The organism is Pseudobacteriovorax antillogorgiicola (assembly GCF_900177345.1).
GTDB lineage: Bacteria > Bdellovibrionota_B > Oligoflexia > Oligoflexales > Oligoflexaceae > Pseudobacteriovorax > Pseudobacteriovorax antillogorgiicola.
This window is the reverse complement of the sequence record NZ_FWZT01000001.1, coordinates 114611-172281: the sequence shown is the minus strand read 5'-3', so window position 1 is coordinate 172281 and position 57671 is coordinate 114611. Positions and strand designations below refer to the sequence as shown.

Annotated in this window: 54 protein-coding genes, 2 tRNA genes and 1 pseudogene (2 of these 57 running past the window's edge); 36 read left to right on the top strand and 21 right to left on the bottom strand. The window is 47.6% G+C overall.

Features of this window, described 5'->3' with window-relative positions; all coding sequences use genetic code 11:
• The 3 genes in view from B9N89_RS00855 to B9N89_RS00845 are tightly spaced (at most 54 nt apart) and all read left to right on the top strand, a layout consistent with a single transcriptional unit that may run on beyond the window.
• A protein-coding gene (locus B9N89_RS00855; protein ID WP_132314697.1) for a DEAD/DEAH box helicase crosses the window boundary here: on the top strand, window positions 1–1026 show its 3' portion. 372 nt of this gene lie to the left of the window's left edge; 1026 of the gene's 1398 nt are visible here — the last part of the coding sequence; its start codon lies off the left edge, out of view; the stop codon is at window positions 1024–1026.
• Window positions 989–2206: a DUF790 family protein gene (locus tag B9N89_RS00850; RefSeq protein WP_132314698.1), complete on the top strand. Its 1218-nt coding sequence runs from the start codon at window positions 989–991 to the stop codon at window positions 2204–2206. The genes B9N89_RS00855 and B9N89_RS00850 overlap by 38 nt, the downstream gene beginning before the upstream one ends.
• Window positions 2207–2260: 54 nt before the next feature.
• Window positions 2261–3478, top strand: coding sequence for a DHH family phosphoesterase (locus B9N89_RS00845; RefSeq protein WP_132314699.1), 1218 nt, complete (start codon window positions 2261–2263; stop codon window positions 3476–3478).
• 23 nt (window positions 3479–3501) lie between these two features.
• On the opposite strand, the gene dtd is transcribed toward B9N89_RS00845, so the two are convergent.
• Complete coding sequence (dtd, locus tag B9N89_RS00840; protein WP_132314700.1) at window positions 3502–3951, bottom strand: D-aminoacyl-tRNA deacylase; 450 nt, start codon at window positions 3949–3951, stop codon at window positions 3502–3504.
• Between the two features lie 136 nt (window positions 3952–4087).
• On the opposite strand from dtd, the gene gpmI reads away from it, so the two are divergent.
• Both gpmI and mazG read left to right on the top strand, forming a co-directional pair.
• Complete coding sequence (gene gpmI, locus B9N89_RS00835) at window positions 4088–5728, top strand: 2,3-bisphosphoglycerate-independent phosphoglycerate mutase (RefSeq protein ID WP_200820642.1); 1641 nt, start codon at window positions 4088–4090, stop codon at window positions 5726–5728.
• Complete coding sequence (gene mazG, locus B9N89_RS00830; RefSeq protein ID WP_132314701.1) at window positions 5725–6561, top strand: nucleoside triphosphate pyrophosphohydrolase; 837 nt, start codon at window positions 5725–5727, stop codon at window positions 6559–6561. Before gpmI ends, mazG begins: the two co-directional genes overlap by 4 nt.
• A gap of 52 nt (window positions 6562–6613) precedes the next feature.
• Here the strand turns inward: mazG and rpsT are convergent, their stop codons facing one another.
• From rpsT to rpsR, 3 genes and pseudogenes are all read right to left on the bottom strand, one after another.
• A complete protein-coding gene (gene rpsT, locus B9N89_RS00825; protein ID WP_132314702.1) occupies window positions 6614–6913 on the bottom strand; it encodes a 30S ribosomal protein S20 in 300 nt (99 codons plus the stop codon).
• A gap of 140 nt (window positions 6914–7053) precedes the next feature.
• Window positions 7054–7284 (bottom strand): 50S ribosomal protein L28, encoded by a 231-nt coding sequence (gene rpmB / locus B9N89_RS00820; protein ID WP_132314703.1) that lies wholly within the window; start codon window positions 7282–7284, stop codon window positions 7054–7056.
• Between the two features lie 170 nt (window positions 7285–7454).
• A pseudogene (gene rpsR / locus B9N89_RS32350) lies at window positions 7455–7673 on the bottom strand (30S ribosomal protein S18); the annotation flags it as partial.
• Between the two features lie 257 nt (window positions 7674–7930).
• On the opposite strand from rpsR, the gene priA reads away from it, so the two are divergent.
• The 3 genes from priA (at window position 7931) to B9N89_RS00800 (ending at window position 13001) form a co-directional block, all read left to right on the top strand.
• Window positions 7931–10255, top strand: a complete 2325-nt coding sequence (gene priA, locus B9N89_RS00810; RefSeq protein WP_132314705.1) for a replication restart helicase PriA — start codon at window positions 7931–7933, stop codon at window positions 10253–10255.
• A gap of 267 nt (window positions 10256–10522) precedes the next feature.
• A complete protein-coding gene (locus B9N89_RS00805; protein WP_159455054.1) occupies window positions 10523–11110 on the top strand; it encodes an ATP-dependent Clp protease proteolytic subunit in 588 nt (195 codons plus the stop codon).
• A gap of 118 nt (window positions 11111–11228) precedes the next feature.
• Entirely contained in the window at window positions 11229–13001 is a 1773-nt protein-coding gene (locus tag B9N89_RS00800) for an ABC transporter ATP-binding protein (RefSeq protein WP_132314707.1), read from the top strand.
• A 47-nt stretch (window positions 13002–13048) separates the two neighbouring features.
• Here the strand turns inward: B9N89_RS00800 and B9N89_RS31790 are convergent, their stop codons facing one another.
• The 5 genes from B9N89_RS31790 to B9N89_RS00775 form a co-directional block, all read right to left on the bottom strand.
• Window positions 13049–14017 carry an electron transfer flavoprotein subunit alpha/FixB family protein gene (locus B9N89_RS31790; protein WP_132314708.1) on the bottom strand — a complete coding sequence of 323 codons (969 nt, stop codon included), beginning with the start codon at window positions 14015–14017 and terminating at the stop codon, window positions 13049–13051.
• A gap of 17 nt (window positions 14018–14034) precedes the next feature.
• A complete protein-coding gene (locus B9N89_RS00790; RefSeq protein ID WP_132314709.1) occupies window positions 14035–14820 on the bottom strand; it encodes an electron transfer flavoprotein subunit beta/FixA family protein in 786 nt (261 codons plus the stop codon).
• An 86-nt stretch (window positions 14821–14906) separates the two neighbouring features.
• Window positions 14907–16058 carry a pyridoxal-phosphate-dependent aminotransferase family protein gene (locus tag B9N89_RS00785; RefSeq protein ID WP_132314710.1) on the bottom strand — a complete coding sequence of 384 codons (1152 nt, stop codon included), beginning with the start codon at window positions 16056–16058 and terminating at the stop codon, window positions 14907–14909.
• 92 nt (window positions 16059–16150) lie between these two features.
• Complete coding sequence (locus tag B9N89_RS00780; RefSeq protein WP_132314711.1) at window positions 16151–17476, bottom strand: lytic transglycosylase domain-containing protein; 1326 nt, start codon at window positions 17474–17476, stop codon at window positions 16151–16153.
• Between the two features lie 85 nt (window positions 17477–17561).
• The gene (locus B9N89_RS00775) at window positions 17562–18335 is read right to left on the bottom strand and encodes an outer membrane protein assembly factor BamD (RefSeq protein ID WP_132314712.1); all 774 of its coding nucleotides are present in this window, start codon (window positions 18333–18335) and stop codon (window positions 17562–17564) included.
• Window positions 18336–18493: 158 nt separating this feature from the next.
• On the opposite strand from B9N89_RS00775, the gene B9N89_RS00770 reads away from it, so the two are divergent.
• The 4 genes from B9N89_RS00770 (at window position 18494) to murJ (ending at window position 23720) form a co-directional block, all read left to right on the top strand.
• Window positions 18494–19417 carry an energy transducer TonB gene (locus B9N89_RS00770; protein WP_132314713.1) on the top strand — a complete coding sequence of 308 codons (924 nt, stop codon included), beginning with the start codon at window positions 18494–18496 and terminating at the stop codon, window positions 19415–19417.
• Window positions 19418–19464: 47 nt separating this feature from the next.
• Window positions 19465–21282, top strand: a complete 1818-nt coding sequence (locus tag B9N89_RS00765; protein ID WP_132314714.1) for a transglycosylase domain-containing protein — start codon at window positions 19465–19467, stop codon at window positions 21280–21282.
• Between the two features lie 402 nt (window positions 21283–21684).
• Window positions 21685–22089: a hypothetical protein gene (locus B9N89_RS00760; RefSeq protein ID WP_132314715.1), complete on the top strand. Its 405-nt coding sequence runs from the start codon at window positions 21685–21687 to the stop codon at window positions 22087–22089.
• Window positions 22090–22103: 14 nt separating this feature from the next.
• On the top strand, window positions 22104–23720 hold the full coding sequence (murJ, locus tag B9N89_RS00755; RefSeq protein ID WP_132314716.1) for a murein biosynthesis integral membrane protein MurJ: 1617 nt from the start codon (window positions 22104–22106) through the stop codon (window positions 23718–23720).
• On the opposite strand, the gene B9N89_RS00750 is transcribed toward murJ, so the two are convergent.
• Window positions 23709–25040, bottom strand: coding sequence for a 3-dehydroquinate synthase (locus B9N89_RS00750; protein ID WP_132314717.1), 1332 nt, complete (start codon window positions 25038–25040; stop codon window positions 23709–23711). The two genes, murJ and B9N89_RS00750, sit on opposite strands and share 12 nt — an antisense overlap.
• Before the next feature lie 130 nt (window positions 25041–25170).
• On the opposite strand from B9N89_RS00750, the gene B9N89_RS00745 reads away from it, so the two are divergent.
• From B9N89_RS00745 to B9N89_RS00735, 3 genes are all read left to right on the top strand, one after another.
• Complete coding sequence (locus B9N89_RS00745) at window positions 25171–25677, top strand: response regulator (protein ID WP_132314718.1); 507 nt, start codon at window positions 25171–25173, stop codon at window positions 25675–25677.
• A 66-nt stretch (window positions 25678–25743) separates the two neighbouring features.
• Window positions 25744–25819, top strand: a tRNA-Asn gene (locus B9N89_RS00740).
• A 179-nt stretch (window positions 25820–25998) separates the two neighbouring features.
• Window positions 25999–26325, top strand: a complete 327-nt coding sequence (locus tag B9N89_RS00735) for a DUF5679 domain-containing protein (RefSeq protein WP_132314719.1) — start codon at window positions 25999–26001, stop codon at window positions 26323–26325.
• Between the two features lie 99 nt (window positions 26326–26424).
• Here B9N89_RS00735 and B9N89_RS00730 read toward each other — a convergent pair whose 3' ends face one another.
• The 6 genes from B9N89_RS00730 to B9N89_RS00705 form a co-directional block, all read right to left on the bottom strand.
• Entirely contained in the window at window positions 26425–27423 is a 999-nt protein-coding gene (locus B9N89_RS00730; RefSeq protein ID WP_132314720.1) for a 3-oxoacyl-ACP synthase III family protein, read from the bottom strand.
• Between the two features lie 111 nt (window positions 27424–27534).
• Window positions 27535–28521 (bottom strand): CPBP family intramembrane glutamic endopeptidase, encoded by a 987-nt coding sequence (locus B9N89_RS00725; RefSeq protein WP_132314721.1) that lies wholly within the window; start codon window positions 28519–28521, stop codon window positions 27535–27537.
• A 108-nt stretch (window positions 28522–28629) separates the two neighbouring features.
• Window positions 28630–30567 carry a hypothetical protein gene (locus B9N89_RS00720; RefSeq protein ID WP_132314722.1) on the bottom strand — a complete coding sequence of 646 codons (1938 nt, stop codon included), beginning with the start codon at window positions 30565–30567 and terminating at the stop codon, window positions 28630–28632.
• An 11-nt stretch (window positions 30568–30578) separates the two neighbouring features.
• The gene (locus B9N89_RS00715) at window positions 30579–31805 is read right to left on the bottom strand and encodes a transporter (protein WP_132314723.1); all 1227 of its coding nucleotides are present in this window, start codon (window positions 31803–31805) and stop codon (window positions 30579–30581) included.
• 62 nt (window positions 31806–31867) lie between these two features.
• Window positions 31868–32698: a hypothetical protein gene (locus B9N89_RS00710; RefSeq protein ID WP_132314724.1), complete on the bottom strand. Its 831-nt coding sequence runs from the start codon at window positions 32696–32698 to the stop codon at window positions 31868–31870.
• Between the two features lie 314 nt (window positions 32699–33012).
• The gene (locus B9N89_RS00705) at window positions 33013–34854 is read right to left on the bottom strand and encodes a M3 family oligoendopeptidase (RefSeq protein WP_132314725.1); all 1842 of its coding nucleotides are present in this window, start codon (window positions 34852–34854) and stop codon (window positions 33013–33015) included.
• Between the two features lie 168 nt (window positions 34855–35022).
• On the opposite strand from B9N89_RS00705, the gene B9N89_RS00700 reads away from it, so the two are divergent.
• Together B9N89_RS00700 and B9N89_RS00695 are read left to right on the top strand one after the other, a co-directional pair.
• A complete protein-coding gene (locus B9N89_RS00700; RefSeq protein ID WP_132314726.1) occupies window positions 35023–35724 on the top strand; it encodes a response regulator transcription factor in 702 nt (233 codons plus the stop codon).
• Between the two features lie 56 nt (window positions 35725–35780).
• Window positions 35781–37229, top strand: a complete 1449-nt coding sequence (locus tag B9N89_RS00695) for an ATP-binding protein (protein ID WP_159455052.1) — start codon at window positions 35781–35783, stop codon at window positions 37227–37229.
• A 3-nt stretch (window positions 37230–37232) separates the two neighbouring features.
• Here the strand turns inward: B9N89_RS00695 and B9N89_RS00690 are convergent, their stop codons facing one another.
• A complete protein-coding gene (locus B9N89_RS00690; protein ID WP_132314728.1) occupies window positions 37233–38393 on the bottom strand; it encodes a YihY/virulence factor BrkB family protein in 1161 nt (386 codons plus the stop codon).
• Between the two features lie 20 nt (window positions 38394–38413).
• Window positions 38414–39022: a hypothetical protein gene (locus B9N89_RS00685; protein ID WP_132314729.1), complete on the bottom strand. Its 609-nt coding sequence runs from the start codon at window positions 39020–39022 to the stop codon at window positions 38414–38416.
• Between the two features lie 83 nt (window positions 39023–39105).
• Between B9N89_RS00685 and B9N89_RS00680 the strand changes: the two genes are divergently transcribed.
• The 8 genes from B9N89_RS00680 to B9N89_RS00645 all read left to right on the top strand — a co-directional run bounded on the left by B9N89_RS00680 (window position 39106) and on the right by B9N89_RS00645 (window position 46435).
• The gene (locus B9N89_RS00680; RefSeq protein ID WP_132314730.1) at window positions 39106–39654 is read left to right on the top strand and encodes a Smr/MutS family protein; all 549 of its coding nucleotides are present in this window, start codon (window positions 39106–39108) and stop codon (window positions 39652–39654) included.
• A gap of 64 nt (window positions 39655–39718) precedes the next feature.
• On the top strand, window positions 39719–41617 hold the full coding sequence (locus B9N89_RS00675) for a hypothetical protein (RefSeq protein WP_132314731.1): 1899 nt from the start codon (window positions 39719–39721) through the stop codon (window positions 41615–41617).
• Window positions 41618–41679: 62 nt separating this feature from the next.
• Window positions 41680–42615 (top strand): 50S ribosomal protein L11 methyltransferase, encoded by a 936-nt coding sequence (gene prmA, locus B9N89_RS00670; protein ID WP_159455051.1) that lies wholly within the window; start codon window positions 41680–41682, stop codon window positions 42613–42615.
• Window positions 42599–43312, top strand: coding sequence for an RsmE family RNA methyltransferase (locus tag B9N89_RS00665; RefSeq protein WP_132314733.1), 714 nt, complete (start codon window positions 42599–42601; stop codon window positions 43310–43312). Before prmA ends, B9N89_RS00665 begins: the two co-directional genes overlap by 17 nt.
• Window positions 43313–43381: 69 nt before the next feature.
• The gene (locus B9N89_RS00660; RefSeq protein ID WP_132314734.1) at window positions 43382–43978 is read left to right on the top strand and encodes a hypothetical protein; all 597 of its coding nucleotides are present in this window, start codon (window positions 43382–43384) and stop codon (window positions 43976–43978) included.
• An 83-nt stretch (window positions 43979–44061) separates the two neighbouring features.
• Window positions 44062–44138 (top strand) — tRNA-Met (locus B9N89_RS00655).
• A gap of 297 nt (window positions 44139–44435) precedes the next feature.
• Entirely contained in the window at window positions 44436–45815 is a 1380-nt protein-coding gene (locus tag B9N89_RS00650; RefSeq protein WP_132314735.1) for an L-serine ammonia-lyase, read from the top strand.
• On the top strand, window positions 45815–46435 hold the full coding sequence (locus B9N89_RS00645) for a class I SAM-dependent methyltransferase (RefSeq protein ID WP_159455050.1): 621 nt from the start codon (window positions 45815–45817) through the stop codon (window positions 46433–46435). Before B9N89_RS00650 ends, B9N89_RS00645 begins: the two co-directional genes overlap by 1 nt.
• Here B9N89_RS00645 and B9N89_RS00640 read toward each other — a convergent pair.
• The gene (locus tag B9N89_RS00640) at window positions 46410–47321 is read right to left on the bottom strand and encodes an alpha/beta fold hydrolase (RefSeq protein ID WP_159455049.1); all 912 of its coding nucleotides are present in this window, start codon (window positions 47319–47321) and stop codon (window positions 46410–46412) included. The two genes, B9N89_RS00645 and B9N89_RS00640, sit on opposite strands and share 26 nt — an antisense overlap.
• Window positions 47321–48079 (bottom strand): glycerophosphodiester phosphodiesterase, encoded by a 759-nt coding sequence (locus B9N89_RS00635; protein ID WP_132314738.1) that lies wholly within the window; start codon window positions 48077–48079, stop codon window positions 47321–47323. Before B9N89_RS00635 ends, B9N89_RS00640 begins: the two co-directional genes overlap by 1 nt.
• A 135-nt stretch (window positions 48080–48214) precedes the next feature.
• Here B9N89_RS00635 and B9N89_RS00630 point away from each other — a divergent pair, with 135 nt between their 5' ends.
• The 7 genes from B9N89_RS00630 (at window position 48215) to B9N89_RS00600 (ending at window position 54132) form a co-directional block, all read left to right on the top strand.
• Window positions 48215–48859: a hypothetical protein gene (locus tag B9N89_RS00630; RefSeq protein WP_132314739.1), complete on the top strand. Its 645-nt coding sequence runs from the start codon at window positions 48215–48217 to the stop codon at window positions 48857–48859.
• 133 nt (window positions 48860–48992) lie between these two features.
• Window positions 48993–50123, top strand: a complete 1131-nt coding sequence (locus tag B9N89_RS00625; RefSeq protein ID WP_132314740.1) for a glycosyltransferase family 4 protein — start codon at window positions 48993–48995, stop codon at window positions 50121–50123.
• On the top strand, window positions 50120–51346 hold the full coding sequence (locus tag B9N89_RS00620) for a glycosyltransferase family 4 protein (protein WP_132314741.1): 1227 nt from the start codon (window positions 50120–50122) through the stop codon (window positions 51344–51346). The genes B9N89_RS00625 and B9N89_RS00620 overlap by 4 nt, the downstream gene beginning before the upstream one ends.
• A gap of 31 nt (window positions 51347–51377) precedes the next feature.
• A complete protein-coding gene (asnS, locus tag B9N89_RS00615; protein ID WP_234996049.1) occupies window positions 51378–52763 on the top strand; it encodes an asparagine--tRNA ligase in 1386 nt (461 codons plus the stop codon).
• 141 nt (window positions 52764–52904) lie between these two features.
• Window positions 52905–53351, top strand: coding sequence for a 50S ribosomal protein L13 (gene rplM, locus B9N89_RS00610; RefSeq protein WP_132314743.1), 447 nt, complete (start codon window positions 52905–52907; stop codon window positions 53349–53351).
• Between the two features lie 6 nt (window positions 53352–53357).
• Window positions 53358–53747 carry a 30S ribosomal protein S9 gene (gene rpsI, locus B9N89_RS00605; RefSeq protein WP_132314744.1) on the top strand — a complete coding sequence of 130 codons (390 nt, stop codon included), beginning with the start codon at window positions 53358–53360 and terminating at the stop codon, window positions 53745–53747.
• Window positions 53748–53832: 85 nt separating this feature from the next.
• Window positions 53833–54132 carry a hypothetical protein gene (locus B9N89_RS00600; protein WP_132314745.1) on the top strand — a complete coding sequence of 100 codons (300 nt, stop codon included), beginning with the start codon at window positions 53833–53835 and terminating at the stop codon, window positions 54130–54132.
• Here B9N89_RS00600 and B9N89_RS00595 read toward each other — a convergent pair.
• Window positions 54129–54782, bottom strand: coding sequence for a hypothetical protein (locus B9N89_RS00595; protein WP_132314746.1), 654 nt, complete (start codon window positions 54780–54782; stop codon window positions 54129–54131). The two genes, B9N89_RS00600 and B9N89_RS00595, sit on opposite strands and share 4 nt — an antisense overlap.
• Window positions 54783–54895: 113 nt before the next feature.
• Between B9N89_RS00595 and B9N89_RS00590 the strand changes: the two genes are divergently transcribed.
• The 4 genes from B9N89_RS00590 to B9N89_RS00575 form a co-directional block, all read left to right on the top strand.
• Window positions 54896–55402, top strand: a complete 507-nt coding sequence (locus B9N89_RS00590) for a bactofilin family protein (protein WP_132314747.1) — start codon at window positions 54896–54898, stop codon at window positions 55400–55402.
• Window positions 55403–55482: 80 nt separating this feature from the next.
• Entirely contained in the window at window positions 55483–55815 is a 333-nt protein-coding gene (locus tag B9N89_RS00585; RefSeq protein ID WP_132314748.1) for a hypothetical protein, read from the top strand.
• Window positions 55778–56842: a tRNA 2-selenouridine(34) synthase MnmH gene (gene mnmH, locus B9N89_RS00580; RefSeq protein WP_234996048.1), complete on the top strand. Its 1065-nt coding sequence runs from the start codon at window positions 55778–55780 to the stop codon at window positions 56840–56842. The genes B9N89_RS00585 and mnmH overlap by 38 nt, the downstream gene beginning before the upstream one ends.
• 2 nt (window positions 56843–56844) lie before the next feature.
• On the top strand, window positions 56845–57671 hold the 5' portion of the coding sequence (locus B9N89_RS00575; RefSeq protein WP_132314750.1) for an alpha/beta hydrolase family protein. It continues 49 nt past the right edge of the window; only the first 827 of its 876 coding nucleotides appear in the window; it begins with the start codon at window positions 56845–56847; its stop codon lies beyond the right edge, outside the window.

Sequence of the window (57671 nt, the reverse complement as noted above, 5' to 3'; positions counted from 1 at the left end):
GTTGTCGTTCCAACGATTGATCTCCTGCATCAGTGGCAGAAGACTTTGTCGGTATTTTTCTCTGTGCCCATCGGTTCGTTGGGAGGAGGAGATCGGGACATCCAGACTATAACAGTCTCCACTTATGATTCAGCTTATCTGATGATCGATCAGCTAAGTTGTCAGTTTGGGTTTGTTGTTTTTGATGAGTGCCATCACCTGCCTTCGCCTCAGTATCAGATGATCGCACGCTCAGCTATAGCGCCATTCAGGCTTGGTCTATCCGCAACTGTGGAGCGTCCTGATGGTAAAGAAGAGATTATCTATGAGCTGCTAGGGGACCTAGTCTATGAGGGTATGATCAGTTCTATGGTGGCAGATGTTTTGTCTCCATACGATGTTGTTAGTATCGAGATTGATATGACCGACGAGGAGCGTGAAGAGTATAAGAAGCATCGTAAAGTATATACCGACTTCTTGCGACGCGCGGGGGTAAACTTCTCATCTCCAGGAGGTTGGCAGGAATTCATCCGAAAAAGTGCTCGGATGCCTGGTGGGCAGGAGGCGATGGACTCTTATCGCAAACAGAAACAGCTTTCCCAGGGGTCTGAGGGCAAGGTCGATGAGTTGTGGAATCTATTTCAATACCACAGAGGTGATCGCATCATTGTCTTCACCAATGATAACGCCTTAGCCTACCGCATTGGTGAGGAGTATATTCTGCCTGTTCTAACCCATCAAACCAAGCCCAAGGAGAGAAAGCGGATGCTTAGCTCATTTCGGTCTGGTGAATTAGATATTCTTGTGACTTCAAAAGTTCTCAATGAAGGTGTGGATGTTCCTGAGGCTAGTGTTGGGATTGTGGTATCGGGGAGTGGTGCGGTTCGCGAGCATGTGCAACGCTTGGGCCGAATTCTACGTCACCAGGAGGGCAAAAGAGCGGTGCTCTATGAGTTGATATCGAAAGATACGAGTGAGAAATATGTGAACCAAAGAAGGCGGATGCACCATGCTTACCAAAGCTCATCTGAAGTACACAAGCCGTAGTGGTTCAGTATATCCAAAGTATGTGTCACCTACAGACGCTAAAGTCCTTGAGGATATCGACGCGTTGACTTCGGTCTATAGTGCAGCCATCGGTCAGTCCACTGTCGACATTGAAGGCAAGTTGAAGAAGGCGGGAAAGTCTGCTCTGGCAGACGGATTACGCAAGCTACTTGAGGAGCGATGCGAGTTTTCAGACGAAGGCTTTGCGGATTTGGAGGCGCAACGCTGGCAATATATTGAGGCTGCCAAAGCTCTCCGTTTAGAAGGCGGGATGAGCCGTCAAGATTTTCAGGACAGCCTGTCTCGATCCTGGGGAGTTTCCTTTGCAGAAGCTAAGGCCAGCTTGTATGGGGATCTTCCATACAAAAAATTAATTACAAAATTCGAGCCCTACGATCCCAAAGACTTGGTTCACAGATTCAACTGTGCACAGATCCAAGGGCTTCTCATGCAGGCGAAGGAAATCAAGGTTGTTGTCGATGATCCCGATCTTGTTAAGCGGCGTAGATTGTTTCAGAAAGTAAAGTTTCATGGTCTCATCGCCAGCTTAGATAGCGACATCAACGACAAGAGCTTGCGGTTTGTGATTGGTGGCCCCATGTCGATCTTCGAGGGCAGCCATACCTATGGCAGTAGGTTGGCTAACTTCTTCCCCTACCTTCTTCATATGAAAGCTTGGCAACTGGAAGCGCAACTCAAACTAAATCAAAAAGCGCTTGTCCTTAAGTGCGACTCGAAAAAGAAGATCAAATCTCACTACAAGGATCTTGCTGGATATATCCCTGATGATTTACAGGGTTTCTTGAAGGGTCTCAACGATAGTAAAGCCCTGTCAGAGAAGGGCTGGAAAGCGATGGCCTCTGAAAACTTTATCAATCTTGGGGGGCAGAACTACTGCTTTCCTGACATAACTCTCGTCCATAAGTCGGGGTCAAAAAGACATATTGAGATCTTCCATCGCTGGCATCAATCTCAATTGCAGCGAAGACTCGGTGATGCTAAGTCGTTCTCTCAGCTCGATCTGGTGCTAGCTGTGCCAAAAAAGTTAGTAGAAAAGCTGGGGATAAAGCAACAATTACAGAGTCTTGACAGCAGCCTCAATTCGGTCATTGAATACAGCACGTTCCCGACGGTTCGGGCAGTATTAGCCTACCTGGATAGCCATGGCAAAGTGCTATAATTGGAGTTCAAAAGGTGCTAGGGTGCAGCAAGATTGGAAGTGTGGTGGAAGGGTATGAAATTGGGAACTTCAATCGACAACAAGATCAAAGAAAAAGAGGCTGAGTTGATCAAGCTCAAGAAAAAGGTGAAAGCCCAACAAGAACTTGATGGAGACGACCAAGACTTGCTCGAAGAAGATGACAGCACCGCCGGAGATAAATCTAGCGCCTTTGATTCAAAAACAGCTGAGTTGATTGCAACTCTCGATACGGCGAGGGGAAAAAGACTCTTGATCTGCATCAAGGGCTACCCTGATCCTGATAATATTGCGACATCTTTGGCTCTTAGCTATATGGCTCAAGCGTTCGATATTCAGTCGACCATCGTTCATTTCGAGCAAATCTCCCACCATGAGAACCGGGCTTTGGTAAAGAAGCTCGACCTAGATATCGAGGAGTACTCCGATCAGTTCGACTATTCGAGCTACGATTACTATGCCATCAACGACTCCCAAAACACTGACCTCCCCATTAAGATCCCTGAGACTTGTGAGCTCTTAGTTTTCGTAGACCATCACAAGCGTTTAGGTACAGTCAAAGGTCATTTTGTGGATATCCGAGAGGGGTCTGGCTCCACATCCGCGATCTATGGAGAATATCTGCAAGAGCCAGTCTTTAATTTTTCTGGGGATACCAGTGAAGAATCAAAGATCGCAACAGCATTGATGCATGGTGTGCGGTCGGATACGGATAATTTTGTGAACGCAACGCCAATTGACTATAAAGCGAGTGAATTTTTATCACGCTTTGTAGATAAAGACTTACTGTCTTTGATTTCTCGTCAATCCATTCCGGCCAAGACTATGGATTTGACTCAAATAGCGCTTCAACGAAAAGACATTCGCGGCACCTTCATGTTCTCGGGTGTCGGTTATGTTCGTGAAGAAGATCGCGATGGCATTGGCCAGTGTGCTGACTACATGCTCAATCGTGAGGGAATCGACACGGTTGTTGTTTACGGCGTTGTCGGCGGTGAGTTCGTCGACGGCTCGCTACGCACCAAGTCTCACGTCCTGGACCCCGATAAGTGGATCAAGGATGTTTTTGGGATGGATCAACATGGTGTGTATTATGGGGGTGGTCGTAAGGATAAGGGAGGATTTCAGATTCCTCTTGGAGTCTTTGGTAAATGCTCCGATCGGGAGCTGCTCTGGATTCTTATCAAAAAGACCATAGACGAACTGTTCTATAACAAGATTGGTGTGGAAGATTCAGAATCTTCCACTGACTAAAAAGGCTTGACTGAAACCCGCCTCTAGAAAAGCTTTTGGCTATCGAGCATAATTGTTACAGGGCCGTCATTGATCGATGCGATGTTCATGTGGGCCTGGAATCGACCAGTTTCGATCTTCAAGCCACTTGCTTTAAACTCAGTAACAGAAGCTTCATAGATTTCTTTGGCACTTACAATAGGTGCTGATTGATTGAAGCTGGGGCGTCTTCCTTTCCGACAATCCCCATACAGAGTGAATTGACTCACTAGCAGAATTTCAGCTCCTAGGTCGGCGGCGCTAAGGTTCATATTGCCGTGATCATCATTGAAAATCCGAAGATTAACCACTTTATCTCGGATGTATGCAATGTCTGATTGCTTGTCATCCTGGCCAATACCTAAAAAGACCAGCAATCCTTGTGCAATGGACCCAACCGTTTTTCCCTCGACGGTCACAGATGCCTCTTTGACTCTTTGAACGACTGCTCTCATGGATGTTGCCTCTCTATCATGGAACCAAAATTCCTATAGGATCAGGAATTAAATTTAGCTAGGTTACACGTGACGGTCAGGCGATTCAAGGAACTCAGGCTGTCATTGCGTGTTTAAAAACTGAAGGAGAGTCGAGGTGGGACGTACAAAACGTAGAATTTTAACAGTGGTCATGGACGGAGTTGGCGTTCGAGATAGCGACTACGGTAATGCAGTGAAGCTAGCGCGCACACCATTTCTTGATCGCCTCAAAGACCGTGCTCTTTACCGTACCTTAAAAGCTCATGGCACCTATGTGGGTCTGCCCAGTGACGGGGATATAGGTAATAGCGAAGTTGGTCATAATGCCTTAGGAGCTGGCAAGATCTATGATCAGGGTGCCAAGCTTGTAGCGAACGGCATTCAAGATCGTACGATGTTTGATGGAGAAGTCTGGCGGAGTATGATGGCCCAGGTGAAAGAAGCTTCGTCTACCCTCCACATGATAGGTCTGCTATCCGATGGCAATGTTCATGCGCATCAAGATCATGTTCACGCCATGCTTGAGGAAGCTAAAAAGGCAGGGGTAAAGAAAGTCAGGCTTCATGTCCTACTAGACGGTCGGGATGTGGGAGAGAAAACTGCCGAAACCTATATTGATCGCCTGGAAGAAAAGATGTCAGCCATTACAGCGAGTGACTTTGATGTCAAGGTAGCCTCTGGGGGTGGCCGAATGACCACGACAATGGACCGCTACGAAGCGGATTGGTCCATGGTGGAAAGAGGTTGGCATGCCCATGTTCTTGGTAAGGCCGACCAGCAGTTCCCGTCATTGCCTAAGGCGATTGAATATTTTAGGTCTGAAACTGATACAATCGATCAATATCTTCCGCCCTTCGTGATAGTAGAAGATGGCAAACCCGTTGGGACGATTGAGGATGACGATGCGGTTATTTTCTGGAATTTTCGTGGTGATCGAGCCATAGAGATCTCTCGGGCATTTACCGAGGATGATTTGGATAGCTTCGATCGGGTGCGGTTCCCGAAAGTGAACTACGCTGGGATGATGGAGTATGATGGCGACCTGCACATTCCTTCGCAGTATCTCGTTCAGCCTCCTGCTATTGATGGAACTTTAGGGGCATCCTTAGTGAGTCAAGGAGTAACCCAGTTTGCCTGTAGCGAGACTCAAAAGTTTGGTCATGTAACTTATTTCTGGAATGGTAATCGCTCCGGCTACTTCGATAAGTCCATCGAAGAGTATGTGGAAATTAAGTCAGATAATATTCCTTTCGACCTAAAACCGTGGATGAAGGCAGCAGAAATCACCGATGAAACCGTCCAACGCTTGATGAAGGGCTCCTTCGATGTAGGGCGTATTAATTATGCCAACGGTGATATGGTAGGACATACAGGCAACCTAGAAGCCAGCATCATTGCAATGGCTACTGTCGACTTACAAATTGGTCGGCTGATGAAGGCCTGCGACAAGACGGATACGATACTTATGGTCACCGCAGATCATGGAAACTGTGATGAGATGTTTGATACCAAGGATCAAAGCTCAACAGATCCAAAGTGGCTACTTAATCTAGACCAGAATCGACCCAAGGCAAAGACTTCTCATACCCTCAATGAAGTGCCGCTCTATATCTACGACCCCAAAGGTGTTTCGGACTACGAGCTTCACACAAATAACCAGGCGTCCATTGGCAACGTTGCCTCCACAATATTGAGTCTGGCAGGCCTTCCAGAGCAAGATGAGTACCTACCAAGTCTCCTCAAGGTGAAATCATGAGTCAGGAATGGCAAGATCGACTAGGTGAAGATCTTTCACAGGCGCCAGATCACTTCAAGAAGCTTATTGAAGTGATTGCCAAGCTAAGGCATCCCCAAGATGGTTGTCCCTGGGATCTAAAGCAGGATCATCGTTCTCTGCGACGATTCATGATTGAAGAGGCTTATGAAGCGGCTGAGGCCATGGCAGGTGACGATTTTGATCACCTGCGGGAAGAACTGGGAGATGTGTTGTTGCAAGTGGTGCTCAATAGCCAGCTCTTGCGTGACTCGGGTGAAGAGGGGATCACTTCTGTAATAGAGTCCATCACCGATAAAATGGTGCGGCGCCATCCCCATGTCTTTGATGAGAGTAGCGGTAAGCTAACGGAAGATGAGGTCAAAGCTAACTGGCAGAAAATTAAGAGTGAAGAAAAGCCAGATTCGGTGGAGCACACCTTCGCCAATGAGGAGAAGGAAACCTTTCCTGCATTGATGCAAGCTTACAAGATTGGTAAACGGGCTGAAAAGGTGAGGTTCGACTGGGCTGATGCAGAGCAGGTTTGGCAGCAGCTGAGTTCTGAGTTAGAAGAATTAAGAATCGAGATCGACAGGGGAAATCAGCAGGCCATTGTTGATGAGATGGGGGATGTTTTTTTCTCCCTAGCCCAGTTATGTCGTCACCTGAAGGTTGACCCCGAAGTGGCTGCAAGCCAGGGTAATCAAAAGTTTCTGCGTCGCTTTCGTGTTATTGATGGTTTGGTGCAAGCTCAAGGCAAGTCCTTGTCAGACCTTGACCTTGAAGAGATGGAAGAGTTTTGGAAGAGAGCTAAGCAGATCGATAGAAACAGATAAAAAAAAGGCTGCCTATTAGAGCAGCCTTTTAAAAGTCAGATTGACTTAAGAATTACTTCTTCTTCACATCTGCTTTGAACTCACCTTTCTGAGCCTTATTAAGGACAGCAGAAAGTCGTGCAACCTTGCGAGATGCGTTGTTCTTGTGAAGGATGCCCTTGCTAGCTGCTTTAGTAAGAGCTTTTTGTGCAGCTACGAACAACTTCTGAACGTTCTCGCCTTGCTCGCCGCCTTCAGCAGCGTTGCGGAAGCTCTTAACAGCAGTTCTTACCGATGAAAGGTAAGAGCGATTTCTGTCGCGCTTAACAGCGTCAGAACGAATTCTCTTTTTTGCTGATTTATGATGTGCCACTTTGTTTCCTCAATTTATCTTAATTGCTGGAGCCAGCTTCGATTTTCTTTTTGATTCTTGCTTTCAATTTACGACGAGAAATTTTACGTCTCATCTTTAGCGTTCTACGGTTGTCGCCGCGACCCATATCATTCTCCCTATTACTTCAGTTTAATGCCGTTCTTACGTGCGTAAGCGTCTAGTCCAAGCTTGTCGATAGTGCGAATTGTTGAGGTGCAAACCCTCAGAGTTACGAACTTGTTAAGCTCGGGCGACCAAAACTTCTTCTTTTGAAGGTTAGGAAGAAAGCGGTGCTTTGATTTGATGTTCGAGTGAGAAACGCGGTTTCCGACTAGAACGCCTTTTCCAGAAAGTTCACAACGTCTTGACATGATTATTCTCCCCTTTGCTCTTTTGGTGCGTCGGAAGCCTTGTTGTCGCGGTCTCCGCTAGGACGATCACGATCAGAACGATGCTGAACCTTACGAGCTGTGCCGATTGCAGATGTAGCAATTGCAGACATCTCAGTTGCAAAGTTTCGCTCTTGACGGTGTGCTAGTGAGTAAGGAAGCAATGCTAGGTAGCGTGCTCTCTTAACTGCGGTACAGATAGCGCGTTGCTGACGAGCTGTAGCACCAGAGATTCGGCGAGGGATGATCTTGCCGCGATCGGTGATAAATCGGCGTAGAACTTCCGGTTTTTTGTAGTCGATCACAATGCTGGGATCGAGTGTCCGCTTGCGGCGGAACAAAAGTCTTCTTTTTCTCTTCGCGTTAGCCATGAAGCCTCCAGTTAGCGATCAGATACCCTAAATGCTTTCCCCCAACGATTTCAGTTTTCTGAACGGGTATCCCATCTTAATTTGGGTGGGGAAAAATAACTCAAAAAGTCGCATTAGGCAAGCTATTTAGACAAATACGCCAGTCCCTCCACCAGAGGCTATCAAGTGGTTTTTATATCGCATAAAAAAGGCTAAATTGACGCATTAATATCTAACTAGTCGCCTAAAGGCTTTCTTGATAAAACAGAGCAGTCCTGATGGCAAGCAATATTTGCCAAGTCATGACCACCGGAAGGAAAGTTAGCTATATGTCCGAACAAATTCTGCTAGAGATAGCAGTGGATACTCCTCTCGCCCGGACGTTTACCTATTCCCATCAAAACGAGATTCCCCCTGGTTGTCGGGTGATGGTGCCATTTGGTAAACAAAATCGACGTGTTATAGGTGTGGTGCTGGGTCGCTCCCAGACTGAAGGCCTTGTGGCATCCAAGATTAAGGGAATCATCGAGCGATTGGATCAGGAGCCAAGCCTATCTCCCGTGATGCTGCGCTTGGCGCGTTGGCTGGCCGATTATTATTTTCATAGCATTGGCGAAGTTCTACGGGCCATGATGCCGGCAAGTAGCAAGGTGAAACAGAAAATTGCTTGGCATCTTACGGCTGAGGGTAGAAAAGCTTGGGAGGTTGATGACCACCCACATCACAAGGTCGTTCGGCAGGTTTTCGTGCGGCGTAGTCCCTTGGCCGATGGAACATTTACCAAAAAAATTAGTGCTATAGATTCTCTAGGGCCAAGTGCTGCGGGAGCCAAGAAGAAGATGGTTTCACTAGGATTGGTGGAGCGCGCGGATGAGTCTAAAGTGAAGCCTACCCTTGTTCAAAGTCATCAGCAAGATTTGCCAACAACTCCGGAACCGCCTAAAAACCTAACCGTCAAGCAGACCGAGGTATTTTCGCGGCTTCAGGCTGCCATGAAGGCTGAGAAGAAGAAAGCTCAAGTTCTATGGGGAGTTACCGGAGCTGGTAAGACAGAAATCTACCTGCAGCTGATTGCTGATTGTTTTCGATTCCACAGGGATTCCCAGGCCTTAGTTCTTGTCCCAGAAATTTCACTGACTCCGCAGATGACGATGATCTTCGAACGCCGCTTTCCTGGCTTAGTGTCCGTGGTCCATTCAGCACTCGATCAAAAGGAGCGCTGGCATCGCTTGGAGGCGATTCGCACAGGGGCGGCTCGTATCCTTGTTGGCCCGCGATCTGCCGTATTTGGTCCATTTCGGAACTTGGGGCTAGTAATCTGCGACGAGGAGCACGATTCGAGCTACAAGCAATCAAGCGGCCTTCAGTATCATGGGCGAGATGTAGCGGTCCTTCGAGGGCAGATGGAGCAGGCTCTCGTTGTTCTCGGTAGTGCGACGCCGTCGATCGAAACTATGGCTAATGTCAGATCTGGTAAGTACGAGATTTTGGAGCTGCTTGAGCGAGTGCATCAGAGGGCATTACCAGAAATCACAGTGCTAGAGCAAAAGGCTCAAAAGCGTCGCGGTCAAACGATCCGTGCAGGTCTCGATGAGGGTGAAATTCCTGTTCATGAAGATGTTATAGCTGAACTGAGGCAGAACGTAGAGAAGGGCGAGCAATCCATTGTGATCGTCAACCGCCGAGGCTACGCTTACTTCTTATTTCATCCCGCGAGTAAAAAGACTGTTTCCTGTCCTCAATGCAGTGTTAGTCTGACAGTACATAAGAAGTCTCAGACCCTTAAATGTCATTACTGCGAATATCAGAAAAGCCTGAGTGCTTTTATGGGTAGCGACGATGAATACTTGATAGTTGGTTATGGCAGCGAGCAAGCGGAATCGTTTCTGAGGCGTCAGCTCCCGGGAGCGCGGGTCGTGCGAGTCGACTCGGATACGGTTGCCAAGAAAGGGGCTCTAGAAGACATCCTTAGGGACTTCCGCCAGGGCAAGATCGATATTTTGGTAGGCACACAAATTTTGGCCAAGGGTCATGACTTTCCCAATGTTACTCTAATTTGTCTGCTAGAAGTGGATCAAATGCTTCAGCTACCAGATTTTAGGGCGGGAGAGCGAGCATTTCAGTTGATGGTACAAGCTGCAGGTCGCGCTGGGCGTGCTGAACTTTCAGGGCGAGTTTTGTTGCAAACTCAGAAGGCAGATGACCCCATTATTCGCTTTGCAGTTGCGCAGGACTACCGAGCCTTTGCGGAGTTTGAACTAGGTTTTCGTGAGGCACATCAGTTTCCACCATTCTATAAGATGGTTCATATCGAGTTTAATTCGCCTGAAGAAGCGCGTCTTGAAGGAGTCGTGTCGGGACTCCAAGACCTGATTCAAGAAATGCTGCGGAGGCACGAAAGCTACCGGCGAAGTTTATCCATCTTAGGACCAATTGCACCGCCTATAGAAATGATCCGTGGGCGGATCCGCCGCTCGCTAATTTTGACGTCAAAGGAACCGAAAGACTTATGGAGCGCCACCCGCTTCATCCAGTTGTCTTGCTCCCGTCTGCCATCCGATGTAAGAATGAAGATTGACGTTGATCCTCAGTCGATTCTTTGATGACAATAAGTGGATTCACGTTTCTTTTTGGAAGGCCTCGTAATACAATAACTTGGCAGAGCCTAAGAGGCTGTCTGAAGGGCCCTAGATCACGATAAAGCCCGAAGCTGAGTTGTCTTGAGAGGCTGCCTAAAGGGCCCTAGATCAAGGCTTGGTGACGATAAAAAACTAGAGTTTGGCAAGCTAAATGAGGTTTTTTATCGAGACATAACGCAGAGGTTGGACGTTTCAGACAGCCTCTTAATGCATTTAATGATGAGGAAATATATGGAAGTCAATGAAGTCGGACTCGAGCAGCTACCCTCTTTCCAAAGTGAATCGAAGCTCATCGAAAAGAGAACTATCTTTGTTTCCGAGGGCATTAACTCCACCGTTGCCAAGCGTGTGATCAATCACCTCTTGGCAATGGAAGCTCAAGACAGCTCACAGCCCATCTATATGTATCTCAACAGCCCTGGTGGTGAGGTGAATAGCGGCTTCGCAATCTACGATACGATGAGATTCATCAAGTCAGATGTGCGGGTGGTTTGCACCGGTCTATGCGCCAGTATTGCGACAATCATGCTCCTCGGAGCGGAAAAAGAACATCGCTATGGTATGCCTAATTGTAAGTACTTAATCCACCAGCCTCTGATTGGTGGTCATGTTCAAGGCCAAGCGTCAGATTTGGAAATCACTGCTCGGGAAATTATCAAAACCCGAAAAAAAATCAATGACTTACTTTCTGAGGAGTGTAGTCAACCATTCGCAAAGGTGGAAGAAGACACCACTCGCGATTATTGGATGAACTCTGATGAAGCTCTTGAGTATGGCTTGATTTCAAAAATAGTTTCCAAGATTGATGATTTAGGCTAGATCTCACATCCATGTACCAACGTGGATGATGGAGCCAACGATCAATACGCATCTTCCGAGGAGTTCCAGACTCCTCTTTTTTCTTGCCTTCGTCATTTACCCAAGTTAGTGAGTCAATGTGATTAAGTTGTATTTGAAGCAACATTGGGGAAGCATTCTGATTGCCACCCTCTGCTCCTTATTATTAGGCCTAGTTTCCACAGTTTTATTTTCTCTGGTGGGTCCAGCGCTGCAAATCATCATTGAGCCTCAGTTAACCCAAGTCTCCTGGCAAGAGCTACTGGGCCCTTATCTAGGCAACCTATTAACCGAACTAAGTGGAACCGATCATGTAAAAGCGGCAAAGCTCTGGCAGCTCCTGCCTTACCTCTTGATTGGCCTTGCTGGCCTGAGAGCGCTATTTGCAAGTAGTCAGTGGTTTCTTTGGGAGCGGACAAGTGAAAAAATTGCTGCCAGCATGCGATCCCATTTGGTGAAGGCCTATATTAATTTGAAACCTCAGGCTAGCTATGAGAACGAGTCGTTCGATCAGAAGCTGTCCAGTATATTGACCACCGACGTGAAGATGACTCGCGAATACCTGATTCACTTTTACGGGGGCTTGCCACGGGAGTTGATCCAAGTTCTCCTTTATCTGGTGACTCTGGTCCTACTCTCGCCCAAACTTTTTCTCATATTTATTTTGGGTATTGGCCCAGCGGGAGTGCTTATCTCGCGGCTTGGTAAGAAGATCCGGCGTCGTTCAGCGAAAGCGCTCGATAACTTCGGGCAGTTGAGCGAGTGGCTGCAACAGCGGTTGATGGGAGTGGAAACCATTAAACAATATCAAACAGAGGAACGTGAAGTTGCCAGTCTAGTGGACCTCACTGAAGAGCTGAACAGGAGATTCTTGAAGACTATAAGAGTTAAAGCCCGCACCGCTCCCATCATTGAAACCATAGCAGTTGGAGCTATGGTTGGAGTCCTTTTTATCGCCTTGGATATGGTATCTGAGGGCACTGCTACTGGCAGCGTGTTGATGTCATTTTTTTCCATTCTAGCGATTCTATCTCAATCAGCCTCCAAGCTTGGCCGCTACTATAACAGTAATCGCGAGGGTGGGGCTGCAGTAGAGCGTATTCAAGAGCTTCAAGGCTTTATGGATCAGAATCACCAAGCGGACATGAAAGTTGAGAATCATCAGGGAGTAGAAACTGTTGTTTTGGATCAAATCTCTCTCCGCTACCCAGGGCAGGAAACTCCTGCTCTTGATGAAGTTTCTAGTAAATTCTACCAGGGTAAGATCTATTGCCTGTGTGGGCCATCAGGTGCAGGCAAGAGCTCATTGTTTTCAGCCTTACTGGGTCTTGTGGAGCCCGACTCGGGAACCATCACCTACCGGGAAGGTATTCAAAGGTCTGACATTGGCTACTTGCCGCAGGCGATGTTTGTAGCGCCGACATCCCTGGGTGAGAATATTTCATATCCTGAAAAAAATCCATCACCAGCCGCTTTGCATAAGGCCCTGGTCGATGCCGCTGCCGACGAACTTGCTTCCAAACTCGATGGGGATTCAAGCAAGGAGGATTCTTTAGAAGCTGAGCAGCTTTCAGGCGGCCAAATTCAAAGGGCCTTCATGGCCAGAGTCTTCTATCATCACTTTCCTGTGGTTTTGATCGATGAAGGTACGTCGGCCGTCGATCCTGAGAATGAGGCAAGGATCTATCAATCCATGCGGCGCCTTGCGGATGATGGGGCATGTGTAATCATGATAGCCCACCGACATTCTGGTATCCAGCTTGCGGATGAGGTGCTCTACCTAGAAAAAGGGAAGCTGGTGGCTCAAGGCGGCTACCAGGAGCTGAAACAGTTGGAGCAGTGCTCAGAGCTGTTTCAGCGTGATAGCTTCTAAGGAGCTCGAAAACTCATCACTACCGGATGGAGCTTTCGAGTGTTTCGCTAGAGATTTAGTTCTTTAAGCTTCTGAGTTAGAACTGGGACAGCTTCAAAAAGGTCAGCTACAATTCCATAATCAGCGACAGTGAAAATAGGGGCGTCGGGATCGGTGTTGATTGCAACGATCGTTTTAGACGTTCTCATACCTGCCATGTGCTGGATGGAGCCACTGATTCCACATGCGATGTACAGGTTCGGGTTCACTGTTTTACCAGTTTGTCCAACCTGCATATCATGAGGTGCATAACCTGAGTCAACCGCAGCACGAGATGCTCCCACGGTAGCGCCAAAAGTTTCAGCACACTCTTCAAGTATTTTAAAGTTCTCGGCAGAACCCATAGCGCGGCCACCGGAAATAATGAGGCTGGCTTCTGTGAGGTCAGCTTTTTGGCTGGCGCCTTTGCGAACTTCCACAGTTTTAATCTTTGCTTCCGGTAGACTTACATCGAGAGCCTGGGCGGTAGCAGATCCCTGATCATTCTTTTCAGCAGCCATTGAATTGGGACGTAGTGTAGCAAACTTGATGCCATCACCCGCAAATCCAAATTTGCCAAGGCATTTACCAGCATAGAGTGGTTTGGTAGCTACGAGCTCTCCGCCAACGTCTTCGATTTTAACCACATCGGTGAGAAGTCCAGAGTTGTTGCGAGCGGCAAGTCTCGGGAAAAGGTCGCGGCCCATAGGGGATGCTGATCCTAGGACTAAGTCAGGCTTAAAGCTATCGATTGCTGTCTGCACCGCAGCTGCATAGTTCATCACGTTATAAAGAGATAAGTCGATATGACTCGCTACAAAAACTTGGTCGGCACCGTAGCCAGCAAGTTCGCTGACACAGCTGTCGACACCGTCCCCAACTATAACTGCTGAGACATCAGCAGCGTTTGGTGAGAGCTGGCGAGCTGCAGTTAGCAATTCGAAGCCGTTGTTTTTAAGCTGGCCGTCTCTTTGATCGATATATACAAGAACTTTCATATGCGCTTTCCCCTTTATTAAAGAACTTTAGCTTCGTCGCGAAGCAGCTCGACTACCTTGCCAACCATGCTTGCTACATCATCACCCTGGAAGACCTGACCAGCAGGTTTCTCTGCAGGATACTCTAGCCCTTTTAGAACGACAGTATTTGATAAATCACTGGCATTGAGGCCTAGATCTGCAAGGCTTTTGTTATCGAACGGCTTGCGCTTGGCTTTCATGATGCCTGGCAACGAAGTGTATCTAGGGGTGTTGAGGGATTTATTCGCGCCGACTACCCCGGGGAGATTAAACTGGTGAACTTCTACCTGGCCGCCTTCCACTTCTCGTTCAACGGTGCAAGACTCGCCTTCAATAGTGACTTTGCCAGCAACGTTTACGTGGGGCCAATCGAGAAGTTCGGCTACCATCGTACCGACATGCATGTTGTCATCATCGATAGCTTGCTTGCCACAAAGAACAAGGCTTGCTTGCTCGCTTTCGACCACTGCTTTCAGTACCTTGGCTACGGCTAGTGAATCAGCACTGTCAAGGCCGTCATTGCTGACGAGAACGCCGCGATCGGCACCCATTGCCAAGCCTTTGACAATAAGGTCCTTGCAAGACGCGTCACCAAAGCTGGCGATCACGACCTCGGCTTGCCCTACTTTTTCTTTTATTTGCAGAGCTTCTTCGATAGCAAATTCATCGTATGGGTTGATGATGAACTTTGTGTTACTGTGATCGATTGTCGCGCCATCTGAGGCGATCTCAATTTTGGTTTCGGTATCTGGGGTTTTTTTAAGCAGGACTAGTATCTTCATCAAGATCCTCTAGACAAGTTGTTAGTTTGTGCCTCCTAAGAGGCTGAGACTATCAAGTGGTCCTCATATAAGCAAGGAATCTAGTATCACGGCTGATGCAGTCGCGTCATCGCTGCCGCAACGCCTTGACCAAGTTCCTCGATCACATGAAAATCCTTCAGGGTGTACTCTAAGGCCGTGAGGCCAGCTAGCAAATCAAACATGTCAAATAATCCAAGGTGAGCGATTCGTACGATCTTCCCCTTAGCTTGATCTTGGCCGCCAGCAAACATCGCGCCGTAGCGCTCCTTGGCATGTTTAAGAAGAGCGACACCATCAACCTCTGCAGGGAGTGCTACCGCCGTGAGAGCTTGCGAGTGGTGACTCTTACTAAACAAAGAAAGCCCCCAAGTGGCGCTAGCCTCTCGGCAGGCTTCTGCAGCAGTTCTGTGGTATTGGTCGCAAGCTTCAACACCAATATCGTTGAGCTTGATGAGGGATACATTCAATGACCTGATCAGTGAAGTCGCTGGTGTCCAGGCCGTTGTTCCCGATTCCTGGCCTTTCCGTTCTCTATCTAAGTCGAAGTAGAACCGGCGGCGGGAGCTAAGCCGACCCCAAGCGCGATCTGATAGGGCAATGAAGGCAAGACCGGCAGGTGTTCCAAAGCCCTTTTGGCTGCCTGATAGGAGGCAGTCGATCCCCCAGTCAGTCATGGGTATGTGATGTGCAACTAGAGCACTGACGGCATCGACCACCAGGAGCGCATCGGATTCCTTATGGACCAAATCGGCGATGTCTTGGATTGGATGAGCCACTCCGGTACTTGTTTCGTTTGCCTGGACGAACACAGCTTTGAGCCCCGGGGTTTCTTGGATAAGGGTTTTCAAAGCATCGAGGTCAACCGTTTCGCCCCAGGTCAAGCGCATCTCCTTGACCTGGCAACCGTAGGCTTGGCCAAGCTTGGTCCAGCGTTCTCCGAATTTGCCACCATTGATGGCGATGATGGGATCACCTTCACCCGTCAAGTTCACCATGGCTGACTCCATGGCTCCTGAACCAGAGCTAGTTAAAATTAGCGGATCTTCAGGGGACTGAAAAAACGGTTGGAGACCCTTTCTAGCTTGCAATACCTCGGCCTTAAATTCAGAGGATCGATGATAGAGAGTTGTTTCAAGTCCGGCTAATGATGATTCCGCAGGAACTGGTGTTGGACCGGGGCAAAAGAGGCGGTTCCGAATGGGAGGCAGTGATCTCATAAAAGGCCCTCAAGCTGTCTATAAATGCTTCGAGGGTGAAAGTATCTAAATTATCGTCCCTGCCCAAGAGAAAACTAGCTTATGCAACTCAATCAAACTGTTTTAGGCTTCGACCTGGTGATAATTGCAGGAATGGGGATAGCAATCTTCTTGCCAGGGCGGAGACGTCGTGGGGATAGGTTGGGGTTCATCTTCATAATTTTTCGTAGAGGTACTTTGTAGCGCCTTGCGATGTGAGTCAGAGTTTCTCCACGGCGAATTCGATGCATTTTGACATCCTTGATTTCAAGGAATGCCAGAGTTGGTTTGATGGCCTCGAACTGCTGAACATAATTCTCTGGAATTCTGATTCTGTAGGGCTGCCCATCGATGCGATGAAGGGGTGGGGTAATACCTTTAATCAATTCCGGGTTCCACCTTTGAAGGTACTTTGCTGGAATATTAAGCTTTTGGGCCACGTCGCTGAGCTTTACAGGGCGATCAACCGTTACGGAAGCTCGGGGTGTGTAGTCATTGGCTGACGGGATGTAATAGAAGCCATACTTTTGCGGGTTTCGAGCTATATTTAGAGCCGCTAGCATTTTGGGAACGTAGTTTTTGGTCTCAGATCGAATGTATCTTGATTCTGCAATGGTCCAAAAATCTCGTGTCTTGAGTCGACGAATAGCCCGATTGATTCGGCCGGGACCAGCATTGTAAGACGCGATAGCTAAGTACCAGTCACCGAAGTCTGTATAGAGATCCTTGAGGTACTTGGCTGCTGCAACGGTAGACTTCACAGGGTCGCGACGCTCATCAAGCCAGTAGTTCACCCTGAGGCCGTAAATCCTCGCGGTACCGCTCATAAATTGCCAAGTCCCTGTGGCTCGCGCCCTGCTGTAGGCGCGATTGTTAAAGCCCGACTCAATCATGGCTAAAAACAGCAGCTCTTGAGGCATGCCGTCTTCTTTGAGAAGAGGTAGGAGAATGCCCTTAAAATTCTCACTTCGGACGAGCCACTTCATAAATGTAGATCGGCCTTCATTTTCAAAGTAATGAATCCAGCGATCGACTTTAGGGTTCCGCACCACTGGGAAGCTCTCGGAGGTCACAACTCCTTCAGAGTGGTCAAGGGCTATTTTTGCGTGGTGACGGACTTCGTGTTTGATCTTTCGTTTGAACTGCCGACGCTGACGCCAGCCACGAATGGATCTGAGTTCTTTCGAAGCCGCAGCACGGTAGTGCTTCTTAAGGTATTGGCCATAGATGCTGTCGGTACAGAATCTCTGGTCACGCTCCTTGGGAGGCTCAGGGACAAACGGCTCTGGGCTGGGTAGGGCGGCGGATTGCTGCCCAGCGGGGAGGTTCACAATTTTGGAAGATGGCGTGGTACACGAAGCACCCAAGAAAGAGGTCATGAGTAGGGTTCGTTTGAGCAAGACTATCTCCTAAAATCAACACCTGATGCAGTCATTATAAAGTAACGGGCCTAGTCGCGACAAATCAAGGTTTGGTCGTTAGCGTTCAACTCGCTTCGGAGAGGCGTTTGAAGGTCGCAGCCTTGTCCTGAAGTTCTTTTAGGCTCATGGAGCGAACGTAAACGTTCTTGTCGCTTTCGGGGTCTTCGGCTTTCTGGTTAGCAAGTTTAGCGAATGATCGGGCAGCTTGCTTGAGTGCCTGTTTGCGGATATCGGTGAAATCCTTGTATTTATCAAGTATTATCAGGGCCTTGTATGCGCAAGAATGAAAGCGCTCCTGCTTGCAGTAAAAATTCATCACGAAGACTTGGCTATCAGCAATTCTCTTCTTACCTAGCTTGATCTTTGATTTCGCATCTGTGCTATACTGGCTATTTGGAAATCGATTGACCAAGGTTTCCCATTCGGTCAGTGCTTTCTGTGTGAAGTCTTGTTCTCGGTCGATATCCTCGGGTGCTTCGATCCAATAGGACTCACCCACCCGGTACAGGGCAAAGTCAACTTTGGGGTGGCGCGGGTGAAGCTTGACAAATTGTTCGTAGGCGAAAGCGGCTTCCTGATAATTGCCTAATTCGTAGTGACAATTTGCCATCATAAGTTCAGCCTGCGTGGTGTGCTTTGAATACGGGAAACGTGACCGAAACTCGCCGAGCTTCTGTAAAGCGATGTCATATAGACCGTCTTCATAAGGCTCAGAGGCTCGTGCAAAGACATCTGCTGGATCCTGAGGGTTAAAACTCTTCTCTTGGCAGGCTTGAGAAAAAATTAGTAAAAACAGGATGATAAAAACCCGCTTCAGAGAATAATGTAGCATTTCCATATTGTACCCTTCAAATTCCAGTTTTATTTCCGATATAGTTTAAGAAATTGGTGGTTTCGGCTCCCTCGAAAACAGTCTAAAAAGCGCATTCGGTATCCGAGAGTATTACAAGTTGATGATTGATTTGTCAGCTTCTGAATCCTACAAAGTGGATAGAAATGACATACAAAGAACAAACAGTCAGCTTCAATGGGATTCCACGTCCCAATCGTAAGTGGTTTTTGATAACCCTCGTCATCTCGGCACTTTTGCACCTTTTCTCGTATGTTAACGTCTCCAATTTCGCTGGCTCTGTCAAAGGAAAACGGCTCGCACAGCAGCCAAAACAGGATTCGAAAGTGAAAATCCGCGTGGTGCCCAAGCCTGCGCCAGACTCTACTTTGCCTAAGAAAAAAATTATCGAGACCAAACAGGCCGAAACGGCCAAGCCTAAAGATGCGAAATATCTAAGTAACCAAGATCACATCGCCAAGAAAGAAACTAAGACATCTCGGCCAAGTTCGATCAACGACCAGGAGGTCGGGCAGGGTGGTAGTGCGAAGAAAGCGACCTCTGCCAGCAAGCAACAGCCTGCAGACAAGGTGGTTGGCAAGAAAGAGATGGCGCCAAGATACGGTGTGGGGGCAGGGTTACCAAAGCCAAATGGAAAAGACAGCCGTTACCAATCCCTTCTACCAAAGGCCCAGGACTTAGTAGCGGCCCGAGAAGCTGGGTATCAGGATTATATCGATGAAGAGTTGGACATCGGCGATCGTATTGATTTGACGACATCAAAGTATCGCTTTATCGGTTATTTTACAGGCCTTCGCAAGGGGTTTAGCCAGACCTGGGTCTACCCGTCAGAAGCAGTCCGACGGGGCTTGCAAGGCGAGGTTAAAGTAGAATTTACGATTGCCAAAGATGGCCAGCTAGAGCGGGTCAAAGTTTTGGAAACCTCAGGTCATGACATACTCGATGATGCGGTTCTCGATGCGGTTAAGCTCTCCTCGCCTTATGCACCTTTGCCGGATGGCTTTGGGAAAGAAAAGCTCACCATTGTATATTCATTCTTCTACAGGCTTCGTGGTTTCGGAGCCTTCTAGTCAAGCCGTTCAAATGTATCCCATCTCCTATGTGGTAATATGGGGATATGACAACTCGATTGACCATCGTTGCACTGATTTCGCTAGCTATCATCATTCCTGTTTTGTGTGTGAGCTGGGGGTATCGTCTATGGAAATCGGACTTGTCTCTACAGAAGGCGTTCTCCTTAGAGCCTAAGTATGGTGTTTTAGTTTTAGATCGCAATGATGAGATCCTGGGGCATCGGGGGCTAAGGAGGCATCGAGCTCCGTCTCTGAAAGAACTACCTCTTCATGTTCCTGCTGCGTTTATTAGTGCCGAAGATCGATACTTCTACGAGCATCATGGATTTTCCTGGAGGGGTATGCTGCGCTCCGCATGGGTTAATCTCATGGCGATGCGGTTCAAACAGGGGGGATCTACCATCACGCAGCAGTTGGTTCGGAATATAATAGAGCGACGCGAAAAAACCCTATCTCGCAAAGTTTCTGAAATCGTTATGGCGATCTTTTTAGAAAGACAGCTCGATAAACCATCAATCCTTTCGCTCTACCTTGACCGAATATATTTTGGTTCAGGTTTTCATGGTCTAGGTGCAGCGGCCCAAGGCTACTTTGGAAAGCCAGCTAAAGACCTTTCCATAGCAGAATCTGCCTTGCTAGCAGCTATTGTAAAAGCGCCAGCTCGCTATGCTCTAGACGATGAACGATCCTATCGTCGGGCTATCGATCGGCAGCGCTACGTTCTTAGGCGGATGCTTGAAGATGAGTGGATCAAGCAGGAGGATTATCATCAAGCCCTGGCCGAAGCCCCAAGAGTTCAGTCGCTCCAAGCTCGTTGGCAGACCCATGGTTTTTCCGTAGACTGGGCTGTCTTGCAAGGGAGTAGGCTAGGGTTTGATTCAGGCCAGGACAGGTCGCTTACCATTCAAACGACAATTGATAGGTCATTGCAGGAAGAGCTATTTTCGAGGCTAAAGAGGATCAGTAAAGGGCAACCGCCTGATCTGGAATTTGCCTGTATGGTACTAGACTCCAAGACTAGCGAAACTCTCGCTGTTCTTGGAAGCCGGAGCTATAACCAGTCCCAATTCAATCGCAGTTATCAGAGTAGAAGGGCAGTAGGAGGCCTCATGCTTCCTCTTTTAAGAGGTATAGGGCTAAAGTTCAATATTTCGTTTCCCTTTTCCAACGCAAGTTCATTTGACTCGTGGCAGGTCGAGCAAGGCCAGTTGCCTTTTGAAGCTGGGGCGGCGTTGAGTCAAGTGGGTCTAGGAACTCTCAGGCAAGAATTACTCAGACTCAAGTGGCCTCACAGACTAGCCGATTGGAGTTTTGTTCTTGGTTTCCAAGCCCTTAGTCTGGAAGAGGTTCTTAGCTATTTTTCTGCCTTTAGAACCGGGCAATACAGAAGACCGTATCTTATTCGTCAGATTGCATATGATTCAAGTCAGGTTTTTCAAAAGCGCCATCGCTCGGTCGCCATTTATGGCAATCAACGGGCCAAGCTCTTTAAAAGATATATCGCTATGAGCTCGCCTGCTTGGTTAAAGGGCGCTCCTACTCCTGCAATTGCAGCGATCACCGACGATCGGCAGAACGCATGGTTGCTCTTGTTGGGGAAGCGTTTCCTGCTGGGGCTATGGGTTGGAGTTGACTCTGGGCAGGGGGGGCATAGCCCTGATCTGTTTCGAGAGGTTTTAACGTCTGCCCATCGAGAATTGTCAAAAATCATAACAGGTGAGTCATTTGGGGAGGATTCATCTAAAGAAGGGCTACATTTTTTCTGGAGTCGGGAACTAAGCTCCAAGGATAATGATGTATTTTTACCACAAATCGCTCGTAGTAAGGCTTTTGGTAGAGAGCGACATCGAAGCTCGTTGTAACTTTTTTTGACATCTAGACAGTGTGTAAACAATTTATTCAGTTCTCTGGCTTGAACTAAATAGCTAACTTTATTTATAATTAAATTATCGATCAAACTGGTACATAGGTTGCTCTATGTTAAGCGGAGTTAGGGGCAGTTGGGCGCCAAGACTTTAAGTCCTGGTGATTGCTGTCATTGTGTATCCCTCGTGTTGTTGAAGTGTGCTCCTTTTGTTGTTGTGTTGTTGCTTGTAAAGATGTTTTCCAACTGCTGCCTATCTCCTTTTTTAGTATGTGTAAACTTACTACATGACGAAAAAAAACTTAGCGATTACAATAATTTCCCTTCAAAATATCCGATCTTCAGTATAACAATAGATATGACAAAATATGGCAATTCGTCCTAGTTGGGAGTCGATCAAATGATGAAATCAACCAAGGTTTTGAGTCCTCAGATAGCCCAGGGTTTCTCTTCGAAGCGGAGTACATCGATCGATCGAAACATGCTCGACATGTTGAAGCAGATCAGCGATCCGAGCAGTGGTCTCGACTTTCAATCTGCGATTGAGGAGTACTCGCAAAAGATTTTGCATTCATTGAAAAACGCTCGCCAGTATTTAACCACACAGAATAATCAAGACCTAGAGCAAGCAGCCTTGGAGCTTTCGACCCACGCATTGCGAGTTGGGGCAGCGGGCATGCTCAAATCAGCCTTTGAACTGCAGAGTGTCGCTCGTTACAAAGACTTCGAGCAGGCTGAAGTGATTGTTCAAGACTTGGAATTAGAGTATCTTAATGTGCGTCGAGATCTGGAAAGTGTTATTTAGATCGTAGGTGTGCATTGTCCCTTGCAAAATCGAGTTTGTTATTCGCGCTTGGAACTTTTCTAAGCCGAATTAGTGGTCTCCTCCGAGAGTCAGTTCTTGGAGGAGTTTTTGGCGCTTCCGTTCTTCTTGATGCCTTTCTTATAGCATTTAGAATTCCCAACTTGTTTCGTGAGATGCTAGCCGAAGGGGCTTTGGGAAGCTCGTTCACCAAGGTTTACAGCCAGATATCGGAGCAGGATGAAGGGCGAGCGCGGGACCTACTTATTCAAGGGCTCTATCTTTTTACCCTAGTGTCCACAGTGTTCTGTTCTCTTGGGGTTCTCTTGGCTCCTTGGCTGGTGCAAGCTCTCACCCTTGATGTAGACCCAAGCTATCGGGATGCTCTGGTAACGAATGCGACGGGACTAACACGTTTGGTCTTTCCTTTTTTGGGGCTCGCGATGCTGAGTTCCATCATCATGGGGGCACTTCATCAAAAAGGGTCCTTTTTCATCAGTGCTGCTTCTTCCATCAGCTTGAACCTAGGATATATTCTAGGAGCTTTGCTTTTGGCCCGATGGTTTCAAGGTTGGGACCTGCCATGGTTGAGAGACAGTTTTGGTGATCCAGAAATCGTGGGCTTGGCTGTGGGAGTCATGCTTGGTGGTTTCACGCAACTAGTGGTTCAGGCTTGGGGTTGTCGGGAGCGCTTTCAAGGCTTTCGAACTGCGATCCTCGCAAAGTTCCCCTGGAGTCCAGATTTAAAAGCTGTGGTTAGCTTGATGATTCCGGCTTCGATCGCCGCCGGAGCAGGACCAATCAATGTTTTTATCAATACTAACTTTGCGACGTCTCTAGGTGAGGGGGCTGTCTCATGGTTGAACTTCGCCTTCCGCCTTCTACAGCTGCCGATTGGCCTATTTGGGGTAGCTATTGGGGTTGCAGTATTACCAAGTTTGAGTCGCAAGATCGCACAGAACAACCAAGAGGTTGGTCCTGATGTCATGGAGCAGTTGGAACAAGGCACAGGAATGGTGGGCTTTCTGATGCTGGCCTGCTTTGCATTTCTGCTCGTGAACCGCCAGGAAATCGTGGATTTACTTTTCCGATACGGGGCTTTTAGTGCGTTTGATGTTCAGCAGACGAGCGACGCCTTATTCGCCTATTCGTTTGGTATTTTGGCCTATGGCTTGATAAAAGTTCTGACATCGTTTTACTACGCGGTTGAGCGCACCAGTTATGCAATGAAAACGGCATTGCTTGGCATCGCCTTTAACTTTCTTGGTAACTACCTCCTTGTGGAGCGATTTGAGCACGTAGGGTTAGCAGCGACAAGCTCCATTACGTTGAGCTTGAATGCAACCTTTCTTCTATTAGGCCTGCTACCTTATCGACACATGATGAGTCACAAGCGCAACCTTCGCTGGCTTATTTGGTTTATGTTGGCCACGATTTTAGCAATCGGTGTTCAATGGGGGCTTAGTCAGTTTGCGCTCCAGCCCTACATACTGCCCCTTGGTAAAGTCGGCAAAATCATTTCGTTGCTTGCCAATGGCATCGTGGTGGCCCTCGTATTTGCGAGTCTAGCAAAGACCCTCTTAGGAGTCCCTTGGTCGAGCCTTATAAGGCAAATGAAAGGCTTAAGGCAGTAGGGCAACAAACTGGTCGAACGCCGTTTCAAAAGTCGACCGGGACACAGAGCACGTGAACTGACCATCCTTTTGGTAGACACTTCCGAGTTCCTCTAGGAGGATCCAGTGAATGGCACCATCTTTATTCTTCTTATCTTGGGTTAGTTTACCGTAAATTTGGGTCCTGGACTCTTGGCTTCTTAGGTCCCCTAACCCAAGATAAGTTTCAAGAACCTTTTGAGAAAGAAGTAGTTTTTGGTCTTTTAAAACCTGCAACACTTGATCTCGCGAATCTTGGCTTAGGACGCCTGCCTGATGGCTGAGTACAGCCATAAAACCTAACCCTATTCCAACGGCTTCCCCGTGGCGAAGATAGTCCTTAGGCCTGTTCTTGTGGGAAAGGGACTCGAGTCCGTGAGCAAAGGTGTGCCCCAAATTGAGCGATGCACGCCGGCCAATTTCTGATGGGTCTTCGCTTACGACACGGGCTTTAACTTCAATAATCTCTATCAAGATGTCCTGTAGTGATGGATCGTAGACTCCTGTGGGAATGGAGTTCAATAAACTTGCTTGCTTTACTAGCAGGCCATGCTTTACACACTCAGCGATACCGGATCGATAATCTCGAGGATCTAAGGTTTTGAGCCAGTCAGCCCACACCATGACTTCTTCAGGGAAGGCAAAACGTCCCAGTTGATTCTTGCCGTATGGCTCAAAGTTAACTCCCGTCTTGCCGCCGACACAGGCATCGACCATGGATAGTAGGGTTGTGGGTATTAGGTTGAACGGTCTTTCAGCTAATGCACAGGCAAACGCCACAGTATCACATAGAACTCCCCCTCCTACGATGGCTACCAAAGGCGTTGCTGTGTGTTTTCTAAGAAACTCAATCACAGTGGCTACTGTATCTAGAGACTTACTCAATTCATCAATAGCAATCCAGAGGTGGCCTGGGTGAGGTTTGAGACTCCAAGCCTCTGCGACATTCTGGTCGATAATTGCGACCTGGTCCAGAAACTGGGGTTGTTCGTCAACCAAACGAATCAAATAGGAACTCGATAGAGTCTGTGCTTTGGATGCTGAGTGCTCCACGCCACGGCGGAAGATGCAAGATGCTTGGATATAGGGGCTTTCATCAGAAACTTGAGAGAGGTCCCATCGAGTAAAGCGGTCGAGGCCGTGGCGAAACGCTTTGTGGAGCACTTGTAAGGTGCCGACAGGCCAGCAGAGGCGCTTTTCTAGAGGGCTGCTCTCCATAGGCGACGATTCCCAGAGGTGGTCCTTACTCGCCTGAGCCGGTGGGTCGGGCATTTCCCAAGTGATGGTTAACTCGTTTGTCATTGGCTTTTCCTATTGCCTGATTTCTCTCTCTTATCCGCCCTTGCTAACAGATCGATCAAAGGCGAACACTAAGTGTTCTTATCAAATTGACGATACTGTATAAAGAACCATCGCAGCAAGGTGAGTACATATGACCTCTAGGCCTCCTCGGTCCCGTGGCTCTCAATCTTTGAGGGATACCATCATTGAGTTGAAGTGCAAGAAAATGTCTCAGGATGCCGTTGTGGACTTGAGCACTTATCGACATATGAAAAAGAGAGCGCGAGAACGGCATATCCTTGTGGTGGACCAGGATGAGGTCACACGGAATGGTATGAAGCGATTTCTTGAAGGGGAAAGGTTCCGGGTTGAGCTGGCGGAGGATGCCATAACACTTTCCGAAGCCATCGAGCAAGGCAGCCTTGACATGATCTTTCTAGACATGGACCTCCCTTGGGTGAACGGAGTGGAGCTGTGTCAATTGATTAAGGGTCATCGAAGCTTACAAGGTGTGCCCGTGATACTTACTGGCAACGAGCAAGATTCAGGAACGATCCATCAAGCGTTTGCTGCCGGCTGCGACGAGTACTTAGTCAAACCTTTTGACGCTGAAAAAATGACAGAAGTTGTTCGGAAAGTATTTGGCGAAAATTCCTAAATTTTTTTGGTGCCAGAACTTGACAATAAAAAAACTTCCCTGTATCTATTGAGTCCTCTCGGATATTCCTCAGTAGCTCAGTTGGTAGAGCAGGTGACTGTTAATCACCGGGTCGGCGGTTCGAGCCCGTCCTGAGGAGCCATCTCCTTCTTCCCTTAAGAAAATTTTTTTCTACAATTTTAGCAACAATTGTCTAAGCTTTGGCCTAAAGAATCTTAGTTATCCAAGTTATTACAGCCAGATAGTGGTTGGGTCGGTGGAATAAGACTTGCATTTCTGACCTTGGCTGATCCTGAGCGGGTTGAGAAATGGAGAGCGTTTATGTCTTATCCAGCTGCGTACTGTGTGAAATGTAAAGCCCACACGAACACTTTGAATAAGCACTCAGTTGTTCTTGCTAACAACTCCCGGGCCCTTAGAGGTCAATGCCCGGTGTGTTTGTCTGAGAACTACCAGTTTCTTCCAGCAAAAGACAACTGGGCATTTATTAAAAGTGAGCATGGTTCTGCGAATGGTCGCACGTTGCTGCCCACGACGGTGGCAGCAAAAAAGATCAGTCATGGAACAACGTGGGGCCGATGGGCTGTTTATGCATTCTTTGTCATGTCATGCATTGCTTTCGGGTATGTCCTAAGTCTTCGCTTTTAGGTCTGAAAGCCGTGCGCTTTGGAGGTTGAAATATCTCGCTAGCATCTGAGATAATCGATGTTGACGAGTTCATTGGAACCAAGGTGCACGACCCCAGCATTACCACTTAATCACGCTTCCCGCCCAGGTGAAGCCAGCTCCAAAGGCGGCCATCAAAATGATGTCACCTTTTTTAACTTTCTCTTGCCGAACGCACTCGTCAAGCAGCATTGGAATCGATGCCGCTGAGCAGTTGCCATATCTCATGATATTATTGTGACATTTCTCCTCAGGTATCTCTAACATCGCCGCAACTTTCTCATTAATGCGAAGATTAGCCTGATGAAATAGGAAGTGGTCGATGTCAGCGAGTGTCAGATCATTTTTCTCAAGAGTTTCGTGAATGACTTCAGAAAGTCGTGTGACAGCATGTTTGAAAACATAGCGCCCTTCCATGTAGGGGAAGTGCTGGCGTTCTGCTTTGTGAGCTTCTGTGAGCCACTCACCGCCAGCTGTACCAGGGCGTTCAATCCACAGACGATTTGCAAACTCACCTTGTGAATGAAGGCTGCAATGCATGATTTGCGAGTCGTCATCAGAGGCTTCGATGATAGCTGCACCCGCGCCGTCACCGAATAACACGGTGACATCTCGCCCCTCGGTTGAGAAGTCTAGTACGGGGCTATGGGCTTCCGCTCCTACCACAAGAACGCGATTGTACTGGCCACTCTCAACAAATAATTTGCCGACATTAAGGCCGTAGATAAAGCCCGAGCACTGGCATTTTATATCCATGGATGGTGTGGTGCTTAGGCCAAGTTTGGCTTGGAGAACTGCGGACGATCCAGGAAATTGGTGATCCGGTGATAAGGTCGCGAGGAGTATCAGGTCAATATCTTCAGCTGAAACATTGGCTGCAGTCATGGCATTCTTAGCAGCCTCAAAAGCTAAGTCTGATGTGCCTATGCCTTCGACATGGTGCCGTTGCTCAATCCCCGATCGTTGTTTGATCCACTCATCGGAGGTATCCATTACAGCTTCTAGGTCTTTATTGGTTACAACTTTAGGTGGCACATACATGCCTGTGCCTGCAATCTTCGCTTTTCTTAATTGCGTCATATAGACATCCTTTCCGAATCGTTCCGATCTATCTTGGTACCATGGAAATTCCGTCCAGGGAACTGATTATCCCTACATCGGCTCGCTGCCTCAGAAATTTTTACCCTGAGATCAGCCGCGGAAATAGTGTATCCAGACGGTGTCTACGAGGGTGTGGACCAGAGCTGCGGCTACTAGGGATCGACTTTTGTTGAATGTTAATCCGTAAAAGATTCCAGCGATAGTTGATAGGACAAAGTAACGCCAGTCTGGTTCTGGTCCATTATTCAGGTGAGATAGGCCAAAAATTACAGAAGCGACGATCAGGCCGAGAGTCTTCGACTGCCAATGTTTTTGCAGAAGGTTCTGAATCACCCCTCGGAACAATAGCTCTTCAGGCACAGCGATCCAAAGAAATGTGATCAAAAATGTGAAAAGCATTTCGGGGCTGAGGCTCCACCCTGCCCAGGAGATGAACTGGGTTTGCAGGCCGAAAGGAATGGCTACGATGATAAATAGCACAAAGTTTTTAAGGCCTTCGATTAGCTCGCTGCGACTCACAGTCCAGTAGTACCCAACTCCTGAGAGCTGACGTTGGCACGACATTAAAAACGCTAACAAAGGTACTGCGAGGGTGATTGTGAAGGCGTTGCCACCAACACCTTTCGGCCAGGGCCACAGGGGCTGCACCAAGCGGGCATCTACAGGAATCCAGAATAGAAGGATAAGGACAATATCTTGCCATATGATTTTCTGAGGTCGTGCTTTACAAGTGCTCATGACTGCGCTGGGAAGTAGACCATAGAGGAGAATGATCCACCAGTCACCTATTCCGGAGTCAGTTCCAAGCCCATAGATGATATAACCCACTGTGTAGAGTAAGGACGGAAGGAAGAGGTGCCGAGGCTGCTTCTTGAGCCAAGAACTGATCGCATCTTGAATTGGTTTTAAGCCCAAAAGCAAGTACCACAGCAAGAGACAGAAGAACACTCCCATGCCTGCTGGTACGGTAGAAACAGGGATATCTTCTTGAAGCACTCGATGGGTTAGCAAGCCGGCTAAGGCTGTGGCAGTAGCTAAGGTCGCAAGGGCTGGACGGCTTTTAAGAAGCGAAAGCATGGGGAAACTCCAAACGACAAAAAGGGATATCGTATGATGATATCCCTTCTCGTGATGCTTGGAAAGCGATGAGCTTAGCTTTGCAGAAATTCAAATTGGGGTATTCACTTATAAGTTTTGGTCCCAAAGAGATACTGCTGCTTCCTCTATGTCTTGGCCATTTTCTCTAAGAAAGGCCTTGCCAGTTAAAATTTCCAGATAGCCGTAGACTAGGTTCGGATAGAGCTCGAAGAAAAGACTGCGATCTTGATAGTCATTGGCAGTGAGGTCGCTGAATGAATCAAGAATAGCACCCTCTTCAGTCACCCGCTCTTTAAGCTCAAACCCAATGATAGCCGGGTCATTAAAAAGAACTTCGAACTCGACTTTGCCAGTTTCTTGATCCACATGGAAATGTTTGGCAGCAAGGTACTGGCTTGCATCAACCTTGTCTAAAGGGTCGGCGGTACAGCCTTCAGTGATTCGCTTGCGGGTGCTAAGATCAAGGCACGCGATGATCGCTACATCTTCAAAGTCTTTGATCCAATGGTAGGCTCTTAGGACTCCGTTGCGGTTTGATACCTTTAATCGAATCTCCATGAAAGCATGGGCAACGTTGGGTCTGTAACCAACTTCAAAAGCCTTGGCACTGGTATCAGTAATCTGCTGACGATAGTCTTCGTACTGTTGGTTTTTTGCCTTGTAGTCTTTCTCTAGATCACTGATTTGCTGAGACTTTCGATTGAAGACAGCCAAGTCTTGGGGATTTAATTTGGGATACAGTTGGCTATCAAAAATGGACTCGATTTCTGAGCCTTTTTCCGCAAAGGTGGGATCTTCAAAGACTGGCTTCTTGGTCGGTTCACCATCCACAAGTTTATGGAAGAGTCGATCACTTTCATTGTTGTTGTGACCCTGGCGGAAGCCAAAATAATGAAAGATGTCCTTCGTACTGATCACGGAGTCAGGGCGGTTTGGCAAGGGAAATAATGTAGAGAGATCAATATTTCGCCCCTCAACCATCGCCATAAAGTCAAAGGGAGTCATTTCCAGAGCATCTAGGCTTGCAGCATTGTAAGAGTAAGAAAAGACCGAGCATAGCTCACTAATCCCACTAATACTAGCGGTACAAAGTCTGCCAACACTGTCTTGCTTCAGTATGATATTTGAAAAATAGTCTCGATTTTCCTTGTTTTCTCCAATGGTTCTTCTCTTATAAAGAGGGCTGGGAAAGGTGAAAGCCGAGTCTTCAAGCCCGAGAACATCGCGCATCAACCCGAGACTTGTTGGATCATTTACCATAGCTGTGATCTTAGTCTGGGTTCCTTGATCATAGGCCTTGAAGAAAGAGGTATTAAGAACTCCTTGACTCCACATACAGCCAAAGTAGTTTCTTCCAGCAGGGTTATCTGCACAGGTAGCTCCTTGGAAGTAGCCTTGACTTTCGAAGAAGGGCTCACAAAATGCCATGGGAGTGGGGCGTTCGCTGTAGCGGTTCATCGCGAAATAGGAGTTGGTAGCTAATTCCCAAATTTTGGCATCGCAATACCGCCCAATAACGGCCATGGCATCGCTCTGCTGTTTAGTATCCCCTGGATAGAGCCTCTCTAGCTCTTCGTTGAGCCAGGTGTCGGCTGTTATTTCTAGAGTCTCGTCTGGAACCTCTTCCTCGGTTCGATCTCTCGCTTCGGCCTCGAATTTTTTGAGTTCTAGTTTCATATCTTCAATGGCGACTTCATAGATTCCACCCTCTGCATATTTCAGTGCGAAGTCGTTTTCCTCAGTAAAGAGCCGGGTTTCTGCCCAAGCCTTGCGAGAGTCTATAGATGCTTGCAAAAGATCGGCAAGGTCCCCTGGGTCCACAGCCTGGTTAAGAATAACCATGGTTCCGCCATAGCCAACAGCCTCTTGGCTCGGCGTCAGAGAATAGACATTGTCCCTAAAACTAGGATATTCAGGTACCGCTATAGTATCTACGGATTGATTCTTAGCCTTTGCCCATTTTCCGCAGGAGCTAAGACCTAGGCCTAAGACGATAGCTCCACCGAGCATTAGATAGGATTTCATAGGAGCCTCCTTTAAAAAAATAGTCGGATATCGACTTGGGTGAAATCAGTACGAGGTACATTACGACTGGTGGTTTGCTTTCGATACTCTATGCTAGCCATCAACGGCACAGCAATCTCTCCTCTTCGAAAGGCTTCCAATGAAGAGTAGCCAAGCTTTGCCTGCCAGTAGTTGGCTTCATGAGCTGTGGCGCGCTGTAGCTCATCCTTTGCTGGTAGGTCGTCAGTCTCATACCGATCGCCAAACTTTCGATAGGCAAGTAAGCCAAGCCCAGCTTGGATCCCTGTTCCAGGTTGCTCATACTGCAAGGAAACCCCAGCATCGACTTTGTCACCAAGCTTATAGTCAAGGTCGACTAGTTCAACTTCGATAGTTTCATCGCCAGTTTTAAGCCGCGTGGGCTTGTTACCAGGTGCTTGGTAGGTGTACTTATAAAATTGATTAAGCATTAGATTTGACGTAATGAACTGGTCAAATGTCAGCTGCGAAATAATATCCCACTGGCCATCTCCAAAGGGAAGGTCGGTAAGAATATCAGGGTTTTCTGTATCTCCGGTAGGGATTGTGACACCACCACTGAGAGCAGCCTTAAAAATTTCACCATCTACGGCTAAGTATTTTGCTAGCAGGGTGAGATCACCGATGCCGGTGCCGTTCCATTTTTCTAATGGATCGTAAGAGTTGTCTAGTAGCTTCTCATTGAGTCTCGGAATCGCGTTCTGAAGCTTTTCAGCAGCTTCAATTGCAGACTTGTTGTTTGACATGGCTGGATCTGTTAGGGCGCCAATAAAATTATCGGCACCCTCGTTGGTGCGAAATCCCACCTGGATATCGGTGCTTGCTGAGTAGACAGGAAGCGCGGCGGCAAGTGTTACGCGCTCACTGACCCCAAACGCAAATATGGGTGCCCAGACATTGATCTGAGCTTCTAGCTCGGCGTAGAAATCGCCCACTGTATCCTCTTCAGACCAGCCTTGTTGGAGCATCAGAGCCTGGAGCTGTTTCTTTTTTAAACCAGTTTCACTAGACAGAATATTCCGAAAGCGAAGTGGCTTCCATAATGGCTCCGCAAGCGGCTCAATGTTGCCATCTTTATTGGTCTTCGTGCTTGTTTGGGTATAGATGGTTCGTAAGTTAAGGTTTCGAATCCCCTTAGGCAGAACCTTCGTGCTTTCAAAGGCTTGGACAATAGGGCTTGTAACCCACATAGCCAGACACATGACTGTGATTCGTTTCATTGCGATCCCCCTTGACAAAAAAAGGGGGATTGCTCCCCCTCTTTTCTACTTAAATCTTGAAATTATAGCGTGGCAGCTTTTTCCTGAATTTTCGCTACACAATGCTTTGTTTCAGCTACAAGCACAGCAGGCACTTCCTCAAGCTCCAGAAGGAACTCAAATTCTTCAACAGCTTGGTCTGCAGTTGCTTTAGCGTCAGCAGGTCTCTCAAGCTCGACAAGAACATCTACTTTACGGCGATAGTTTTCGCAGAATAGAGTTCCTTCGTAGTTGCCAGGATAAGCTTCGCTGGCGATAGCATCGTTAATCAAAACAAGCGCTGCTTCTGGATTGTATAGTCCACCAGGAATAGGCTTCGCTTTGGGGTTGCTGGTTACAGCAGCTTTTACGCGATTAAGGCCACCGCCCTCGTAGCTGTTACCGCCTTGGGTTTCATAGCCAGCATTGAGCGTGTCATTAAGTCTTTTAACGTTTGCTAGGTTCTCCAGGGTGCCTGATACCTGGGCGTAGTAACCCATGCAGGACGCAGTGAAGTAGTAGTAGGCTGGTGATGCATAGCCTAGATTTGCTGGGTTGATTTTTTGAGTTACGTTGTCGAAGCAATCCTTGAACAATGCTCGGCGAGTCTGAACATCGTCATCGGAAGTCATGCCGGTAAGAGCTTCGCCTTCGTAGATAAGGGTTCGTGCTGCACCAACAATAGCGCGTACAAGATCTGCGCCTTTTACACCGCTATCAGCGATCTCAAGGTATTTTTGTCTTGCAGCCTGTGTATTTTCTACACTTCCTTCTCTAAGAGCAAATAGGTCATCAGCAGTTTTGAACTGGGCCTCATCAGCTACAGCTCCAAGACTAACAGTCGTTGCCAATACACCAAGTGCGTATCGAATCATGATAGATCCCCTCTAAAAATATTTCTTCGATTGTCCTTTAAAACTTTTGCCAAACTACAGTTTGAAGAAAGACTTTGTCAACTGGAGAGCTTTGAACAAATGACCAAAAACACTCGTAAAAATCGTTATGTCGAAGATGATGTGAAAAAGATTTGAGCAGGCTGAATTGATAAAAAACGCTCTAGAACTACAAACTTGAAACTTAAGTAGGTCGGGTCGTTATAAAAACGACCCTCTTGCGGTTTATTATTTTTTAATCGGATGGAAGATTTCTTTGATTCGCATTTTCACAAACAGTCCCTATGTAAGTTTTTCTAATAACCGAGGGACTTTGATAAGGAACTAAATTGATCCATTTTATTACTGACAATATCAATGCTTTGATCCCAGAACTGTTTGTCTTCTAGGTCTACACTCAAATGCTTGCGGGCCAATTGCTCAGCAGTCATCTCGCCTGTTTCTCTGAGTAATTTTACATAGGATTCAAAAAAGTCCTGACCCATTGCAGCCCGCCGTGCATAAACTCCTAGGCTAAAAAGGTAGCCGAAAGAGTATGGAAAGTTATAGAAGCTAAGGCTTGAAATGTGAAAGTGCAGCTTCGAAGCCCAAAACATCTTATTGCCTTCACTCAGAGTATCACCATACCAGTCATTCCAAGACTGATTCATAAGTTCTTCAAAGTCGAAGGCCGTAAGTGACCCTTCGGGGCGACGCTCGTAAAATTTGTATTCAAATTGATAGCGGCAAGGAATATTCAGTAAAAATGCTTCGGCATCACGACTATCCGTCCAAAGACCAGAAAGTTTGTCTTGGTCAGACTTGGCTCGCTCCATGAGGAATTCGTTGACCACTGTTTGGGCAAGTATGCTTGCTGTTTCAGCTAGGGTCATGGGATAGCGCGTTTTAGCCATCGGAATATCGCGCATAACCCAATTGTGAAAAGCATGGCCAAGCTCATGAGCCAATGTGATGACGTCTTTCATTCCTCCTGTGTAGGTCATATATACTCGGGGAGTGCGAGATTTAGGAAATTTTGTGCAGTATGCTCCCGGACGCTTCTTGCTTCCTGTAGTGCCCTCAATCCAGTGTTCGTTTATCATCTGCTGAACAAAATCGGCCATACTTGGGTGTACGGTGCGAAAGGCATCTTTGATTAACTCGATGGCCTCATCAAACGTAAGTCGAGAGTCCTGACTGCTGTCACTTGGGAACGGTGCAAAGAGATCCCAGGGACTGTAGTCCTTGATTTTCAAGATGCGAGCTTGGGTGGCAACAGCGTTCTGGCCAGTAGATTTTCGGTCCTGAATGGTTTGCATCATGGTATCGAGCGTCGCTGGCGTGATACAGTTGTCAAAAAGTGGCTCATCAAGAAAGTGTTTTCTACGTTTTTCAGATAGGGTCAAACGCCAGCCTGCTAGAGCGTTGAGGCTTGCGGCACATGGCACAGCTACCGAACGCCAGGCATCTTCAATAGCTCGATAGGCTTTATGACGAAGTTCACGATTCGAGTCTTCAAGAAGGGCAGAAGCTTGGGCGAGTCCGAGGGTCTTCGTAGTGCCATCTATTTCCAACTTACAGCCGATTGTTGATGATAGATCATCGTAGAGATTCCCAAAGGCAGTGGGACCGTTCACTTCTAAAGTCTTGATGAGGGCCTCTTGGTCGAGGCTAAGAAGTGCTTCTCGCTTCAGGCGCGCTCGCTTTATTGTAAATTCATCGTCCTTGACGATGGGGTGCTTGAGGTATTCTTCAAGTTGATCCTTGCCCAGAAATATTTGCCATATTTGAAGTGGCTTGAGGCTTGCCTCCAATCTTGCTCTAAGACTTTGGACTTGTCCTAGCAACGCCTTAGCGTCCCCATCGTCACCGTTAACGGACAAGGAGCAGGAGGCATACGTGCCCAGGTTGCCTAAGAACAGCACCACGCTCTGCCTCTTCTCAGCAACCCTCTGCGCTGTTCGAATTTGCTCGGAACTGGCGACGATATGATTGCCTTTCATGTTTGAAACAGCTTCTTGGAGGCTTGGTGACGAGCGTTCGATCTCTTCGATCAGCTCGATGCTTTTATCGCTGTCGAACTTGATCTGAGGGTCATTAAAATCATGATATTCTTGTGAGTTATCCCAGCTCGGGCCTGAATATGACCGTGAATCCATAGGCGTCTCTCCTGTTTTTTTAGTCCCCGTACTTGGGCTAGCTCTAGCATTACCAGGGTAATATTCCAATTTTAATGGCCAAATTAAAATAATTTTTGGGTCTTAAAATTATCTAATCTATGCTATATTAGCTTGGTTTTTGTCGAATCAGGCAAAGGAGATAAAATCGTGAGATTATTAGTAGTAGAAGACGATCCGGCACTTTCGAGCCTTTTGGTTAGGGCGTTAAGAGAAGAATCCTATGCCGTAGATCTTGCACAAGATGGCCAAGAGGCTGAGTGGCTAGCGTTTGAGAATCCCTATGATGTTATTGTCTTAGATGTGATGCTACCGATAAAAGATGGTGTTACCGTTCTTAAAAACTTGCGGGATGGTGGTATTCAAACCCCTGTTTTATTCCTGACAGCCAAAGACTCGAAAGACGATGTGGTCAAAGGCTTGGATATTGGTGGTGATGACTACATTACCAAACCTTTCTCTCTGGATGAATTACTAGCTCGGATTAGGGCGTTGCTTCGTCGCAACAGCGGTGTGACATCTTCAATTCTTGAGATCGGGCCCATTCGCATCGATCCGGCGAAGAAGCAGGTAACTCGTGATGGAAAGGCCATTGAGCTAACTGCCAAAGAGTACGCTCTGATGGAATATTTTGGTCGTAATGCAGGGGTTGTACTGAGCCGAACCCAGCTATCGGAGCATGTTTGGGATATGAACTTTGAGCCGACCTCTAACGTCGTTGATGTTTACGTTGGGTACCTGCGTAACAAGGTTGACAAGGCTTGGGGGTCAAACTTTATCAAGACCATGCGCGGCCATGGCTATATGTTTGATGTCGACGCCGATCAAGGTATTGAGGTCAGCAAAAGTTGATGCTATTGGACCACATCCCAATTCGAGCTAGGCTATCCTTCGGACACGCAATTTGGATGGCCCTGATTTTTATTGGGATTGGTATCGGTGTGTATCGGGTGGTTGAAGATAACATCATGCAATCTCTCGATGCCACGTTGATGACTTCGGCAAAGAATATCCGGGATGAGAATATAACTGCAAAGCGATCACCCTTCAAAGGCTCGCGCTACTGGGAGAGTCTATTCGATGACTTTTTTGGGAATCAGAAGGGGCAGATCAAAGCCTACGCTCAGCTCATAGACACCTCTGGAGCCGTTCATGCTAAGACTAGGAACATTAGGGTCCGTTTGCCGGTTTCTCGTCATGCACTTTCACGAGCAGACCAAGGTCAGGAGTCCTACGAAACCTTTATATTACCTTCCGGCTTGGTGTTGAGGCAGCTTTCTCTTCCAGTTATGAAGCGTGATCGATTTACTGGCCACCTGATCCAGGTGGCTTCGTCCATGACTGAAACCAACCAAACTCTTAAAAGTGTCAAACGAATGCTGTGGATTACTCTCAGCATTGGTCTGATTATTTCCGTGATGTTTGGCTATCAATTGACTCGTTGGTCTCTTCGTCCAGTCACTCAGGTAACGACTGCTGTAGCAAGCCTTGGAATCAATAACGATTTTGATAAGCGTCTGAAGTTACCTCCAGCCCAAGATGAGATGCGTGAGCTTATGAAAACATTTAACGAGATGATCGATCGTCTTGAGGATGCTTTCATGAGGCTAAGACGGTTTTCTGGGGATGTGTCCCACGAGCTTCGTACTCCTATAGCGGTGATGAGAGGTGAAGCCGAGTTAGCCTTACGTCGCGAGAGAAGTCCTGGGGAGTACCAGGAGTCGCTGCGGACAGTGGTGAAAGAAGCCGAGAATATGTCGGCCATCGTAGAAGATCTTTTGCTCTTGGCTAGAGCCCAGGGCAAATCAATAACCTTGCAATCGGAAACGGTTCATGTGGAAGGCTTCTTGACGAGCCTGGTTGAGTCGATCAAGCCTGAGCTTGATCGGAAAGAAATCGACCTGAAGATCGTTAATGAGGGCAAAGAGACACTGGAAATGTCGCCCGGTTACTTTTCTCTCGCATTGAAGAACTTGCTATTGAACGCTTGTAAGCATTCTCCACAAGGAGGCGTGGTGGAAATTAAAGTAAGTTCCACCTATGGGGACACTCGGTTCGATGTCATCGATCATGGCGAGGGAATACCGCCTGAGTCTCTACCGTATATTTTCGATACGTTTTTTAGAGCGGATACAGCCAGAAATCGCGGTTCTGGAGGCGTGGGTATCGGTCTAAGCCTCGCAAAAGCGCTTGTGTCACTTCATGGCGGGAATCTTACTGTGGAATCTACCTTAGGCGAGGGAGCACGCTTTCGAGCAACGATTCCCCATGGTGATAAGTTCGATGGCTTTGCGGTATCAAAAAAGAAGAAAGCCATCGAGATGGTGCCTTCAGCACGGCCTACAATGTCGACTTGAAACTTACTGAGGTCTATCACTGAGGAGTTCATCCAGAGCGACTTCGTCCAAGCTGTCTTTTGGGCGCTTGGGGTGAATACTCGGTTCTTGTCCGGTGGATCGGTCGACAATAATGAGGCTGCGGTCTGCTAGAAGATCGACAAACTCTTCAATCCAATACAAAGGCACACAAAGTTCAGAGGCAAGTTCGCTCTTTGTGAGTCCTTCTCCTTTTCCTTCGTCAAACTTTTTGTAGCAAGAATCCAAGATTTGCTCGGGAAGTTTGGTTTTCGCTTTTGCTTCGGAATATGGTGATTCTGGTACCATTGTCGATTGGTCTTGCTCCTGCGCCAATTGTCGGCGATTCTGCATGCGCCAGGTGAATAATGCTCCGAGCAATATAATGATCCATATGATGTAGAGCCAAAGTAGAAAGATAGGCAATGCTGCTAGTGCCGCCCCGTAAATGGCTTCGTAGTTGGTGAATAGCACAATGTAGCTTTGGATAATAGAACTTGCCAAATTTAGGGCTGCAGTTGCGAGGAGACCTCCTAAGAAGGCCCACAACGTGCTTACATAGCAATTGGGGACCAGCTTGTAGATGAGGCTAAATAAGATCACCATTATGAACTTGTTGGCAAAAATACTAAAGTAAGAACGAGCCTCGCTTAAGGCTCCATCGCTGGCATAGCTAGAGAGAGTGCCAACAAATATTGCTAGGCTGAATGAACCTAGGGTCAGGAAAGTCCAAAAGTTTACGAAACGGGTGATCAGGTTCCGTGGCTTATGCACTTGAAAAATAGTATTGAGTGCGACTTCGATATGTTTGAGTAACAGGATCAAGGTGACCATCGTTCCAGCTAGACCAGATATGCCAATTTTTTTGAGATCCAGGTTGGCAATAAAGCCCTCTATGTGATCGATAGCTTGCTGGCCACTCGCCGTAGCTAAATGCTCCAAGACAAAATCTTTAAGATAGTGAATGAAATTAGAATCTTGGCTTAGCAGAGGATTGAATAAGCTCAATACAGCAAATATAGCGGCAAGAGATGGAATCAACGATAGCAGGCTGACATAAGACATTGCGTAGGCGTGTCTGAGAATATCATGCCGAATCATATCTTTGTAGAAGGAGTGGCCGACTGCCATCGCTCGATGAGAGAAGTCATTGAATTGCTCTCTCATGAGTCCCTCCTTAGGTCAGTTTAGTGAAGTGAGCTACTGCTCAAATCTGGCGTCCTCTGTTTCATCCAGGCCTTGATTTCACCAAGCCCCTTGTCGTTCCAAGTCTCGTCTGTTCTTTCGTCTAAGAAAAGCGCAAATAGCCCATCGATCACATCGACTAAAACTTGGCTAGCCTTAAGTCGGAAGCTCAGTTGCGAAAAGCCCTCCTCTTGGCTCAGTTCTGCTGGAGGCTCAGGAAGTGCGATAGTTCGAGGGGCTAAATCGCTGCCGTTTAGATTGAAAGTGAAATCACCCATGGAGTCAAGGTTGAAGCCAACGCGCATCTCCTTGACTGATTTCCCCGTTAAAAGTGCAGTAGCAGCTTCAACGCTACGACTCGGGTCGCCGCCTTTTAAGGTTTGCACATGGGCTTTTGCTGCTTGGGACTCCAGGACCAAGCGATCGTCGATCCATATGTCAACTAGGTAATTGTGGCCTGTGCGTGGGCTTTGAACATGCATCGGGGAGTCGTTTTTTTCCACCAGATACCAGAGCCAAGTGAGGAACTCTCGACCCAGAAATGATTTGGATTTGCTCGCTGTTAATAGTTTTTCAACATGGGCCAGCAAATTCTCGTCAGATACTGTCATTATCGATTAATCTCCATAACTTAGGGTAAAGAGGCACTTGTGGATAAACTGTGGAAATCTTGTCTGTATTAAGATACTACTGCATGAAGGTTTGGCATTGTGCCAGCAGGAGTGTTTACAACAATTTGTTCGAGATACCTAGTTTTTATTACAGGCCTTGGAAAGTCAATACGGTTTTGGGTAAACAGCGAAAAACAAATCGGAAGCCAATTAAACATAGCGGCCTTTTCGATATTGAAGAGGATGCCGCCGAGATATTCTTGTCGTATTTAGAAAATGATCCGATGCCTATCAAAGATAACGAGCTTGAAAAGCCAAAAAAGCAAAATCGCAGCAAACGCAAGGCGGAAGTCAGTCTTGACCTTCACGGTATGACTGTTTTTGAGGCTCAGGCATATATAGACGAAAAGCTGAGTCAAATTAGGGCCAAGCATGTGAAGTACCGAGTGCGATTGATCACGGGGAAGGGTTTGAATAGTGGTCTTAGCGGCCCTGTTTTGGCGTCTGAAATCTATCAATATGTTCGCGATCGCTACGGACACCAAATTGAAACCATTGACGATCCTCCTGCCGCCGCTCGGATCAACAACATACCCATCCGCGGCTACTTTGATTTTGTCATAAAGTTCTAATTCAGCTACAGAATCCGCCCTCGTCTGCCGATAATGACTCATAGTGAAAATTCCTGAGGGCTCTATGTCGGATTCTCGAAAACCCGGCCAAATAGTCAATCCGCAAACTGGACAGTCGGTATCGGAGTCTCTCACGACACCACCGAAGAAGCCTCTCGATCTTTCTGGCGCCCCAAGTAGTTCTGAGCCAATGCAAATGGGGAAAAAAAAGCATTCTCTGGCGGCCGAAGTTTCTTTCCATTCTGATCAGGTCAAGTATCGCGATCCGACCAAAAGTCGGGCCTCAGGTAAATCCATCTCCCTCTGGCTTGTCTTGGCTTTCATTAGCTCGGGGCTTATATGGTATTTTGCCGATCCTCATGGGGTCCGAACCCTGGCGGCCCGCTCGATGGCCTTGATTGCAGAACAGGTGCCTGCTGTGAAGCCTTACCTGCCGGTGAAAGGAGTCGAAACTCCCAAGAATCCAGTGATTGCGCCACAAGATTTATCCCTTGATGGTCTCAATTGTGAAGCTCTGATCGAAAAAGCTCTTAGTATGAAGGTTCGCGGCTGGCTCTCGGCCGAAGGGGCTCAGCGGCTAGCCACCTGCTATCTATTTCAAAATGTGACTGCTTCGTCTCAAGAGCTTTTGCAAGAGTATGAAGCACCTGTGCTGCGAGAAAAGAGCAAGTGGTCAGCCGAGGATATTGAAGGTTATCACCTCTACTTAGAAACCCTGCTTGCTCGTTGGAAGCTAGGGCAAGCAACTGATCAAGCATTCCTTAATTGTCGCGGGTGGAAATGGACGCCTGCGTGTATTGGTAAGTTGCTGGTGTATGCTCGAACCGTGCGGTATCGGGATGCTGAAAAAGGTTACCTGAAGCTCCAGGCGATGGGGCAACGATTTGGCAAGAAAGCGCATATCAGAACACTTATTGCTGGCGCAATCAGCGCTCGTAAGATGGAACGGTTTGACCTTGCTAAATTGAGGATCAAGCAAGTGTTTTCTGCCTTGCTCACCGATAGTTTCTATCTTCGACGAATGGCACTTCTAGAGGGAGTAAAAATCGCATATTTCAGCAAAGATCAGGCTTTCGCGAAAGAGGTCTTTCAAAACTACCGTCGCTGGGTACCAAAGGAAGATCGCAAGGATTACGCAAATATCGATGTGCTTTATGCGGTGCAGAGGCCTAAGTTGAGCAAGCGGGCTTTGGCACTATTTTTTGGCCGAAGGGGGATGTACCAACGGTATACGGGGGACCCCGAGCTGGTTGCTATTCTCGCTTATGAAGGAATTCGGGTTGGGCTCGCTCCTGCTGTGGACAGCTATTTTAGCTTTCTGATTGTTCACATGGTTCAACAGCATCAGCTGGATACAATGGGGAGGAACTGGCTACATACTTGGCGTGCGCGGGCATACCTGGCTCTTGATCGATACGGCCAAGCCTTGTCAGAACTTAATGTGGTTCGTTATAAGTCACTAAAGAACCCCGAATACTATTACCTTAAAGGCTTGGCGTATTTGAATTATACGGAACAGGAAAATCACAAGATTTTCGCCGTGAATGAGTTTCAGAAGATGATCAACTTAAGCAACGACTGGCAAGGCTACTACGGAGCGGTCATGGGGCTAGTGCCCAGCAAAGATGCTCAGCGAATCAACCTTCTGTTTAAGAGTTGGCCTGGTGTAGGTCCCCAAAAGGAAGGTCGCCGTTGGTATATGTTCTCGCGCCTAAAGGCGGCTATCATTCTCAACGACCAAAAAGCCGCTAAAGAGCTAGCTCAACGATTGATGCGGGAATATCCAGACTTTCGGTATGGGCTTGAGTTCCTGCAAGTCTACTTTGAGTCACATAACGACTTCAAAAGTCTGGAAGTGGTGAATCGGAGCCTACTAGCCCTCGGGTCGGGCGAAAAATATGAAGTAAGTACTGAAAATCCTTTAAGTCCTTTAGCTCTCCCTGTTTTTTACATACATCAATGACATATCCCATTGTCCTTCAGGAGTCACCGCGCTATAAGCAGCCCTTAAAAAGGAGGTAAATAGTGCACCCTAATTCAACCTACGAACTTAGAATATCCTTCCAAGATCAGGGAGACAAGAAAGCGCTTCACGTCAAAGAAGATGTTAAACAGTTTTTGATAAGCATCGGAGAGGCCACCTTTGTTGAGGGCGTTGTTGATGGCCTAGATCTTGACTTTGACTACGATCATGACGACCGAGACTATTACGAAGAACTGGGTGGAGCGATTGCCCCGCTTTCCATATATAAATACGATAAAAGCCACCTTCAACAAATCGAAGTACTTTTAAGCAAAAAGTTTGGTGAAGAGCTTAGCATCAACCTGGTAGAGCTGGACACCCAGGAGTGGATGGAGGGGTGGAAAGATTCCTTCAAGCCGTTCACAACGGAGCGATTTTTTGTCTACCCACCTTGGGAGTCGGTTCCGGCAAACGAAGATCGTATGCCGTTGATGATCGAGCCAGGAATGGCTTTTGGTACCGGACAACATGCAACGACCCAGCTTTGCCTACAAGAGATCGAACGTCACGGGACACAGAATCCCATGAGCCAAGCTCTTGATGTGGGGACAGGCACTGGCATTCTAGCTATCGCCCTGTTGAAATTGGGCTGCAAGCAAGTCTTGGCAACTGATATCGATCCTGATGCTGTGATTGCGACTCGTGATAATGCCCGTGAGAATGCGGTTTCGTTTGAGGTGAGACAGGAAAGTGTGCCATCAGAGGGTGCCTATGACCTTGTGATCGCCAATATATTGTTCACGGTTATTCGCAGGATTTTAGATGATCTCATTGCTCGTGTTCAGCCTGGTGGGCACCTTCTATTATCAGGCATACTCGCAGAAGAAGAGCACGAGATCGACCCTCTAGTCGGCAATCGACTGAGCGTGGTTCGTAAGCAAGAGCTAAACGGTTGGGTTTCGTTGCTTTATAGGAAAGATCATGGCGCACCTGTTTAGGTTCATTGGGAATAAAGTTGATGGTCGGTGGCACTTAGATCCAGATGAGTGTCACCACTTTCTCAAGGTTTTGCGATTGCAGGATCAGGAAACCATTGAAGTTTGTAACGGGGAAGGCCTTTGGGCTATCGGTGTCGCGACCATTGAATCAAAAACTCGGGTTGGATTCGAGCCTCGTGAAGAGTTTTACGAGGAGCGAGCCAAGAAGAAATATAGCATTGCAATGGGGGCTATTAAGCCAGGTGATTTTGATGATGTCCTGCCATCGCTCATTGAACTTGGTGTAGACGGGATTCATCTTTTTAGGCAATCCGGAGGTGACAAAGCTCGCGTGACAGAGAAGACTCTGGGGCGCTGGGAGAAAATTGCAAAAACTGCTATCAAGCAGTGCAAACGAAGTTATCTGCCTCAGGTTATCTATCACGATTCTATCGACCAACTCGTCAAGGGGTTTCCAGCATTCGACAAGTGCATGGTGCTTGAGGCCTCTGCTCCGCCTTTAGTGGAGGGATTGGATGACAATTGGAATCGCTGTCTTGCGGTGCTTGGGAGCGAGCGAGGCTTGAATCAGGCCGAGCGAGAGCTTTTGAAAAGTCATCAATGCATAGAGGTGAGTATTGCACCCTATGTACTTCGTGCCCGCACAGCAGCGATTTCATTCGCAAGCATCATAGCTCATAGCCAGCATGGAATCTAAAGACCTGGAAGGCCAAAACGCTTCATGATAAGATACCGGCAGTACTTCTCTTAAAGGACGAATATTGCCATGAAGCCGTCTGGTCGTAGGCGAGGGTTTTCCTCGTGGTTTGTTGAGCCTCATCGTCAGGTGAAGCTGGGATTGATGTTTTTGCTTCTTAATCTCAGTTTCTCGATGGTCATATTGGGAGTCTTCGGATTTTACTTCTGGGACGTGTACTCTACAGTTGCCACCTACTTCAAGCTTACGACCGACCAAAGTTCCCAAGTCCTGGATAAGTTTCTACCGCCAATGTTTATCGCCTTGACCCTCACGGTTCTGTTTGTGGTCGTCTCGATCCTGCTTTCGGTTCGCTATACGCACCGGATATATGGGCCGTTGGTTTCCATTCACCGCTATCTTGACGATTTTCTCGAAGGGCGAAGTGTGACTCCTTTAAACTTAAGAGAGTCGGATCAGCTTAAAGAACTTGCAGAAAAGCTTAACGAGCTTGCCAAGCGCTTTCCCCTGGAGCGACGCGAGAACAACTTCGTGCCGATCTTTCAATTTATCGACCAGCTTAATGAGGGAGAACAGCCAGACAAGCTATCCTTGCGTGGTGGTGATCAATTGGATGCCCTAGCTGGTAAGCTGAACCAACTTGCAGAGAAGTATGCCAAAAAGTGAATTGAGAAAAAGTTTGTAAAGCGGGTTGACAAAAAAATCTGCTCCCCTTATAAACTAGCTCTCTCGCACAGAGAACTTCTTACCGCGGGGTGGAGAAGTCTGGTATCTCGTCGGGCTCATAACCCGAAGGCCGCAGGTTCAAATCCTGCCCCCGCTACCAAATCTATTTTATATCCCACATTAGAGCCCAATAAAGATCATTCACACTTCCAATGTGGCAGAAATATAAACTGCATCGTTGATCACAATTAGCCAATGCAAAAACGCGCCTCGAGATTAACCAAAAGCCATTGCTGCCCCATCTCAAGTCATGATAATCCTGAGACCGTAAGAGTAGGCCGTCTTGGTATATAAACAGTTTCCAAGAAGCAGCGAATCATAGCCTTAAGTTTTTAGGGGCGAGATTTAGAAGGTCACTCCTACGGAAAACGCCCCATCACACTCGAAGGATATATCGTTGGCTATTAGTATATTCGACCTATTTAAAATTGGAATTGGGCCGTCAAGTTCACATACAGTCGGACCCATGCGGGCTGGCAATCGCTTCTTGATGGGTCTTAAGGATCGGCAGGTTTTCAAGCAGGTGCAGGCGGTGAGCGTTGAACTTTACGGCTCATTGGCATTGACTGGAGTTGGTCATGGCACAGACAAGGCCGTGATGCTCGGGCTCTTGGGTGAAGCTCCCGATCAAGTTGATCCCGATACCATTGACCCGAAACTTAAGCAGATCACTAAGACAAAGACGATCCTTCTAGGTGGCGAGCATCAAATTCACTTCGATCCGCGTAAACACATTGTCTTCTTTAAACGTAAATCGTTGCCTCTCCATCCCAATGGAATGCGCTTCATTGCCTATGACAAGAACTTTGAAGTCTTGCACAACCGTGTGTACTACTCCATTGGTGGCGGCTTCGTGGTAAACGAAGAGACGGCAGAGAAAGATGCCCTTAAGAAAGATCAAAGCCCTCAGCCTCATCCTTTTAAGTCCGGGCGAGAACTTTTGGCCCTGTGTGAGGAAAAGGGTTTACCAATTTGGCAATTGATGCAGGAAAATGAATTGGTTTGGCGCTCTGAGGAGGAGATTCATCAGGGCTTGGATCACATTTGGTCTGTGATGAACGCTTGCATCGATCGAGGTTGCCGCACGGATGGCGTTCTACCTGGTGGCTTGAAGGTCGCAAGGCGGGCCCATCGGCTGTTTGGAGAGATGATGGCGAGGCCGCAATCATCTCTTCGAGACCCTCTGTCGGTACTCGATTGGGTCAATCTCTACGCCTTGGCTGTGAACGAAGAAAACGCCAGTGGTTCGCGAGTCGTTACAGCTCCAACCAATGGTGCAGCTGGCGTAATCCCCGCCGTGATACGTTACTATGAGGACTTTGTTCCCAACTCCAACAAAGAGGGCGTTCGAATATTTTTGCTTACAGCGGCAGCAATAGGGATTCTCTTTGCCGAAAATGCGTCAATTTCAGGTGCCGAAGTCGGCTGCCAAGGAGAAGTAGGGGTTGCTTGCTCTATGGCCGCTGCGGGACTAGCCGCCGTCATGGGGGGGACGCCTAAGCAGATTGAACAAGCTGCTGAAATTGGGATGGAGCATAATCTGGGCCTTACCTGTGATCCGATTGGTGGCCTCGTGCAGATTCCTTGTATCGAGCGTAATGCAATGGCAGCTATCAAAGCGATCAATGCTAGCCGTATGGCCTTGCGGGGTGATGGAACTCACTTTGTGTCTCTCGATTCTGTTATCGCGACTATGAAGGCGACTGGTGCTGATATGAAAACCAAGTACAAGGAAACCTCAAGAGGCGGTCTTGCGGTGAACGTGATCGAATGTTGATGGAGATTGCGACCCTTCTCAGTCTCATTGTGCTAGGGTGCTTCATCTGGCGATGGGCTTGCCATTGGTTTAATATTCCATGGCCCTCTTGGATGGCCTGGTGGCTTGAAAACCCGTACATGCTTATCTTTTGCCACCCGAAAGATTTGCTAGCTCGACTGAGGCTTGAACCGAACATGAAAGTCCTAGAAGTAGGGTGTGGTGCCGGGCGGGTAACAATACCTGTAGCGCAAGCGGTACCGCAAGGCTCGGTACTCGGCGTGGATCTTCAGGCCGGAATGATTCGACAGCTGGAACGTCGAACCAAACGAATGAGCCTGCCAAACCTTAGCTGGCACCAGCGCGATGTGATTAGAGATGGGCTCCCGTCGGGACCATTCGACCGGATTGTGGTCGTCACGGTGCTCGGTGAAATCCCAGCCTATACGAAGGTTTTGCAAGACGCTTTTGATCAGCTTAGGCCTGGGGGAATGGTATCGATCACAGAAGTGCTTCCTGACCCTTGCTATATTCCATCAAAGCGGCTTCGACATGAGTGTGAGTCGCTAGGTTTTCAGCATTTGGAGACCATCCATAACCTTGTGAGCTATACGCTCAATCTTGAAAAACCTCGTTCTTAAAGCCCTCTTGCTTCATCCAATACAAGATGTTGCGCCTAGCGGTTGTGATGGTCCTACCGATCTCGTTGAGTAGTTCGTGCCGAGCACCTGGAATATTGAAAAAGCTTATTGGTTCGTCGCTGGCTTTCGATGCCTCGTGGACCCAATGACTGAAACCCCGATGATCTACGACAGCCTCTGCGCTGCCTCCCAAGATCAACACAGGGCATAACAGGCCTTGTAAGTTTTTAGGGTCATGGACAAAGCGAATGGCTTCGTCTGTGGCATTCACCCAGCCGAACGTAGGGCTAGGTATCGGGTATGGAGATTCCTGCACTCTCTGGAATCCTGAAAAGGATCGGGTCAGAGAGTTGCCGGGATAAATGTCGTGTTGGCCTCCGACACCAGGAGATTTACGGGCCATTGTCAACCTACAGGCCACCTTAGAGGCCGGAATATAAATCGATCGTTTAATCGGTTGATCGGGTAGCATCAATAGGGGAGAGCTAAGAATCAACTGCTGGGGACGGAATACCTTTTTGAGGGTGCCATATAGAGCGATGAGGCCTCCCATTGAGTGAGCCATGATAGTATACGTCGTGTCCGATCCGAGTGCGTGCTCTAGCACCGTGCGTCCGTCGCTTAGGAACTCATCATAAGAATCCACATGAGACCTAAGTCCCCCAGAGCCTCCTTGGCCACGATGATCCCAGGAAAGAATATCGCAATCAGGTTTCACTTGAATAAGCTTGGCAATGTCCTCGTACTTTTCAAGCCACTCCGAGCGGCCGTTCAAGAACACCAGTGTGTGATTGCTTGAGGTTTTACCGCGCCAGTGGCCATATCTGATTGCAGTTCCATCCTTGCTTTTTACTTGAGAATACGTCCACTGTTTCTCCCTTCCCATTATGATCTCCCTTGCAACCATTGCGTCATCTCCCTTGGAAAGTTGGTACAGAGACCATCAACTCCTAAGTCTTCAAGTTGAGTCCAGATAGTCTCAGGGTCGGTTTCGTCTTTCATCGAAATATAAGGAAAAACAAGCCACTCATTGGCTTGGCAAATACTCATCAACTCCTGATTCACATACCGAACTTCGGGGTGAAAAATCCTACATTGGCTGCGTTTCATTTCCGCTTCCACAGAGGATAAGTCACTTTCATCCCAAAGTAGGGCAAGGGTTTCCTGGGGGTGCTGCTGACTGAGATAATAAATTAAGTCTCGGTCGAAACTTGAAATGATAATCTTACGGGGGCGTGCTTCAAGGGGTGGAAGGATGGTGACCACCGCATCAGCTAGCTCTTTGCCGCCGCTCTTGAGTTCGATGTTGAGCTCAATCTGAGGAAGAAGTTGATTCAAAACGTCTTCCAATAGAGGAAGTGCTTCCTGATTGCTGAGTTTAATTCTAGCGAGATCCTTCGGCGAAAGCACAGACACTTCAATATCGTGACCTGTCGTCCGCTTCAAGTTTTCATCGTGGATAATGGGCAAAAGCCCTTCTTTTCCCAAGTGAACATCGAGCTCTATTCGAGCTGCTCCACCGGCGATTGCTTTTCTAAAGCTGTCCCATGAATTCTCTAGGGCTTCATCGGGAGCGCCTCGATGGCCAATCACAATCATCCCGCATCCTCCCAAGGTCGTGTTGATCACGTCGTCCTTCATCATACGTTCCGATACCAGGGCTTCACCAGGAAAAACGACCCTAAATACGCTGCATATTATTCACAGTTCAGGGATTGGTGTCATGATGGCTAAGTTGTACAATGATCACTAATTGGACTTTTAGAAAAGGGGTCTGTCATGACAATGCGGTGGTTTATACTGGGTCTAGGTCTTTGGTCAAGTCTAGCTTTTGCTGAGTACAAAGACTTCGTCATTCACCTTCCGCTGGTTTCTGTTGCCAACGAAGCCGTTGCAAAAATTGAGTACAATCTGAGCGGTAGCGGAGCGCTAGGCTTAGAGCTGACAGTGATTCAAGAGGGAGATCTTTATACTACGGAAGAAGCAGCGAAGTATAATGGTGATAGCATTATGACAGAAGGTCAGGAACTGGCATTGACCTATGCATCCTACATGAATGCATCCAAAATGTCGGGTGGTTATTGGACTCTAGGCCTTGGCTACCGGCAAGTTCAAGCGGATTGGCTGCGCAGTCCGTCCGATGAGTACTCTCCTACTGGGGTGTCTCTTGACCGAAACGGCAAGTTTAAGCACTCCTTGCTAGCGGGTGGAGCTACCGCCCATACTCGGCTTGGCTACCGCTATGTTGCGAGTGCCTTTCCTTTTTCTATTGGGGCCTTCATCGGCGTTCGGCACTATGAAAATACCTTCACGGATCGTCCTGTGGATGACGCTGTAGAAACACCTGATGCTGATCGTGAGTCTTTAGAACGGCGATTGATGAGCAGCTTAGAACCCGGTATCGAGATCGGGATGGCTTTTTAACACTACTATCCTTACCCTTATGCTTCTCTACCCTATGGATATTATGTAGGGTTTCTCCAAAACCAAGTTGACAAAGATCGGGATTCGTCTAGCCTGTAAAAGCCTATCAATTTAAAACAGTAGGGAGCTCCGGATGAGAATCGCGATTGATGCGCGAATGATTCGCCCGGGTAGCATGCATGGGATTGCACGCTATGTTTATCAGCTACTCAAGGGGCTTGTCACTATCGGTCGCGACCATCGCTTCTTCGTTTTGGTCAACCGTGGTTCGCCTCTTGAGCAGGTGACTTGGCCGGAACATATCAGGCTGCTGACTCTAAAGTCTCAGTGGATAAGCCTTCGCGAGCAAAAAGAGATCCCTCTTGCTTTGAACCGCGTGCGGGCGGAGCTATTTCACGCACCTTCATTTGTTGCGCCTATGTTTGTGCCATGCAAGATGATCATGACCATACATGACCTAAATCATATGGTATTGCCGCAATTCTATACTTTGTTTCATCAGTTTTATTATCAGGTGATTGTTCGAAATAGTATCCAGAAGTCGGAATATATTCTGACCGTCAGTAATTTTAGCAAGAAAGAAATCGTCAGAACTTTGGGGCTATCGGCAGAGAAAATTTTTGTCACCTATAATGGTGTGTCACCACGCTATCACCCTATCAAGGATCATCAGTATATCCAATATGTGCGAGATATTTATGGCCTTCCTGAGCGATTCATCCTCTGTGTGTCCAACAATAAGCCCCATAAAAATGTTCATCAGCTTGTTAGGGCGTACTGTTACTCAGATGTCGATGTGCCTCTGGTTTTAGCGTGTCCTGTTGATCGCAGCCTTATCAGCATCGCTGAAAACTACGGTAAAAAGCATCTTATCTATTTTTCAAAGTTTATCGAAGAGCAACACCTTCCTGCCTTTTACTCCATGACGGAGCTATTTGTTTACCCATCCACCTACGAAGGATTCGGCTTGCCTCCCCTCGAAGCGCTATCTTGTGGAACGCCGGTTGTCGTCGCGCGGTCCTCCAGCCTTCCCGAAGTTGTCGGTCAGCACGCCATATTTGCAAACCCGTATGACTTTAAAGCTATTGCTGAAGCACTAGAGCTAGGTATAAAAGATCAGGACCTACGGTGTCGTCTGAGATCCGAAGGTTTGCTTCACGCAAGAAACTTTTCCTGGGAAAAAATGACTGAGCAAACGTTGAGTGTTTACGAGCAGTGCCAGGAACAGCGGCTTTGTAGTCGGTTAGGGGTAAGCACAGTATGAGAATCGGAATCAACGGGCGGTTTCTAGTGGCCAAACGAACGGGAGTTCAGCGAGCCGCTTATAACTTGGTGCGCACACTATTTGAAGTGGATCGCAGCAACGAGTACATCCTCTTCACCGGAAGAAGCCAATTGGAGAACCCTGAGTGGGACTATCCTAATGTGACAATTGTGCCGTCATTTATCAAAGAAGGTGAAAACTTTCGTAATCATCTTTGGGAGCAGTTCGAGCTGCCGCGTCTTGCCAAAAAGTATAAGGTGGACATTCTTCATTCTCCAGCCAATATGGCGCCTTTGATTTATAAGAGGGCATCGATTGTTCATATTCACGATCTTTGCTTCGTGGTCAATCCACAGTGGTATAGCTATCTATTTCATCGGGTCTATAACTTCATTATCCCTCGCTTGGCGCGGAAGTCGACAGTGGTGGTTACAAATAGCAATAACTCCCGCAATGACCTGCTCCAATTCTGCGATGTTGATTCCGAAAAGGTCAGGCTGATCTACTGGGCTGTAGATGACACCTTTCATATTGTGCCAAAAAGCTCTAGCTTGGATAAGATCAAGGAAGGGGATTATATTCTGTATGTAGGATCCTTGGAGCCGCGCAAGAATATCTCTAGTTTGATCAAAGCCTACGAAACGCTGCGCTTACGCAATCCCGATATAAAGACAAAATTGGTGCTGATTGGGGGAGAAAGTCCGTTATTTGCTGATGCCCAGCTTAAAATAAAGTCCTACAAAAACGACATTATATTTAAGGGCTTCGTTCCTGACGACATGCTACGAGCGTACTACCGCAAGGCCAAGGTTGTGGCGTATCCGAGCCTTTACGAGGGTTTTGGTTTACCCCCGTTGGAAGCCATGGCGAGCGGTTCGCCAGTGGTGACGTCGAACACCAGTTCTTTACCTGAAGTGGTGGGTGATGCAGCTTTATTGGTGAGTCCATATGACATTGATCAGATAGCAGCAACGTTGGCTCGTGTGATCCGTTCGCCGCAGCTCCAAGAGAACCTTAGGCAGCTGGGCCAAGAGCAAGTACGTAAGTTCAATTGGTATAGGGTTGCAAGAAATATCCTCGGGGTATATTACGAGGTTTACAGCGGGCTCACAGGGAAGGATAGTGAGTCACACCTTTCCTTGGATACATGGAAAGACTTGGTCATCAAAGAAAAGCAGTTCCTGGAGCAAAGTAGGCTGAATCGGCTTAGAGTTCAGCTCTAGTCTCCCCTTTATTAGTTGAGAGAGGTAGATTGTGACTAGAATTAGAATCAGTAGGGTGTTAGCCCAAGGAGAAGACGGGCAATCGGTCACTATTAGCGGGTGGGTACGATCCAAACGCGTTTCAAAGAATTTTGCTTTTCTTGTGATTAATGATGGCTCCAGTCAAACTGATATACAGTGCATTATCGATGCCGATAAACCCTTCTACGATGACTTAGGTCGTGCAAATACTGGCGCGTCAGTGCGGATTGATGGTGTGCTCAAAGAGTCGCCAGGCAAGGGACAGGCTTGGGAAGTCCAGGTCGATAAGCTTGAAGTGGTTGGTGAGTCTGGTGATGGCTACCCGCTTCAAAAGAAGGGTCATTCTATGGAATTCCTTCGTGAAATCGCTCATATTCGAGGCCGATCGAACACCTTTGGTGCGGTTTATCGGGTTCGTAACCAGTTAGCTATGATGGTTCATGAGTTTTTTCAATCCCGAGGCTTTCAATGGGCGCATACGCCTATCCTTACAGCTTCCGATTGCGAAGGTGCGGGAGAGATGTTTCAAGTCACAACTCTTGATTTGAAAAACCTCCCCAAAACAAAGTCTGGTGACATAGATTATACCCAGGACTTTTTTGGTAAGGCGACGAACCTTACTGTTTCAGGACAGCTAAACGGTGAAGCCTTGGCTTTATCGCTTGGAGATATTTATACATTCGGCCCAACCTTTCGTGCTGAGAACTCGAACACAACCAGGCATCTGGCGGAGTTCTGGATGGTTGAGCCTGAGATGGCGTTTGCTAATTTGCATGATAACTCCATTTTAGCGGAAGAGTTTCTCAGATTTATGTTTACTCAGATTGCGGAGCGCTGCGAAGAGGAGCTGAGTTTCCTTGGTAAGCACTTTAAAAACATGAGTTCTGAGCAAATTCGGGAGCTTGGCGCTCATTCATTTGGTCGGATATCGTACAGCGATGCGATCAAGGAACTGGAGTCGGCATCTACGAAATTTGAGTTTCCGGTAGAATGGGGTATTGACTTGCAAACAGAGCATGAAAAGTACCTATCGGAAGAGGTCTTTAAGAAGCCAGTTATAGTGACGGATTACCCTAAAGATATCAAAGCCTTCTATATGAAGCTCAACGGTGACGATAAAACGGTGGCAGCAATGGATGTCCTCGTACCTCGGATAGGTGAAATCATCGGTGGATCACAGAGGGAAGATCGATACGATGTTCTCAAGGCTCGTATGGAGGCACACGACATCCCAGTTGACGAGATGCGTTGGTATCTAGAGTTGCGTAAATATGGCGGGTGTCCTCACGCTGGATTCGGGCTAGGTTTTGAGAGACTGGTTCAGTATGTAACGGGCATGGGTAATATCCGTGATGTAATCCCATTTCCGCGAGTTCCTCAAAGCATTGATTTCTAACGATAAAATGAGTAAAAATGGCGCCGTGACTATAAATTACCAACAAGGTGTTGACGATAATCGAAAATATCATATATAGTCCGGCCCTCTATGTTGAATTTGTCATGTAGACAGAAGAATATTCTGGAGAGAATCGAAAAGATGAAAACGCAAAGTGTAACTCCTGCTGATATAAAAAAGCAGTGGGTCATCGTAGATGCCAAAGATCAGTCGCTTGGGCGAATTGCAGCAGAAGTTGCACGTCTTCTTCGCGGCAAGCATAAGCCTTCTTTCGTTCCACACTTAGACTGTGGCGACAATGTGATCGTTATCAACGCAGATAAGGTCAGCCTTACAGGTCGCAAGTGGGACACTAAATTTTACTATCGTCACTCAAACTATATCGGTGGTTTGAAGGCAACTTTGGCGAAAGATCTTCTGGCGACATACCCAGACAGATTGATTAACTTCGCTGTCAAAGGCATGCTACCTCGTAACAAGCTAGGCCGTAAAGTTCTTGGAAACCTTAAGGTTTACGCGGGACAAGAGCATCCTCACGAAGCTCAGAAGCCAGTAGCAGCTCCACTAAGACTTGCGAAGGAAGGGTAATAGACTATGTCAAATACTGTACATGCTGTAGGTAGAAGAAAAACATCTGTTGCTCGCGTTTACGTGAAGCCTGGTCAGGGCAAGATCGTTATCAACAAGCGAGAAATTGATCAGTACTATATTCGTGCTACATCTAAGATGATCATCAACCAGCCTCTTGAGCTTACAGGCAACGAAGGCAAGATGGACATCCTTGTTAATGTCACAGGTGGCGGCCTAACAGGTCAAGCCGGTGCCATTCGTCACGCCATCAGCCGTGCTCTTGCTGAGCTTGACCCTGAGAACCGCAAGGTCCTTAAGGCCAACGGTTTGATCACTCGTGATGCTCGTAAGAAAGAGCGTAAGCTATATGGCCAAAAAGGTGCTCGTGCTCGCTTCCAGTTTTCTAAGCGTTAATTTCACGTTACAATGGATTCGGGAAGTTATTTTGGCGCACAAAGTGCCTGATGGCACTTGCTTTTCAACATGAGGACCTCTTTCAATGGCTGAAACGATCGACGATATTGATATTGAGTACGTTGAGGATGACAAAGTCATCATCAAGCAGCTCGATAAGCACATTCTTACCCGTGGTAGCTGGACAACGATCATGTTCCTATTTCAGGAACTAGATAAGAAGACTGATGACTACGGACCACAGAAAGTGTCGATTCGGCGGTACCAGAAGCGGAACGGGGTTTATAGGCAGCAGAGTAAGTTTAATATCTCTAGTGCCAAGCAAGGTCGGGATATCATCAAAGCTCTCCAGAATTGGTTCCCGGCTGAAGAGCAACAAGCTTAGAAGATCGCATCATCTAATCTTGGATTAAACAATCGAGATAAAAGACCTCTTTTCTTTTGAGAAGAGGTTTTTTTTGTGCTGTCTAGCCTTTTGCGTCTTGCTTCTAGGCTGCGAATGCCGGGGCAAGAAAGAGCCAGATCACTCTCAAGCCAATTCGCTCGTCCAAACTCGATCGAGTCGACGAGCTCTATGTGACCATTTGTTACCATGGCAATCCTTAGCGCCGTTCCAAGGCCTTCAAAATCCCCTAATTCTTGCCTGCTAAGGTTCACCAACCTTAACGTATCAGCCTTGCTGATGGCAAACCCTGCTGTGATCAATACAGCCCACGAAGCCGTTTCTAGGGGCATTGTCGAGCCTCCAAAGATCAAGGCACGGTCGAATTTCCGAGAGAAGCTTTGTAGCTCGCACCAGCCTTGGGCCGGCTCACCATTCTTGCTCAATAGATAGCGACAGAGTCTAAGGCCGCCAAGATCTCCTGGCGAGTGCTTAAAAGGAGGGGCTTTAGCGATTGATTCTTGGTGCTTATGCCTAAAGTCGATATACTCCTGCAATCTCTCATGGCTCCAGCTCTGCTCCGGCGTCCAGTATAAATCAGGGGTGGGCAATGACAGAGATGGAAAAGATGTTATACTTTTGATAACAGTCATAAAAAGCTCGCAGACGTTGGCAATCACTTATTTCATTATAGAGTTGAAATCTCCTTCGGGTAAGGTGGTCGTGAGCAAAATGGTTGTGAACCTTGGTAAGGAGGTAACTTAACTTGTTTAATCAACAAAAGAAGGCGGCCGTGAAGCAAGTGAAGAAGGAACAAACAAAGGATTACGCGGTAACAATACTGACCAGTGGCTGTCACTTTGCTGGAAAAATGTTCTGCCGCGGCTCCACAAGAGTTGGTGGTAAGGTCGAGGGTGAGATCATCTCGGAAGGCTTATTGATTCTTGAAGAAGAAGCCGTGGTCAATGCCAATATCAACTGTGACGAGATTGTCCTTCAAGGCCGCATCACCGGGATCATTCGTGCTAAGACTAGAGTCGAGATGAGTCGCACCTGCACATTCTCAGGGGATGTGATTACACCTTGTCTTGTAATTGAAGAAGGGGCGCAATTCAGTGGACGATCGACGATGGACGGCGCGAATGCTGAAATTTCAGACAAGCAAGGCAAGCTGATCGATGAGGTGAAGGCTCCTAAGGTCGACGATCTCTCTTCGGACAGCGTGCCGGAAGTGTCAGTTAAGAGTCCTCAGGTTGCCGCAGAGGCTCAGTAACACGGTCTTACTTGCTAAAAAGGGGATTCTTTCCTACAAAAGATGTATTGCTGCGCGATCATCACGGAAGGAATGGCCCTATGAAGTATCTATTGTTCACCTCTCTTCTTTTTCTCGCGTCCTGTACCCAAGAGATGCAAAACAAGATTTCCCGAAGCGTTCAGAACTGGACTGGTACCAACGGCGTGCTGGATGTCTTGAGCGAGGGTAAGGTAATGTACCGTTTTATCCGCATTGACAAGCTCACCACTGCGACCTCTACTGGAGGGGCTGGTGTGCCGCGACCTTATCGGTTTGGCTATGGGGTTTTTGACAAGAATATGAACTACATCCCAGACGAGGGTGAAAAGAAGGTTTACTTTGAAATCAGCGACTATGGAACCAGCTACGTTTTCTACGAAAACCCCTTCTAAAACTGACCTTCGATACTTTGCCGAGGATTATCCTCGGGATCTCCCGATCGTTGACTTGCGAAGCCCCCGAGAGTTCGCCTTGGGGCACATACCCGGCGCAATTAACTTACCTCTTTTTGATGATGACGAGCGCCATCAGGTGGGGTGGACCTACAAGCAGGTAAGTAAGGTAGATGCGGTTCAGCTTGGCTTAGAACTACTAGCACAGAAAATGGATCACTTTCTGGATGAGCTGTTGGCCCATGAACGTGGCAGGGGGTTGGTGCTTCATTGCTGGCGAGGGGGGATGCGGTCCCAATCGGTTGCTAGTCTGATGAGAAGCTTAGGCTGTCAGGCCTCAGTGCTTGAAGGGGGCTACAAACAGTATCGACGTGATGTCTTAGCCCAGATTGAATGCCTAGCAGGCGTACCGTTTCTGGTACTTATGGGGCGAACAGGTGTTGGGAAGACTGAGCTTTTGCAGCGGAGTGGTGTGCCCTATATGGACTTTGAGGCCTACGCTCATCATCGGGGTTCAGCATTCGGAGACCTCAATCAAGCCGGCCCTGTGCCGACACAGCAAAACTTCGAAAATCAAATTGCAGAAGCAGCTCGAGACAAACATGATTGCGGATTCTGCTTGGTGGAAATCGAGAGCTACTTCGCCCATCTCAACGTTCCCAATGTACTACGTAAAAAGATGCTGACTTCTCCTGTGGTAATCCTGAGTCGCGATAGAGCCCAACGTATCGAGCATATTCTTGAAGACTATATCCCTCGGTTGACTGATGACATGGGGGAGCAGATCAAAGAACGCATTCAGGAAGGCTTAGCAAAGCATTTCAGGCCATCTCTCATCGCAGAGTTGATGCAAGAGGTTGACCAACAGAATTTAGCAAAAGTTGTGGGTACCTTGCTCGATATTCGCTACGATCCTCTCTATGATAAGAAGCTAGTCAAGCACCGGGAGCGAGTCATTGCTGAGTTTGACGTCAGTAATGGGTACCAGGATGCGATTCATTTTGTTCAGCAGTACAAAGGACGTTAACCATGACTTTTTCAGCGAGGCAGCAAGGTTTAAGAATTGGTAGGGTCGCGTTTGCGATCCTTTTTTTTGGAGCATGCAGCACGAACCAGGAGGAGTTTCGGCTGAATAATTTGGTGGAAACCGAAGGGCGTGAGATTCCGCAAACCAATGCGAAGTCTGAAGCAAAGCTGCTCAAGCTACAAGCTGGCAAGCAGGTTGAGTGGTTCGAGTGCCGTGCTGGAAAGTCTTCGAAAAAGGCAGCGTTTCTCATTAATGGTTCAAGTCCGTTCGTGTCTGAAGGTCATTGCAAGTCGCCTTTGGCGCAGTCGTTTCTGAGTCAGGGTTATCAGGTTGTGGCCATCAATCGTTCTGGGTTTGGGCAGTCGAACTGGGTTGATGATTGGGGTGGCGATGAGTCGCTGCAAGTGATGGAAACCTTGTGGGGAAAGCTACCCTACAAAATAGACGGTATCTGGAGTGAGGCAGAAGGTACGATTCTAGCCTCTCGATTGGCTAAAAAACACGATCTCACTTGGGTTGTTCTAGGTAATGGGATCTATGATCTTGAGATCTTTTCGGAGCTGTCGAAAAATTCTAGTCATCAAGAAAGTATTGAAATCATAAAGAAAAAAGAAGGTGATCAGGCTTTTGAAAAGCGCTCAATTTCATGGGATTTTGAGGGTTTTCCTAAGTTTGTGTATCTCTATCAAGGCGAGGGCTTAGATGGTTTTCGCAAAGAGCAGGGCCAGGAGTTCATGAATGGCTTAGCAGCAGCAGGGCATCGTACTGCATTAAAAACAGTCAAGACAAAGACAGGGGATCTCACCGAGAATGACCATGGACTGATTGT

Bases quoted from the DNA above. Each gene is read 5' to 3' on its own strand.
- B9N89_RS00600 (WP_132314745.1), top strand. From the start codon at position 53,833: ATGGCTGAAACGATCGACGATATTGATATTGAGTACGTTGAGGATGAC.
- B9N89_RS00625 (WP_132314740.1), top strand. From the start codon at position 48,993: ATGAGAATCGCGATTGATGCGCGAATGATTCGCCCGGGTAGCATGCAT.
- B9N89_RS00585 (WP_132314748.1), top strand. From the start codon at position 55,483: ATGAAGTATCTATTGTTCACCTCTCTTCTTTTTCTCGCGTCCTGTACC.
- B9N89_RS00720 (WP_132314722.1), bottom strand. From the start codon at position 30,567: ATGAAATCCTATCTAATGCTCGGTGGAGCTATCGTCTTAGGCCTAGGT.
- B9N89_RS00665 (WP_132314733.1), top strand. From the start codon at position 42,599: ATGGCGCACCTGTTTAGGTTCATTGGGAATAAAGTTGATGGTCGGTGG.
- B9N89_RS00685 (WP_132314729.1), bottom strand. From the start codon at position 39,022: ATGACAGTATCTGACGAGAATTTGCTGGCCCATGTTGAAAAACTATTA.
- B9N89_RS31790 (WP_132314708.1), bottom strand. From the start codon at position 14,017: ATGAAAGTTCTTGTATATATCGATCAAAGAGACGGCCAGCTTAAAAAC.
- B9N89_RS00635 (WP_132314738.1), bottom strand. From the start codon at position 48,079: ATGATGAAGGACGACGTGATCAACACGACCTTGGGAGGATGCGGGATG.
- rplM (WP_132314743.1), top strand. From the start codon at position 52,905: ATGAAAACGCAAAGTGTAACTCCTGCTGATATAAAAAAGCAGTGGGTC.
- B9N89_RS00785 (WP_132314710.1), bottom strand. From the start codon at position 16,058: ATGAGATCACTGCCTCCCATTCGGAACCGCCTCTTTTGCCCCGGTCCA.
- B9N89_RS00750 (WP_132314717.1), bottom strand. From the start codon at position 25,040: ATGACAAACGAGTTAACCATCACTTGGGAAATGCCCGACCCACCGGCT.
- B9N89_RS00730 (WP_132314720.1), bottom strand. From the start codon at position 27,423: ATGACGCAATTAAGAAAAGCGAAGATTGCAGGCACAGGCATGTATGTG.
- B9N89_RS00705 (WP_132314725.1), bottom strand. From the start codon at position 34,854: ATGGATTCACGGTCATATTCAGGCCCGAGCTGGGATAACTCACAAGAA.
- B9N89_RS00695 (WP_159455052.1), top strand. From the start codon at position 35,781: ATGGCCCTGATTTTTATTGGGATTGGTATCGGTGTGTATCGGGTGGTT.
- B9N89_RS00680 (WP_132314730.1), top strand. From the start codon at position 39,106: ATGAAGGTTTGGCATTGTGCCAGCAGGAGTGTTTACAACAATTTGTTC.
- dtd (WP_132314700.1), bottom strand. From the start codon at position 3,951: ATGAGAGCAGTCGTTCAAAGAGTCAAAGAGGCATCTGTGACCGTCGAG.
- B9N89_RS00775 (WP_132314712.1), bottom strand. From the start codon at position 18,335: ATGGAAATGCTACATTATTCTCTGAAGCGGGTTTTTATCATCCTGTTT.
- B9N89_RS00595 (WP_132314746.1), bottom strand. From the start codon at position 54,782: ATGACTGTTATCAAAAGTATAACATCTTTTCCATCTCTGTCATTGCCC.
- B9N89_RS00745 (WP_132314718.1), top strand. From the start codon at position 25,171: ATGACCTCTAGGCCTCCTCGGTCCCGTGGCTCTCAATCTTTGAGGGAT.
- B9N89_RS00620 (WP_132314741.1), top strand. From the start codon at position 50,120: ATGAGAATCGGAATCAACGGGCGGTTTCTAGTGGCCAAACGAACGGGA.
- B9N89_RS00690 (WP_132314728.1), bottom strand. From the start codon at position 38,393: ATGAGAGAGCAATTCAATGACTTCTCTCATCGAGCGATGGCAGTCGGC.
- B9N89_RS00770 (WP_132314713.1), top strand. From the start codon at position 18,494: ATGACATACAAAGAACAAACAGTCAGCTTCAATGGGATTCCACGTCCC.
- rpmB (WP_132314703.1), bottom strand. From the start codon at position 7,284: ATGTCAAGACGTTGTGAACTTTCTGGAAAAGGCGTTCTAGTCGGAAAC.
- B9N89_RS00640 (WP_159455049.1), bottom strand. From the start codon at position 47,321: ATGGGAAGGGAGAAACAGTGGACGTATTCTCAAGTAAAAAGCAAGGAT.
- B9N89_RS00790 (WP_132314709.1), bottom strand. From the start codon at position 14,820: ATGAAGATACTAGTCCTGCTTAAAAAAACCCCAGATACCGAAACCAAA.
- B9N89_RS00805 (WP_159455054.1), top strand. From the start codon at position 10,523: ATGGAAGTCAATGAAGTCGGACTCGAGCAGCTACCCTCTTTCCAAAGT.
- mazG (WP_132314701.1), top strand. From the start codon at position 5,725: ATGAGTCAGGAATGGCAAGATCGACTAGGTGAAGATCTTTCACAGGCG.
- mnmH (WP_234996048.1), top strand. From the start codon at position 55,778: ATGGAACCAGCTACGTTTTCTACGAAAACCCCTTCTAAAACTGACCTT.
- priA (WP_132314705.1), top strand. From the start codon at position 7,931: ATGGCAAGCAATATTTGCCAAGTCATGACCACCGGAAGGAAAGTTAGC.
- B9N89_RS00630 (WP_132314739.1), top strand. From the start codon at position 48,215: ATGACAATGCGGTGGTTTATACTGGGTCTAGGTCTTTGGTCAAGTCTA.
- B9N89_RS00645 (WP_159455050.1), top strand. From the start codon at position 45,815: ATGGAGATTGCGACCCTTCTCAGTCTCATTGTGCTAGGGTGCTTCATC.
- B9N89_RS00675 (WP_132314731.1), top strand. From the start codon at position 39,719: ATGTCGGATTCTCGAAAACCCGGCCAAATAGTCAATCCGCAAACTGGA.
- B9N89_RS00735 (WP_132314719.1), top strand. From the start codon at position 25,999: ATGTCTTATCCAGCTGCGTACTGTGTGAAATGTAAAGCCCACACGAAC.
- B9N89_RS00760 (WP_132314715.1), top strand. From the start codon at position 21,685: ATGATGAAATCAACCAAGGTTTTGAGTCCTCAGATAGCCCAGGGTTTC.
- B9N89_RS00765 (WP_132314714.1), top strand. From the start codon at position 19,465: ATGACAACTCGATTGACCATCGTTGCACTGATTTCGCTAGCTATCATC.
- B9N89_RS00715 (WP_132314723.1), bottom strand. From the start codon at position 31,805: ATGAAACGAATCACAGTCATGTGTCTGGCTATGTGGGTTACAAGCCCT.
- rpsI (WP_132314744.1), top strand. From the start codon at position 53,358: ATGTCAAATACTGTACATGCTGTAGGTAGAAGAAAAACATCTGTTGCT.
- B9N89_RS00725 (WP_132314721.1), bottom strand. From the start codon at position 28,521: ATGCTTTCGCTTCTTAAAAGCCGTCCAGCCCTTGCGACCTTAGCTACT.
- B9N89_RS00845 (WP_132314699.1), top strand. From the start codon at position 2,261: ATGAAATTGGGAACTTCAATCGACAACAAGATCAAAGAAAAAGAGGCT.
- B9N89_RS00660 (WP_132314734.1), top strand. From the start codon at position 43,382: ATGAAGCCGTCTGGTCGTAGGCGAGGGTTTTCCTCGTGGTTTGTTGAG.
- B9N89_RS00710 (WP_132314724.1), bottom strand. From the start codon at position 32,698: ATGATTCGATACGCACTTGGTGTATTGGCAACGACTGTTAGTCTTGGA.
- B9N89_RS00850 (WP_132314698.1), top strand. From the start codon at position 989: ATGCTTACCAAAGCTCATCTGAAGTACACAAGCCGTAGTGGTTCAGTA.